Here is a 55,377-nt window from a genome sequence, read left to right as displayed (position 1 = left end):
GACATATACTGGCCGAGGGCGTCATAGGCGTAAGGGAGTGGGGGCAGCGTAAAGGTCATGGGTTCTTGTCCGCAACTGGTGGGGAACGAGTTCTAACGGTCACCCCTTATAGAAGGTTCCGCGTCCGTTAAATACCGCCAATTTGCGAAAACGCGTGATGCGACCGCTTGGCACGATTGCAAAAAATCGGCGCAGGCCGCGGACGATCGCCCGGGCCGGCTGGACGTCGCAAAATATCATTGCCTTTGAAGCGGTTATGACAGAACGAATGCACCGCGAACCGAAGATGCGAGAGACGGAGCAATGAGCATCGAAATCGACATCCTGAACGGCGACGCCTCGTGGCCGATTGCAAAACCGCTGCTCAACGCCGTCTGGAGCCAGGACGTCGCGGAGAAGCCGGCCTGGGCTCACGTCAAATGGGCCAATGCCGATCTGCGCGTGCTGATCGAGACGCCCGAGGACGGCCTCGTCTGCCATGTCGGCATCTACTTCCGCACCGTCACCTGGAATGGGCAAAAGGTCCATATCGGCGGCATCGGCGGGGTCTGCACGCGCGAGGACCGGCGCGGCCGCGGCTATGCAACCCTGGCACTCGACGCGGCGGTTCATACCATTCGCGCCAACGAGGCTGTCCGCTTCGCGCTGCTGTTCTGCGAACCACACAACTTTTCGTTCTACGAGACCCGGAGCTGGCTGCCGTTCAAGGGCGAGGTCTATTGCGAGCAACCGGAGGGGCGCATCCGCTTCACCCACATGGCGGCCTACGTCTTCAACATCGTCCGCGCGCCGACGCTGGGCACCATCGACCTATGCGGCCTGCCGTGGTGAGCCCTGCGTGAGCGAGGGCTGCGCCGGCCGCCTTCCGCCCTATAATATGTCGATCATCATCTAATATTCCGCGCGGTGAACATGACGATCGACGCCCCCCTAGACGCCGTCCCGCCGCGTGCCCCGGTTGCCTCCCCCATTGCGAGCCTGCTGACCGCGCCGATCCTGCCGACGCTGCTGCGGCTCGCGATTCCCAACATGATCGCGATGGTCGGCAGCACGCTGGTTTCGATCGCCGAGACCTCCTATATCGGCCGGCTCGGCACCATTCCGCTCGCCGCGATCGCGCTGGTGTTTCCGTTCGCGATGCTGACGCAGATGATGAGCGCGGGCGCGATGGGCGGCGGCGTCTCCTCCGCGATCAGCCGCGCGCTTGGCGCAGGCGATCGCGACCGCGCCGCGACGCTGGCGCTGCATGCCGCCATCATCGGCCTCTGCGGCGGGCTGTTCTTCACGGTGATGATGCTGGTCTTCGGCCGCTCCTTCTTCGCGCTGCTCGGCGGCCGCGAGCGCGTGCTCGACGAGGCCAGCGGCTATTCGCAGGTGCTGTTCTCCGGCGCGGTCGCGATCTGGCTCGTCAACACGCTGGCCTCGGTGATCCGCGGCACCGGCGACATGCGCCTGCCGTCAATGACGCTGATAGGCGCGAGCGTGCTCCAGATCGCACTCGGCGGCACGCTGGGGCTCGGCCTGTTCGGCGTGCCGCAATTCGGCATGCCTGGTGTGGCCAGCGGGCAGCTGATCGCGTTCAGCTGCGCCGCGATCTTCTTCCTCTGGTATCTCTTGTCCGGCCGCAGCCGGTTGCAGCTCGATGTCCGCGCCTTCCATTTCGAGCGCGCGATGTTCCTGGACATTCTCAAGGTCGGCGCCTTGGCGTGCCTTTCGCCGCTCCAGACCGTGCTCACCATTCTGATCTTCACGAAGATCCTCGCGACCTTCGGCACCGAGATGCTGGCCGGCTACGGCATCGGCTCGCGACTCGAATTTCTGCTGATCCCGATCACCTTCGCCTTCGGCATCGCCTCGGTGCCGATGGTCGGCGTGGCGATCGGCGCCGGCCATCTGAAGCGGGCGCGGCGCGTGGCCTGGACTGCGGCAACGGCCTCGGGATTGACCGTCGGCCTGATCGGCCTCGTCGTCGCGCTCGATCCGTCGCTATGGGTCGCACTCTTCACGCGCGATCCCGGCGTGACTGCAGCCGCCCACAGCTATTTCCACTGGGCCGGTCCGGCCTTCGTGTTCTTCGGCATGGGCGTGTCGCTCTATTTCTCCTCGCAAGGCGCGGCGCGCGTCGGCGGACCCGTGCTTGCTTCGACGGCGCGCCTGCTGATCGTCGCTGTCGGCGGGATCGGTCTGATGATGGCGCAGGCACCGGCCTGGACCTTGTTCGCGCTGGTCGGCGGCGCCATGGTCGTGTTCGGTCTTCTGACCGCCGGCTCGGTCGCGTTCGTGCGCTGGGGCAAATGAGCGCAGGCTTATCAAGCGCAGGAATGTGATTCCATCCGGCGTTGCACAATCTCGCCGGGCTGCTATGGAGGCGCCTCCATTTTTCGGGGCCTCTCGATGTTCAGCAGATTCGCACTTCCCTTCCTCGTCGTGGCTGCGCTGCTCGGCGCAACCAGCGCGCAGGCGCAAAGCGCCGACGGGACCTGGCTCACCCAGGCCGGCGATGCGCGCGTCAAGATCAACAAATGCGGCGACGGCATCTGTGGCCATATCGTCTGGCTGCGCGAGCCCTATGACACCGCGACCGGCCAGCCCGCCACCGACAGCAAGAATCCCAATCCTGCGCTCGCCAGGCGTCCGATGATCGGACTGCCATTATTCAACGGCATGCAGCCGTCAGGTCCGAACAAATGGTCGGGCCAGATCTACAATGCCGACGACGGCAGCAGCTATGCGAGCAGCGTCACGGTGACGTCGTCGGATTTGCTGCGCGTCGAAGGCTGCGTCGGCGCGCTCTGCGGCGGCGAAACCTGGACGCGCGCGGGACGGTGACAGTCTTCGTGTCCCGGACGCGCTGCGGCACGCCGTGACGCGGCGCAGAGCCGGGACCCACACTGCCATGGGCTCCGGCTCGACATCGCACCGTTTCACGCTGCGCTGCGTCGGGGGCACGAAAATTCCTACGCCATCATCGCTTTCAACGCGGTCGCGGCCGAGGCGTAGCCGCCTCGCGCGCCGTCGATGAAGTGCACGTGATCGCTGCGCAGCGCCGATGGCGTGAAGCAGGTCATCATCGCCGCGTCTTGCCGATGGAGGCCATAGCGCACGACGCCGTCGCGCGCGGCCGCCACGAGCCGATCGCTCAACGCACGTTCGAGTTCCGGCGTACAATCGAGGATCATGCGCAAGCCGTCGTCATACTTCCTGAAGTCCGAGTTCTCGACCACCTGACGCTTGTAAACTTCAGGCACGAAGCCGCCGACCTTGAGGTCGAAGCGCATGATCAGGTAGGCAAACAGCGTATAGGCGAGCACGCCGGCTCTGCGCGCGAGCAGCGGGCCGCCGCGCCTGGTGCGGGCTTCATAATCCAGCCCCTGCGGCGGCCATTTCAGCGGCGGTCCCTGCGCCGGTACCGGGCGGCCGCCATCCGGGCTACGCTCGACGAGATGGATGATGTCCTCGATCACCTTGCGGAAGGCCGGGGGATCTACGCCGCGTGCCGGCATCACCAGCACCGACAGGATCAAGCCACGTGAGGCCGGCATCACCTCGAAACGGCAGGACAGGCCGGAGAGGTCGGGCTGCGTGCCGCCGGGCGCTTCGGTCAGCGCGAACTCGCCGCGCTTCATGGCGGCATCAGCCCAGGCGAGGCCGCCGCCGGAGAACATGGCATAGGACAAATTGGCCGACGGACCGAAGCGCGCGACGCGCACATCGAGGCCCTGCGCGCGGATGGCGCTGACCGGCACCAGAGCGACCCGCATTTTCAGGTCGAGATCCTCCCGCACCCAGGTTGCGGTCGCCGCCAGCGCCTCCCGGGCCCGCTCGAGGTCGTGAGGCGAAACTGCAAAGCTCGCGCCATCGCCGCCGAACACGAAGGGAAATTCGCGCCCCTCCAGGGCGTTCGTCACCGCCGCGATCACGGCGGCGCCGGCCATGTTGACCGCCTTGTAGCGCTGCGCCGCGATGGCCTTGGTCGAATCCACGATGTCGGCTACGCCGATGCTCCAATCGTCCGGCAGCGGGGAATACAGCACCGGATCCATCAGGCTGGTAAAACCGCGGAAGACCGGAATGCCGCCGTAGAAGGATTCGCTCGATGTCATCGGGTGATGCCGGATGGTTGAGATGGCACGGTTGCAAGACAGATACGTGGCAGGATAGACCCGGGTTCGCCGGCTTTCGCGATGTCCCGATCATTGGCTGAGAACAAGCCGGACAACAAGCCCGCATGGCCGCGCAATGCCGCACAAGCCGTCACCGGAATTGTCACATGAACGAATTGACTGGGAGAAGCCTCGGGCCCGCGTGCCTAATGCAGCTTCTCGTCCTGGCGCTTGCGTAGCGCCGCGGCCGGGACATCATGACATCCGACCAGCCGCACGAATTGCTGCGGATACATCTCATGGCCGTGAGCACCGGAATTCTGATGCGACATCGGCTGACAATGGACATCGTCCGGCCTCGCGCGCGACCGCTCTGTAGACGTCCGGCCCAGGTTCGAAGCGGTCATGTTTGGCATAGCCATGGACTGCTCCCCTTCAATTAGGGCAGATCGATTGTCGTAACCCAATCGATTGCAGGGCATCTTACGACCAAATCCGGCTGAATGTCATTTCGCCGGATCAACCAATTGTCGCGGCCGGGGTTCCGCAAAAGCGTTTTCGAGCGAAGTGGACACCGGTTCGCGTGAAGAAAACGCGCCAAAACAAGAATCTAGAGCTTCGGTTCTGATTCAATCAGAACCGAAGCTCTAGGCCGTATTCCCCGCGTCGACCGTGAACACGGTGCCGGTGACGTTCCGGCCGCCCTCGCCGAGCAGATATTCCACCATGCGTGCGACGTCATCGGTTTCCGGCAGTCGGCGCAGCGCGCTGCGGCTGGCGATGCGCTTGCGTCCTTCGTCGGAGAGATTGTGCGTCAGCTCGGTGTCGATGAATCCAGGCGCGATCGCATTCACGGTGATGCCGAGCTTGCCGACCTCGCGCGCGAGCGAGCGGGTGAAGCCGGTGGCTGCGGCCTTGGTCGCGCCGTAGACGGAGAGGCCGTTATAGCCGGTGGTGGCGATGATGGAAGAGATGTTGATGATGCGGCCCGCGCCGTCCGCCATCATCTGCCGCGCGACATATTTGGTGAGGATGATCGGCGACAGCACGTTGAGCTGCACCAGCGCCTCGATCTCCGAATTGTGCATGGTCGCGAGCAGGCCCTCGGTGCCGAGGCCGGCATTGTTGACGAGACCGTAGATCGGGCCGAATTCGTCGCGGACCAGCTTTGCAAAAGCCGGGATCGCATCGATCACCGCAAGATCGCAGGCGCGGAAATGCAGGCGCCCTTCGGAGACCGCGACCGCCGTCTTGAGCTCCTCGCTCTCGCGCCGCGCGGCCGCAATCACATTGAAGCCGGCAGCGACGAGGCGCCTTGCGATCGCAAGGCCAATGCCGCGGCTGCCGCCGGTGACGAGAACATTATGCATCGGTGCGCGCCATTTTGCCGGCCGGGGTGACGTCGAGCGCCTCGACGAAGCGGATCACGGCCGGCACCTTGTGAGATGCGAGCTGCGCGCGGCACTGACCCAGGATCTGGTCGCGGATCTCCTTCGCGTGCGCCGGATCAGAGCCATCGGCGAGAATGACGTCGGCGACGACGATGCCGCCGGTGATCGGGCTACGGCGCGATTTGGCCCGCGACATCCGCACATCGGGATGGCGGTTGATCACCGCCTCGATCTCTTCGGGGTGGACCTTCAGCCCGCCGATGTTGATGATGCCGCCGCGGCGGCCGACGAAATAATAGCGGTCACCGCGCAGCTCGACGATGTCGCCGCTGTCGACAAAGCCGTCATCGTCGGTAAGCGCGGCTGCGTTGCGGCCGATGTAAGCATGTGCGGTGCGGCTCGAGCGGATGCGCAGCGAGCCGTCGACGACCTTCATCTCGACACCATTGCGGTTGCCGAGATAATTGGCCGGAAAACCTTCCAGCCCGTCATTGACGGCGAAGCCTACGCCGGCCTCGGTCGAGGCATAGGCATGACCGACGGAGGCATCGGGGAATGCGGCTTTCAGGCCGTCGAGCACCGCCTGGTCGGCGATCTCGCCGGAGAGACGGACGTAGCGAGGGGTGAACTGGGCGGCCGAGCCGCTCATCAGGAGCTTGCGCCAGTGCGAGGGCGTGCCGGAAATGTGCGAGACGCCTCGCGCATTCAGCCTTGCGACGTGATCGGCCAACACCTCGTGCGGATCCGACAGAACCATGGAGCCGCCGGAGAGGATGGCGCGGAGGAAAATCTGCAGGCCGCCATAGCGGCGGATGTCGTAGAACGTCGCCCATACCGGCGCAGGTCCGCGCGCAGGGCCTTCGGCGACAATCGCGCCGGTGAGCGCTTCCAGCGTATGGCCGGCGATTTTCGGCACGCCCGACGTGCCCGAGGTGAGCATCAGCCATTCCGTGGCACGTTCGGTCTTCGCTGGCGCGGCCGCTTCAAGCGGCAGGTTGGCGGTGACCACGAGCGGCACGCCTATCCCGGCCCAGCGATCGGGCTCGTCGGTGACGACGGCATCGATCGCGGCATCGGCGATCAGCGCGTCGAGATGCGCCGGATTGAGATCGGGCGGACACAGCAGCATGCGGCGAGCGATGCCGTCGAGTTCGATCATGGCAAGGCCTGACCGGAGCTGGTCGGACAGCTTGAGCAGCACGGCGCGGCCCGACAATTCGTGCAGGCGGCCGCCCAGAACCGTGTGCGACAGGACGTTCGTCAGGGACACCACATGGTGCGCATCGGAGAGTGTGCGGCCCCTCAGCTCCGCGCCGAGATGGTCGCGAAGCGCAAAGATCTCACGCGGGGACATTTTCGTAGGCCCGCACGAAATCGCCCACGGTGGCGGGGAACGCTGCGTCCTCGGAAATGGTGAAAGGGTCGACGCCGGTCTCGTCCTCGAGACGCGCGACCAGGATCGCGAAGGCGAGCGAATCGAAGCCCGTCTCATGCAGGGACAGATCGTCCGAGAGCGCCGGAAGCGTGACGTGCTGTTCCCTGGCGATCTTCTGGATCGCCTCGATGACCTTAGACCTTACCGACATGGCTGGCTCGCTTGTTGTTATCTCTTGTTGTTATCGCTCTTGCGGCGGCTCTTGCTGACCGCTCCCCCTTGGCCGTCTGTTTACCCGACAGAAGTAAATGGCTTCTTGGACAATTCAGATAAAATTGGACCTATCTGCTGATTTTCGCGAGGCTTACAGTCTGATCGTGCCGTCATTGATGCAGGCATAGGTCTTGCTATCGAGCACGACATACGCCCCGGATTTCGGGTCGAGCATGAACAGCGGCTCTACTATCGCGGCCGGATCGAAGCCCTCGCGCGCGAGCTCTCCCTTCTTCTGCTTGAAGGTCTCGGTCGCATCGATCTCGTGGGAGATGCGGATGAAAACGGGACGCGCATAGGCCGGCAGGCGCTGCGCGAGGTGGGCGGGCAGCGCGGCAATGTCGAAGCCTTCGTTGACGACGATGGCGCTCATGCCGGCGCGGCCGTCGGTGCCGGCAATGCTGACGCCATAGGTGGTGGCGTCGACCACGCCGGTGAAGTCGCGCACGGCGTCATTCACCTCCGAGGTCGCGACGTTCTCGCCTTTCCAGCGGAAGGTATCGCCGATGCGATCGACGAAATGGAAAAAGCCCTTGTCGTCGAGCCGCATCAGGTCGCCGGTGCGAAACCATGCGTCCCCCCGAGCGAAGACATCGCGCAAAATCTTCTTCTCCGTCTCGCCTGCGTCGGTATAGCCCTCGAAACGCCCGCCGCCCTCATCGGCGGTGCCGATGCGGCCGATCGCTTCTCCGGCCTCGCCGCGGGCGCAGGCGATGCAAAAGCCGTCTTCGTTGCGAAGCGGCACGCCGCTGTCGGGATCGAGCTTGACCAGGCTTGCCGGAAAGCGATGCGCCAGCAGCGGCGGAATGCGTCCGATCGCGCCGGGCTGGCCCTCGACGTTGAACAGCGAGAAATTGCCTTCGGTCGCCGCGTAGAATTCGAGGATGCGCGGAATGGCAAAGCGCGCCTGAAAATCCTCCCAGATGTCGCCGCGCAGACCGTTGCCGCAGACGAGCCGCAGGCGATGCCGGTTCTCATATTCCGACGGCGGCGCCTTGAGCAGATAGCGGCAGAGCTCGCCGATATACTGGAACAGGGTGCAGTCGTGCCGGACGACGTCGGACCAGAAATGCGAGGCGGAAAACTTCTCCGCAATCACCACCGAGCCGCCGGCCGTCAGCATGCTGCACGGCGCGACGATGCCGCCGACCGAGTGGAACAGCGGCAGGCAATCATAGAGGCGGTCCTGAGGCGTCGCGCCGGTGAGGCCGGCGAACCAGAAACCCCAATTGAGGATGCGGCGGTGACTGATGCTCGCGGCTTTCGGCAGGCCGGTAGTGCCCGATGTGTAGATCAGCAGGGCGCGGTCGTCGATCGTCACCCCGCCATGCTCATCGCGCGAAAGGGGCGCATCGTCGAGCGCCGCAAGCGCGACGTCGATGGCGCGTTCGCTGCGGGCATCGCCATGGCTCCAGACCTTCGCCTGCGACTTCAGATGCGGCGCTGCGCCGTCGAGCATCTCCGCGAGCTCACACGCGACGATGATGTGCGATGGTTTCGCGACGTCGATGCAATGCGCCAGCGATGGCCCCACCAGCCTGGTGTTGAGCAGCGCGACAACGCCGCCGACCCGGCTGATGCCGAGCCAGGCCGCCACATAGTCGATGTCGTTCGGCATGATCAGGGCAACGGTGTCGCCCTTGGCCACGCCGACCGAGCGCGCCCAGCGCGCATAGCGGTTGATCCGCTTCGACAGGCCGTCATAGTCAAGCGTGGCAGCGTCGGTGACGAGCGCCGCGCGGTCGGGCTGGCGTCGCGCCCAGTCATCGACGACGTCGGCGAGCAAACGGCCCGGCAGCGTCTCGATCCGTGCAGTGAGCTCGATGGCCTTCAGCCATATCTTCGACGCCGACGGCGCGCGCGCGGCTTTCGCTTGCTCGATGACACCGGTGGTCATGCCGTTATTCTCTTGGGACCGTGGCTGCTGGTCCCAAGCTTAGCCCGCGCCGCCCTGCCCAGGTGTTAAGGGGCAGGGTAAAAGCCGGTTAGTGCGCGATTAACGCTAGTCATTCCTTACCGAGCCGACGGCTGCGCGAGACGGCTGACACAAGGCGGGCGGAATGATCGGGATCGGGCTAGCAGCAGCACCGCACGCGAAGCGGAAGCGCCGATCCAGCCGGTCCTAGCCGGTTCGCCTGTGACGCAAACGCTGCGGCGGCGCGTCGACGGGGTAGTACGGATTGAGATCACAGATCGCGGCGCGACCCCATGCGGTGGCGCGGCACTGCGGGATGGATGTGAAGGAGCAATCGTACCACTCCCCGCCACCACCATTCGCGCCGGAGTAAACGTGCATGCAGACAGGGTAACGGGGATCGAAAGTCTGCGCATGAGAGGGCGCAATCACGAGTGAGGCGCCGATCGCGAGGAGCAGGCCGAGCGAAGCACGCGGCGAGAGGATCCGAGGAAAGCGCATCGTAGACCGTCAGTACTGTTGCTTCTGCCGCTTACGCGGCCGCGGCGGGGGCTGGTCGAAAGCGTAATAAGGGTTCAGGTCACAGCTCGCAGAGCGGCCCGACGCCGTGGCGCGGCACTGCGGGATCGACGTGAACGAGCAATCATAATAGTCACCGCCGCCACCGCCGAAGCCGCCGCCGGGCGTGTAGACATGCATGCACACGGGGTAACGCGGATCGTAGGTCTGGGCGCTGGCATCGGCCGCGACGAACAGCGTGGCCATCGCGGTGAGAGTCAGGATCGGCAAGCGCATGGAGAAATCCTCGAATCGGTCACGGCGCCGGCACGGAAGCCGACTGCCTCCTATGGCATAACACCATGCTGGAGGCGACTGTTCCTAGGTACAGATGACGGCAAGGTGAGTGCGGCGATCTCGCAACGCACTCACGGTCGTCATGGCTGGGCTTGACGACCAAACCAGCGGCTACGCGCCGAGCCCTTGCAACACGAGGCGGTTCAGCCTCGCGGCGAACGCCGCCGGGTCTTCCGGCAATTCCCCATCCAGGATCTGCGCCTGTTCGAGCAGGAGCAGGCTGAGATCGTCGACGGCCTTGGAGCCGGCCGGCGCCTTGGTGATCGCACCCACCATCGGATGGCGCAGATTGATCTCGAGGATCGGCTTGGTCTTCATGCCGCGGTTCTGCTGCGCCAGGATACGCTCCAGCTCGCGGCTCGGCCCCTGGCTGTCGGCGACCAGGCAGGAGGCGGAGCTGGTCAGGCGCATCGAGGCCTTGACGTCGCTGACGCGCTCGCCGAGCGCGGCCTTGATCACCGCGATGGTGGCGGCCTCATCGGCCTCGGGCTCGTCCTTCTTGGTCTCGTCCTTGTCGTCGAGGCGCGGGATCAAATCGAGGTTGAGATCGCCCTGGCTCAGCGATTTCAGCGGCTTGCCGTCGAACTCCGAGGGCATCGAGGTCCAGAAGGCATCGACCGGATCGGACAGCAGCAGCACCTCGATGCCGCGTGCGGTCGCGGCCTCCAGCCGCGGATTGGACTTCAGCCGCTCGATGCTGTCGCCGACGAGATAGTAGATCTCGGTCTGGTTCGGCTTGAAATCGGCGATCACCTGCTTCAACGACCGCTTCTCGCCCAACGTCGTGGTGAAGCGCGATAGCGCCAGCAGCTTTTCGCGACGCTCGAAGTCCTCATAGATGCCCTCCTTCAACACCGCGCCGAAGGCGTCCCAGATCTTGGCAAAATTATCAGGATCCTTCTCAGCGAGGCTTTCGAGCTCGGATACGACGCGGGTCGCCACGGCCTTGCGGATCTGCGCCAGCTGCGGATTGTTCTGCAGCATCTCGCGGGAGATGTTGAGCGGAAGATCCTCGCTGTCGACGACACCGCGGATGAAGCGCAGATAGCCCGGCAGCAGGTCGGCATCGTCAGTGATGAAGACGCGGCGGACGTATAGCTTGACCCGACCCTTGCGGTTCGGCTCGAACAGGTCGAACGGCTTGGCCGACGGCGCGAACAGCAGCACGGCGTAGGAATAACGGCCCTCGGCGCGGTAATGCAGCGTCATCGCGGGATCGTCGAAGGCCGTCGCGATCTGCTGATAGGCTTTCTTGTAGTCCTCCGCCGTCAGCTCGCTCTTCGAGCGCTGCCACAGTGCGCTCGCCGAATTGATCTGACGCGGCTCGCCCTCTTCCGGCACGAGCTCGATCGGAAACAGGATGTTGTCGGAATAGGCCCCGACGATGCGCTCGATCTCGTAGGTTTCGAGATATTTCTTGGCGTCGTCCTTGAGGTGCAGGACGATCTCGGTGCCGCGCGTCACGCGCGCAGCGTCCTCATCGCCGGCGCGGGCGATCTCGAAGCCGGAGCCGCCTTGGGAGCTCCAGGTCCAGACGTCGCTCTCGCCGGCGCGGCGGCTGACCACGACGATCTTCTCGGCGACCATGAAGGCGGAATAGAAGCCGACGCCGAACTGACCGATCAGGCCGAGACCGTCCTTGGCCTCTTTCAGCTTCGACACGAAGGCCTTGGTGCCGGAGCGGGCAATGGTGCCGAGATGGTCGATCAGCTCCTGCCGCTCCATGCCGATGCCGTTGTCGGCAATCGTGAGCGTCTTGGCCGTCTTGTTCGGAATGATGCGGATCTTGAGCGCCTCGCCCTCGCCGAGCAGGTCCGGACGGGCGATCGCCTCGTAGCGCAGCTTGTCGCAGGCGTCCGAAGCGTTGGAGACGAGCTCGCGCAGGAAAATATCGGTCTCCGAATAGACGGAGTGCACCATGAGGTGCAGAAGCTCGGAAACCTCGGCCTGGAATGGCTGCGTATGCACAGCCGTGTCTGACGTCGTCATGCGTTTACCCGGTCAAAACGAGAGGGAAAGCCCGGATATAACGCGATGAGAGAGCGGATCAAGAGGACGTGAGCGGCTCGGCCCCGGCCCAGAGGCGATCCCTGTCCTTGGACGATGGAGTTATCAGGTTACGCAGCGGCCGGGCTGGAGCAGCTTTGCGACCTCGGTCAGGGAGCTGACCATCGGCTCACAGGCGATCGTCGGCTTGCTGCGGTTCTTCTTCTGGTTTTGGCTCTGGTTCTGGAGCAGCACCGGAGGCTTGGCATTGCCGGTCTCGATCACCGCGGGGACCCGCAGCAGCACCGATGTGTCTGCGAGGTCGTTCAGCCGCATCGACACCGTCCGGGTGGCAACGGGCGCCGGCTTGATCTCGGCGAGGCGGTCGGCCTTGCCGGTACGATTGACGTTATGGCTTGGCGCAAAGTTCGTGCTGTGGCTGGGTATATCGGCGACCGCCTGCCAGCGGTCGGCCAGATCGTGGCCGGAGGCCAATTGCACCGCGCCAAGCGTTGCGGCAATCGCGACGGCGCCTAAAAATACCTTTTGAATCTGTGACATGGCTGTCGATCCCTCGCCCCATGGCGATCACGGGAACAACGCGGGCGGAGGATCGGGGGTTCTCAGCGGTCACGATCACTTAACCGTGTGCGAAAAAAGCCGCGGGTCTGCAAAATATTTCGGAAGCCGTGGAACGAGTCTGGCGCCTGCGAGTCGTCTCAGCAGCCGGCTATTCCCCCCTGCCCCATAAGCCGGCGACGTAGGGCGCGACTGTGGTGATGCCAGTCGCGCCCTATTCTATTTGTTAGGCCGATCAATCGGTTATAAGCTAACCTATTGTGTCCGCTGACATTAACCCTCTGTTGAACTCCGACAAACTCCGGCCAACTCCGTCTTTCTTGGGAACCCACCTTAGGGCAAAAGGGTGGGGCGCGACTGTTGAAAGGTGCGTTCGGAGCCTCTGATGCCTATCCACACGATGCCCCAATCCTTTGTAATGCAGCCGCTCGCTCCCGGTCGCTATTCCGATGGTGGCGGCCTGTATCTGCACGTTCGCCCCGGCAAAGCGCGCAGTTGGATTGTAATTCTGCACGACAAGGGCAAAAGGCGCGAACTCACGATCGGCCCCGCGGCTGGGCCAGACAAGCCCGGCCTATCTCTCGACGACGCTCGCACCGCCGCTGAAGATAAGCGGCGGGCGCGGAAACAAGGCGTCCTGATCCCGGCACCGGTCGCGTTCGCAGAAACAGCGTCTGAAACGAAGGTCTACACATTCGAGCACGTTGCCGCGGATTGGTTGGAAACAATACACAAGCCCGCCGTGTCGAAGAAAACTTTCGCTGACACCGAGAGCCTTATCAATCGGCATGCTGCGAAACTACTCAACATGGATATCACCGCCATCAAACCCAGCAACGTGGAAGCCGTCCTTGCCCCGATTTGGAGTCGGATCAATCGCAGCGCGAATGATCTCCAAGCTAAGCTGGAGATCATCTTTGACTTCGCCATCGCCTATGGCGCCAAGAACGATGTCAAGAACCCGAAGGAAGAGCGATCGCCCAAAACCCATTATCTGCCGAGCGACGCGATCAATCCGGCTGAGAGACGGCGCTTACCTCTGGCTGACTTAAAGATCGCGACAACGCATCATCGGGCCGTGCCATGGGAAAGGCTTCCTGCCATGATGACGAAGATTCGCAGCAGAAATGAAATGGCGGCACGCGCCCTGGAATTTGCAATCCTATGTGCGGCGCGCCCTTCTGAAGCGCGCGGCGCCCGCGTGAGCGAGATCGACTTCAAACAGAAACTTTGGGTGATTCCAGTCGCTCGAATGAAGGTGAAGAAGATCAAAGGCAAGAACGGCAAGTGGGTGACGCTGCCTGACCACGTCGTTCCCTTATCCTTGCAGGCCATCGAGCTATTGCGCAGGCTGATCCCGCACGATGCCGCACCGGACTCGGATGATTTGATCTTCGAGGGCGAAAAAGCCGGACAGATGCTCGGTCACAACGCACTGACACACACGCTAGTGCGCGTCGCTCCAAACACGACAGCACACGGCACCGCGCGTGCGTCGTTCTCATCGTGGAATGCGAAGAAGGGAAAGTTCTATTGGCGATACGTAGAAGCCGCGCTCGCCCACACCTTTAAGGCTGAGACTGAAGAGGCATATAATCGCACCTTGGAGAGCCCTTACGTAGAAGAGCGGGGGCCGCTAATGCAGGCATGGGCCGACTATTTAGATTCCGCAAAAGAGGGTTAACAGCGCTTTACCCTGTTGACTCCGGCAAACTCCGATCTATTTTCCGACCGTTGATCGTCGAAGACGCAGGGCGCGGCTACGGGCCGCCCTGAGGAGATGATCAGCCGATAGCGAGACCGTCGCGAATGGCCGCCCCTCTCATTGGGTGGACAGACCCCATCGCGAACTCAGTTGACGCCCTACGGGGCGCGTGGGTCTCGCTATGCGCAAGCCGCCTAAACTCAAGACAATTGTTACACCTATCCCATCAGGCCAGCATTGCCACACCGTTGAGCAATGTAAGCAGGCGCTCGGTGTTGCTGACTCGACGATGTGGGCCATCATCGCCTCAGGCAAACTCAAGTCCTTCAAAGCTGGCCGACGTCGCTTGGTCACCGCCGATTCATTCGCTGCATACCAGCGAGGCGAGTCATGACCCCGCCGCGCACATTGGAGGCCGCTCGCGCGGCCTTTGTTGATGAAGTTCTGCGGCGCGAGGCGGAGAAAGCCGCGCCGCGCCGGCAGATGGAGGCCGAACGCCGCCGCGCCACTTTCCATGTGGTGCGGCCATGACGCACGATTCTGTAATCCGAAGATTGATCGCTTTTGGCGACGCGGACGAGTGGGCTGCTGAGCACGGCCTACCACCCGAAATGTTGCGGCCAGAGCAATCGCGCGATCGCAGAATCGGCCAGGGCAATGCCACGGCGCGCTTCCTGCGCGATGATCTTGGAGTCACGGACGAAGACGCAATTCGGTTCTGCGTCACCGAGCTTCATTTCGGCCGATATGACGTCGAGTTCAGCGCGGCACTAAAAGCCTCGAAAAGTTCAGGCATGTCTGCCGCGTCGAGTGCCGAGTCGAAGCGGATTCAAAGTTGGATTCGACAACGGCCAACTGAACACGTCGCTCACCTACAAACACTTCAGGCCGCTATCGAACCGTTTCTGATCCGGAAAGTCGGACCTTAAGTCCGGAAAGTCGGACCAGACACTGCGGTCGTCGAGCGTGTAGCTCTAACCCATCGACGACCTTAAAGCCCGGAGCTAATCCAATGCCAACCGAGAACATCAAGTTTTTCCAGCCCACGCCCGGCGCAACGCCGCGGACTCCGTACGAAAATCTCCCGATTCTCGCGCGCAAGCTTTACAAGCACGAAGAAGACTTGGCAGAGCAGTCGTTCGCTCGCTACGAAGCGAAGCAGGCCCGTTTGATGGAAATCCGCGGTCGCAAGGCGGCAGCGCAACTTGAAGCGCTTCAGAACGAGCGGGAGCCAAAGCCGTCTGCAGAGCTTGCGGAAGACAGCGCTCGGATTATCGCCGAATGCAATACGGAGCTTGCGGCTCAAGAGCAAGCGTATGAGGACGAAAAGCGACTTCTGCCCGGGGGGTTTTGGCAAGTCGTGCAAGACTTCGCGAAGACGCACGCCCTTAGGCCGCTGAAGTCGTACAACTTCAAATGCGAGCTTGGCGACGATCTGCTCGCGGAGCATGAGGCATGTAGAGCCGCTCGCGAAGCGAAGCTCGAAGAAGTGGACGCCGTCAGACGTGCGGACGTCCCCGCCACCGTCATCACATCGGCGATCGACCGCATCTATTCGGAAGCATCGACGAGCATTCAGCACGCTCTGCGAAAGCTTCGCACTCCCAATAAAGTTGCGACGGGCCGTTTCTCCGCGCGGTCACTCGAATTGCCGATGCTGACGATTCCAAATGGTGCTGGCGGTCTCTCTCGCCTGAACGACACCGCCACATTGCTCTTTGCTGTATTCGGCACTGAGATTCGCGAGCGGCTGAAAGCGATGGCTCTCGCCGGCCACGACGCCGAAAACGCCATTCCAATCGCCGATCGGCCCGCCATGCTGAAGAAGATCGAGGCTGACATTCTGGAGATCGAACGCAAGGCGGAGTTCATCTATCGAACCGGCCGGGCTCGCGGCATCAACACCGGCCCGCGCTTGGCGGCGAGTCCGCTCGCCATCTTGGACATCGACTTCGCTTAACAAGATTCCCGGCGCAGGGGTTTTCGATCCTTGCCTCTGTGTCGGGGAAGTCCGCGGGTGGTTTTTTGGTTGAACTTACCATCCTCGGCAAGCCGCACGGCTCCTAGTCAGGTGCGGTCAATGTGGACGGTCCGCCGTCACTGCCAAAGCGCCGCAAGGCGGGTGTGGATGCAACAGTGAAGGTGGAGCGTCTTGAACACTGAACGTTCAAGCAAAACAGGAGATTCCAAAATGAGTGACGATCTGGATTCTAACCCCAAGCTGCCCATCCTGCACGCCCACGCTGCCGCTGTTTTGCGCGTGGGAAAGGACGCGGCCGACGCCGTGCTTGTCAAGTTCGGCGCGCCGCACGGTGGGCCGGGTGCCTACCGCCAAGTGCCTGCATCGAAGCAGGCGGCGTGCATCGAAGCCTTGGAGCGACTGGCCGCAGGCCCGGCGAATAGCAATGAAGCAGTCGAGCGCAACCTGAAGCGCCTTTCACCGGCGGCTATGGCGAACTTTGGCAATGAGAAGCCGAAGGCACCGCGCGCGCCGAAGAGCTTCGACGATCTCGCGAAGTCCGCATGGGATCGATTCAATAATCCCCCGCCTGTGGGCCGCGCCGAGTAGCGCGATGGGCAGCGCTCCCCACGCTTCCAAATGATGTAGGTGCTATCATGTCTGAAAAATCTAAATGGCCACCACTGATCTGTAAGCAGCGCATCCGAGTGCTTTGTTACCTTTTTGGGTCCACGGATGGCACGCTTCGCGGTATTGCAAACCCGTCCGACCGCCGCCGCTGCAAAGCTCGCATTGAGTACGAACGTAGTTACGCGCGCATTTGGGAGAATGACGCGACGCGCAGTTGTAACACCGCCGAAGACCTCGAAGAGCAGAAGCGCCTAGCCCACCTGAGTTTCGCAACCTTGCGGGCCAGCAACGCCGAGCTTTTGAAGCGACCGATTTTGTTGCGCGGCGATGGCCAGGAATTCTGCGAGCCTTTCAAGGATTCGATGCCTCTCGACGACTATACGGAATGGGGGTACGCGAGCGATCTCGCCACCACGACCAAATTTGTGCTGAACGACGCGCGGAAGGAATATCTGGCTGTGCGATGGCATAGCCCGGACGGCACCGCGCGCAATGTACCCGACGATTACCGATCGGCATTCGAAGCGCAGATGGACTATCACACACAGGCGCTTGAAGCGAACCGCGAGAACATCGCGAAGCATTACGGCTCGCCTTACGGCAGTTGGCGCGGCATTCCGCAGGCCCGTCTCGCGGCGGCGAACCGTTATGCGCGACTCTGGCTGGGAAGGTTTGAATCCCGCTGCGAATTCGAATTGGCCCTATTGCGCATCACGATCGATGAGATGGACGCCGAAGAACACGAACGGAAGGCCGAAGAGCTTATTGAGAGTATCGAGCGGCAGATCGAGGACGTGGCGCAGGACATTCTGCATGACATCTTGGCCGAAGGAGTGACGTCATGACTCCCGCATTCATCTCTGCGATGCTTCGCCGCATGAGCGCAGCATACGATGAGGGCTCGGAGACCCAGCACAAAGTGTGGCGGGCGGCGCCGCATCTAGCGGCGACTTACCTTATGGAGCAGACCGCGACGTGGCCCTTTGAGGTAGATGACGGTGATCGACAAGCGTTGGCTGAGCGGTTCGTTCGGGCGCTTGTGAACGATGAGATTTGAGCGACGTTGGTCGGGTAGGATGTAGGTGAGGTAAAAGTCGTGGGTAAAAGTGATGGCGCCGGAACACTCACGGCGGGATTGGAGCTAATCGAAACACTGCGCGGCGACGCCGGCGCAGTCATGGACTTCAGAGCCATCCCTGAGACGAAGGCCGCGAAGAAGGCGCTCGCCAGCAGCCCCACTCGCTTGCGTCACCGCGGCACGCTGCCGGACCTGTCCGACAAGTTTAAGCGCCTCAACAAAATGGGCTTCGCCATCTATTACACCTTGAATCTTTCAGATGGCAAAGGCACCAAGCGGGCAAACTTCAAGAAGGTCTTGGCACTGCCGCTTGATCTTGACACGGCGCCACTGCCTAAAAAGTGGCTGCGCGGCCTAGAGCCTCACGTGATTGTCGAGACCTCGCCGGGCAAGCACCAATGCATTTTTGTTATTGAACCTACTGACGACTTCACCGCAACGAAGCGCATGACGCAACGCCTTGCAAAGGCGTACGGCGGAGACCCTAGCGTTTGCGATGTGGCGCGGGTGCTGCGTATGCCCGGCTTCAAGCATCAGAAGGGTAAGCCATTCGTAAGCCGTATCGTGATGTCTCGTCAATTCGAACCGCCCCACAAGCTCGGAGTGTTTGACAAGGCTTTGCCGCGGCTACCCTCAAACGAATCGGCGCCTAGCGATGAGCCGCCCGAAGGATTTGACACTATCGGGCTTGAAGACGTTGAATTGATGCTCAAGGATGCAGACCCCGCGCAGGTCGTCCCCGGCAATGCCGAATGGGAAGAAGTCGCGATGGCACTGCACACGCTCAGCAACAACGATCACGACGTCAAGGAATTATTTCTTGATTGGTGTCAGGAAGACCCGAACTATGCCGGCCAGGAACACCGCGACACAAACAATTTAGATGGGACTCGTTCACCGCCGACAGGCCGGGCGGCCGTGGCGCGGGCACCTTGCGGCGCCGGCTTTTGGAGAACGGAATTAGCGCCGAGAACCTAGCCGTCATCTTTGGTCGCATGACGCCTGAGGACGACTTCGACGACGACCCCGCGCTGAAATGGGACTTTGAGTCAATCGAGGACACCCCAAGGAAGGCACCGGTCTATAAGACTGACAGCGGAGTCCGGTATCAACTTGCGAGCGACGTTGAACCCGAGCCCATCAACTGGCTGTGGTCGAACCGGATTGCGCGCGGAAAACTGAATTTCCTCGCCGGCCCACCCGATCAGGGCAAGTCGCAGATTACCTGCGATCTTATCGCACGCGTCACGACCGGCAGCGCATGGCCGGACAAGTCCGGCAGGCCGATTCCGGGCTCGGTCATCGTACTGGCCGCCGAGGACGACGCCGGGGACACCATCGTTCCGCGTCTGAAGGCAGCCGGCGCCGACGTCTCGAAGGTGATGATTGTGCAGATGATGGTCAAACCTGTGAAGGGGCGGCCCGAACGAATGTTCAACATCGCGGACGATCTGCCGGGTCTCGCTGAGATCATTCGGACGTGCAACGACGTTGCCCTAATCGTCATCGATCCCATCAACAGCTACATGGGCGCCGGCGGGCGCAATGGCACCGACACGTGGAAGACATCGGAAGTCCGCTCGGTGCTGAGTCCGCTCGGTAACCTCGCCGAACGCCATGACGTGGCGGTGCTGTTCTTGTCCCATCTTACTAAGAACAGCGGCGGCAGCGCTCCGCTAGCACGCATGCTCGACTCTCAGGCATTCACCGCGATTGCTCGCTGCGGATGGTTCGTCGCGCCGGAAATGCAAGACAGAAAGGAAACTGCTCGCAAGTTCTTCGTCAAGGGCAAGAGCAACATCGGCGCCCCGGTGCCCGGACTTACCTATGAGATTGAAGAGACGACCGTCACGACCGCCGCCGGACTTGTGCTGAAGGTGCCGCGGATCAAGTGGACCGGTGAAACAGACATGTCGGCCGGGCAGGTCTTCCGACAGATGGACAACGGCGGCGAACAAGAGAAGGGTTCAGCCCTCGAAGCGGCGATCACGTTCCTAGAGGACGAATTAGCAAGCGGCCCCAAGCCGTCTGATAAATTGAAGGACCGGGCGGAAGAGCGGGGCCATAGTTGGCGCACTGTCCGCCGCGCTGCCTTCGAGGGTGTCGGCGTTAGGAGCGAGCGCAGCGGCTTCGGCAAGGGTTCGGCCTACGTGTGGTCCCTTCCCGACCCCGATATCGACTTCGGCTGATAGCCAAAGCAGACATTGCTGCGCTGCTCCCGATAGCGGCTTGTGGACCCATTGCGGAAATTCCGCCGTTCGGCGCATGCGCTGTCCCTGAGGGAGTGCACCCGTCCGGCGCTTTGCTCGGACCATTGAGCTAGATCAATGGTTGGCGGCCGGCGAACTGGTTGCCTATCCGGCATGGCTGATCCCCAGCGAGACAAGCCGGAGCAGGCGCCGCGCACGAACGACGAGGCGCGGCTGAGCGAGCTTCGGCGCATCATAGAAGCACACGTTGCCGACCTTCGCGAGATCATCAAGAAGTTGCGCCAAAAGATGAACTGAGGCTCGCCGCTCTGAGGGGTGGACTCGGAACCTGCGATCCTTCAAAATTCGCCCACATTGTAGCGTGGGGTACGGGTCATGAAGGATATGCAGGCTAGCCTGGAGAAGCTGCGCGCTGACGCGGCCGAGGCGGCACTGGTTCGAGATCTTGCAACCGATCCCAAGAAGCGAGCGCTGTACACCAGGCTCGCAGACCACCTTTCAAAGCTAGCTGACGAGGTCGAACTGGCGATGGCGCAGCAGCGAGCAAGTTAATCGCGTATATCAAATGATACAGCGCGACCGGGAATTTAAGCGCAATCTGCAGCTTCGGCAACGCCCGCCACCACCGCACAGGGAAGCACATGCAGAAGCGTCGTCGTTTTAAGCAAACCACTTCACTTGAGGAGCGGCTCAACGCTGAAGCAAGCCGTCTCCGGAGCGAGGCTCAATTGATGGCACCGGGCAAAGAGCGGGAGCGGCTCCTGCAGCAGGCCCGCCAAGCCGAGACCAGCGTTCACATGAGTGAGTGGCTTCGTTCTCCAGGCGCTATGCCATCTGATTGAACGAAGAGCGTTCGGTTGCTGTCCTGAGATTAGCCGAAGTGCGATGAACGCCCTCGAAGGTCTGCTCTCGCACTTAGCGGACCTATATACACGGGGAATTTTGGTCAGCATGGGCGAAACCCTATAAAACCAGGGGTGGGAGTGCTGACCAAGCCTTGGTCAGCATGGCGCATGCTGACCATCTCCATGCTGACCAAGCTCTCCATGCTGACCAAAGAATGGTCAGCACTATTATTATTAGATATCAGCTACTTGATACATGCTGACCAAACGTCACCGTGTATATAGGAGTGGTGATGGTGGGCCGCGGCTATTTCCGGCTTTTATTCTTCTTATCAAATACATGACCCAACAACCGATGCCTCCAACTCGCGCGCTAAGAGCGTTCGGTGTGCATCTGTATTGCTCAACGACGCGCGTTAGCTCGGTGCGCGCACTGATCGATCAGAATTTTCTCGTGCGATGAAGAAGGGAAATATTCGCCGCTTGCGTGCTTAAGAAATTTTTCTGCGGGTCCTGGAGCTTGGCCAAAACCGAATACGGGAAGAGCATAGCCGCGCGACCAAGCTCTGATGGTGGGGTTCCACAATTCGGCAGCAGCGTTGATCGATGCAGAGGTAGAGAAATATTTTCCTTCCCTGCCGACTACTCTCGCGCCCGAGTGAGCTTCGCAAATTCATTGTTGTGCGTGTAGCGTCGCCGGCGCCGACGCGCGGCTGTTTTGTTACTTTGACTCTTCAGCGCCACGGCTCCTAAGGTTTGTCCGACATTAAGGATGAACCGATGACCCGCGCTGAACTCCAATCGATCTATCGCGACTTCGCGGAGCGCCACGGCTACGACATGGCCCGCAGAGTCGTGCGCTGGCGAGCGATGACGGGCAGCGCGAGTCTCAACAGCGTTCATCCGCAGAATTATGCGGCTCTCGCGCGTGCCTTCGCAGATGTTGCCGCGGGTCGCGACCGCCTACCCGCGTACACGCCCGCCGACGATCGCTTGCAACGCCGGACGGTCCCGATGAATTACGCGTTCGATCGCGGCGCAATCACCCCCAAGATGTGAGGAGTCTCCCCATGGCAAAACACAAATACCCGGAGTTCGAGTCCATGGAAGCGCTGCCTTATACGCCCGTTCCCCACCCCGATCGTACCGGCCCCGGCGCAACGATGACGAAGCAAGAGTTCTGCCGAACCTTCGGCATCGCTCGATATGATCTTGATCGCGCAATCGAGAATGGCGGGCCCGTCCTGAAGCGGGGGACACAATTCGAGCCGTGGCAGGTTCCCGCTGGCGACATGCTGCGTTGGATGATTGAGGACAAAGCCAAGACGGCCGCAGACCCGGACTTGTCGCCCCTGCGTCGGAATCAGATCAAGCTAATTCTGTCGCAAGTGGAGAAGCTGGAATTGAAGAACGCTGCGACTCGCCGCGAGCTTGTCACCATCGACGAAGCCGTAACGCTCTATCGCGAAGAAGCCGACGTCATCCGGAGGCATCTGCGTTCACTGCCGGACGCCGTCGCAACTGCGCTTGGTGCGCTCGCCGAGTCAGACCCCATTGGACGCAAGGACTCTGCCGTGGTCGCGATGGTGGTTCAGGACGTGATCAACGACACGCTTCGATCTATTTTTGAGGAGGACTCTTATGTCCAAGCCGCCTAGCCGCCCGAGCCGCCTTGGCAAAAATCCATCTAGGATCACCGTTCGCTTGCGCGCGGATCAGGCGAAAGCCATCGCGCGCTTATCTGGACCGCCCCCGCGCAACGCAGGCGAGTCGGAAGTCGTGCGGCGATTGATCGACGCCGGCCTAAAGGCGACTCAACGATGATGATGCGAACGTGCGCGCATTGTGGCGAGCTGTTTGCGCTGGAACACCGCCACCGGAAGTATTGCTCGCAGGGTTGCCTCGACGCCGTACGCCGGCAGCAGAGATGTGCGCAATATGCTGTGCGACATGGACGGCCGGGCTTCAAGCCGCCCGATCGATTTCCGACCTGCGTTGTGTGCGACACGCCGCTGCACGACTTGCAGCGCAAGTTCTGTAGCAACCGGTGTAGGCGCATTGACTTTAGGCGGCGGCACACCGACGAAACGCCGCTCGACGCAGAAGGCGAGATTCGAGTTCGGGACTTAGAAGATTGCCCGCGCCGGCTCAGGCTTGCTCGGTTCGTGGACAGGTTCGAAGGCGGCCGGATGTTCTATCAAGGGCCGCTGCGCCCGACGTGGCTTAGTGCGCCGCGCGCGGGGCGTTAGCGAAAAGTGAAGCTCGTTTTTGGGTTCATGGTTTGCAGACCAAATTTATCAGAAGCGGCTACATCGAAATCGAACACGGCGGCGTCGAGCGTATAGCTGACCTGCCGAAGCCACTCGTCTTCGATGATAAATTTTCCTGCTTTGCTGATCGGTAAATCGTCGAGTGGTCGCTTAAGACCTTTGAGCCTGCGATCGAATATATCGTTCACGCGGCAATCGTTATGCGCAATTAGGTTACGAACCTCGGAAGCCAGTAGAGCGGCATCGAATGCCGCGTCTGTCCTGAAGAGCGCCAGACCGGTGCGACTGTGGATGTATTTCTGAAGGTCATCTAACGACTTGTAGCTAAGCTCGTGAATCTTTCGCTCGGTTAGGAACGTCACCACACTGTCGAAGCTCTTCAAATCGATAACGGTTGCGATGTCGATTGACCCTTCTGACTTCAATATCTCAGGCTTGGCTTCGAAAATTTCTCGCAAGATCAGCAATACGTATAGATCGAACGACTCCACTGCACGTGATAGCATTGTTTCGTTCACGAACTGGCGGTGGTTGGAAAAGTCGTACGAAACGAGTTTGTACTTGCTCGCTTCTGCCTCAAATGCCTGCCGGCTGTCCGGTGTCAGCGCTTGCGAGAAGGCGCCCATCGACTTTATAATTCCGAAAAAGAAACGAACGAAATCTCTAAGCTCCATGACGCGCGCCATGTAGAGTAAGCACGAAAGCGTGGCTCGATCGGGGGAGTCACGGAATCCGAGTTCTTGTTCGTCAACTTCGCTCGCCAAGTGATTCGCCCTTCATCGGGGAGTGTCGAAAGATCAACGGAGACTGCTGTGTGATCGCACACCTACTCGTCCAGCAACACCTTGAAAAATGCGTGGTTACGCTTCTTCGCGTTCTCTATTAGGGTGTCGTACCCAAACGCTTGAATGAAGATGGCGTCGCGCTCTCGATAGCGAACGAAAACTTTCGGATTCCACCCGTTCTGGAAGTCGTGTTTATGCAACACTTTGATCATTGTCGGCGTAAGATCAGCGATAACAAACGCAAATCTTCGCACCACATTCGCAAATGAAAAATACGTTCCGTCGGTTTTGCTGATCCCACCTTCGGCGGTAGCTTTGTCTAAGGTATTGATCACCTGAAGAATCGGATCGTCTTTTTCTGAGCCGAAGGCATAGTCGTTGCGGCTCGGTCGCTTGAATTCCACGATCGTCAATGTCGTCCCGTCGTTGTCTCCGAGAATCATGCTGTCGTCGAAGAACAGCAAGTCGGTAACTTTGTCGCCCTTACCTCTACGTCCGCCGTGCAATGTCCTATCGCTAGACACGTAAGGGAGAAAAGCCAACGCGTCATCTACGAGCCAAAGATTGTGCTCGAAATAATCGACGCTCGCGGAATCGGAGAAACGACGAAATACCAAGTCGTGAATCGCGTCTTCCGGAGCGCGCTTGCCGTTGTCTTGAAAGCGGCGGGCGACTTCAACCAAGGCAATTATGTTTTTGCGATGTATAACGTACTCAGCTAAAGTCTCTTTCTTGCCGGCATCGATCTTCGCAACTATTTGCTTGATTGTCGCTTCATAATTATCGGCATTGGCCGACGCCGCCACGATTTGCTTGGTCAAGTCTGCCGTTGCCCGATAGCGTTCGATCGCCAGATCGGAAATGAACTGTTCAGGCTTCCAGTTATTCGGCTTCGCTTTGACGTAGTCGGAAACCGTTTTGCCCCTCAGCCCCAGCTTTAAGATCGGATTTTCGCGAAGCGCCTCAGCCAATTCAACGGACTGATCGCTTTTGATCTTGTCAATCTGTGCGTGCTCTTCACGCTGTATAACGTCACTAATATGGGACACAACGTCTTCCACGGTGCGTGGTCCGAGATTTATGCCCGTACGGGAGTCGTTCAGGCGGCTCTCGAATGCTTCGCCACGAACGACCGCAATCACCACATAGCGTTCGCCGTTCTCATCGAAAAAGAATGGTTGTCCAATTTTGTTAGAGAGATCGCGCGGCGTGCCGACTATTCGATCTGCGGCGGACAACAGCAAGCAATGGCTTTTGAACTGCTGTGTTCGCGGCAGCTTGGCTAAAGAATAGGACAATTCTTCGGGCGCGCCGTCGATGTCGCAGGTGATAGTTCCTTCCGCGAACTTTTTGAACATGCCTTGGAAGCGACTTCTTATATCGATTGGCTCGCCTTCATCGAACTGAATGATCTGCGGGAGCCAGCGATACAGGAAGTACGGGAGGAAGTGCGCTCCAATCTCATCCGTAATGTCATCCGCCTTCAAAGCGCGGATAAGATCATGCCAGCCCAATAGTGGCTGATCGTACGTGACCGCAAGCCCCGTTCCCTCAAAGACAGGTTGGTCTTGCAGTAGAATCAATTCCTGTTCCTGATTTACGTCGAAGCGAAAGGCACGAACGTCTGTGCTCCCGAAGAACGCAAAGCGGCTGTGGTATACGACCCGTGCGAAGACCTTGAACGCAATGAACCTGCCAAAGCCACGCCCCTTCTGGCTCAGCTTGGCCCCGCTAAAGGGCGTCTTGAATGAACGATAGTTGTCGTCATGAAGGCCGGCGCCATTGTCCGAGACGGACACTACGATCTTGTGTGGATCGGTCCAGTCCTTGAACGTGACCTTTACAAGACCGATCTTCTCTGCACTGGCGCTGTCGTCGAAGGCTTCTTCGATGCCGTGCATCGCATTCGAAATCGCCTCGAATATTGGCAATAAGAAGCCGTGAAGATTGACCTGCAAATGAGTTCGCGAAAGCACGGCGAGCATGTCCGGCTTCAGCAATGTGTCAGTCGTCAGCTTATCCATCACTCCTCCCCCAAGGCATGTGATGCGGAATTTCTACATCATCCAGCGGTTGTGGTACAGGGCGTTGGCGCCGTGCTCCACGTTAACGATGACGGCGAAGAATAAAAAAGGCGATCATGACCGCTCGCTTGCATAAGCTCGATGAACCCGCATTGTTCGACGACTATCCATAACGGAAAGGACGAAGAACATGTTACGCGTGGTTGAAGGTGACGCGCTGAGCGCACTGAAGACAAGAGCAGACGACGAGTTTGCTTCGGCTTTGGAGGCGCTGTCCGCGGCAATTCTTGAAGGCTACGATATCGAGGATGACGACAACGACCTGTTAGGCCGCTTTGAGTTCGCAGTCGAGCAACGCGCGTTGGCTCGGTATGGGCTGAAACGGGTCGGTGCTGAATCGTTCGATTGGTTCGCCCAATTGAAGGACGACGATGTCGTGCCGAGCGAGCAGAGAATTGCGATCGAGACAATCTTCCCGCCCGGCGCGATCGACTACGCTGATGAGGATCGAATCTGCAAGGCAGAGTACCTTGACGACCTTGAGAGGGCTAAACCCTACTTACGCTAGGCGGATCGTCTCATCCTTCATGTGTAAAGGCCCGCCCCACCCGGCGGGCTTTTACGTGCCGCCGGGCTCGCAGCGCGCCCCGCCTATGCGTCGGACGGACGCGCCCGTCTCTTTGCAACCCGCCACGGGCGGCGCGCTCTACGGGCTCCCCTGATGGTCAATATTACGTCTTGGGGCAATGGACTTAGGGCACAAGAGGTGACTTGAAAATTACCTATCCCTGTCAACATCTTACAAGTAATTCGCGAAGTTGGTGATGCCAGTCGCGCCTTACTTTTGTCTGGGCCTCACTTTGCGCCCGATGATTTGGCCTTCCCCGCCAACCACTCCCGCCCCTCGCCATAGAGCGTCTCGACCTCGGGCCCGATCAGGCCCGGCATGTCGCGCTTGACCTTATAGCCGATCAGCTCCTGCATGTAGGCGAGATGGCGATAGCCTTCGGGCAGCGCTGCGAGCGCTTTCTGGTCGAGCTGAAGCGTCGTGGCGGGGTCGACGGGGTCGATCCGGTCCTTCTCGTAGATCGGCTGGCGGCGGACGATACCCCATTTCCCCTGCCGCTTCTCCAGGAAATCATAGAAGCGCCCGGTGCAAACGACGTCGCAAAGCACGTCGTGCACGAGGGCGCGCTGCGAGATCGTCATTTTGGTCTGGGCAATGGCACGCTCGCCCGCGAGGTCGATGCTGGTGCCGCCGAGGAAGTGCAGGATGCGCACGCCCTTGGCAAAGCCCTCCTGGCTGACCCGCATGAAATCCCGCGCCGGGCCCTGAAACCAAGTGGCCGACATCCAGCCCTCTTCGTGCCAGACGGTTGCAAAGCGCTCCCAGTCCCCGGCATCGCGCCACACCGCCCAGTTCTCGACGAGGTCGCGGATGGCGAGGCGATCGAGGATCTGCTGGTCCATTGTGAGAAATCTCCTGGCGGCTTGAGGCAACGATGAGCGTCATCGGCCAGAGATATCAACGAGGCAATCTAACCGTCGTCAAGCGTGCTTCGCAGCCCCTTGAACTGCCCACAAGCGCAAACGCGGTGCGCGCATCTGGACTTGCAATCAACCTGACGGCGACTAGTATCCGCATCGATGCAGATGAAATCGCCCTTGCTCGCCGCGCTTCTCGGATTGCTGGTGCCCCTCCCCGCGTATACGCAGACTGCGGACCCAGATACCCAAGAGAGCTCTATCAACGCTTGGAAGAGGCAAGTTTCCAATCGGTTGGCCAGCAAGAGGATCTATCCGCGCAATTCGTCCCCCGAAGGGGGTACGGCGAAAGTCCTGCTTGTTCTCAATCGGACTGGGAATTTGATTTCGAGCGCACTGGCCGAAAGCACGGGCTCCACCGAACTGGACGCCGCGGCCCTGGCTATGGTGGAAGCGGCTGCGCCATTTCCCGAGCCGCCCGCCGAGATTCAGGAGGACAGTCTTCACCTCACGGCGCCCATCGTCTTCAGGGCGAAAACGACGCCACCGTGGTCGGGCAGGCTGCCACCGACAGAGTCGGCCGCAGAACAAGCCAAGATCGATGCCAAGATGCGCAGCATCTGCCGGGGCTGCTGAAAAGACTAGGCAACGAAGAACGGCGCACCTTGCAGCGCGCCGTCCCGTTTTTCGATACCGGTCTTCCTTACGCCGCCGGCGCCTTCGGCGTGCGGTTGCGCGAGTTGCGCTGGAAGAACAGGGCCTGGCTCGCCACCGCCGACACCATCGCGGGCTGGAACGGTTTCGAGATCAGGAATGCCGGCTCGGGGCGCTCGCCGGTGAGGAAACGCTCGGGGTAGGCGGTGATGAACACCACCGGCACCTCGAAGGTGCGGAGCAGCTCGTTGACGGCGTCGAGGCCCGACGAGCCGTCGGCGAGCTGGATGTCGGCAAGGATCAGGCCGGGCCGCTTGTTCTTGGCCAGCGCCACCGCATCGGCATGGGTGCGCGCGACGCCGACGACGTTGTGGCCGAGATTCTTCACCAGGCTCTCGAGGTCCATGGCGATGAAGGTCTCGTCCTCGATAATCAGCACGTCGGTGGCGATCTCCGCCGCCATCTCGCGTCCAGCGGTATCGGCAAGCCGCCGCGTCTCAGCGACGTCGGTGCCCAGGATGAAACCGACTTCTTCCTCCGAAAACCCTTCGAGCGAGAGCAGCAGGAAGGCCTGCCGCGGCAGAGGCGTGATGTTCGACAACCGCCGCTCCGGCGGCATTGGCAGGGTCGTCACCTCGGCATCGTCATTGACGGAGACGGAATTCCAGATCTGGGTGAACAGCCGGAACAGGCCGGCGCGGGGCCCATGGCTTTCGTCCAGCACCGACGGATCTCCCAGCATGGCCTCCAACATGGCCGCGACATAGGCGTCACCGGAGGCCTGGCTGCCCGTCAGGGCCCGCGCATATCGGCGCAACAATGGCAAGTGTTCAGCAACGAGCTGTGAACGGGACATCCCCACTCCATTCATCTTCGGGCCGGCCTCAATGTCCAGGGCGTTACGCGGGGGGCCCGGGTTCCCCTGCTGGGCTGTTTACGCCTCACGCCAAGAAAAGTTCCGCTGCGGGCGGAACTTTTTATCTCACGTCGCATTGTGCCTATCCAGGGAACGGCTCCCGGTTGAGAAAACTTCTCGATTTTACAGTCACTTAACTCGGGGAAACGTGGAACAGGTCATGAAAGATCTCAAGTCTCAAGCCAGCAAAAGCACGACCCCCGGCAAGGGAGGGCTCACTCCGGAGATTCAATCCCGGATCGGGCATCAGCTCCGCGCCATGTACGACGACGTCGTGCGGCAGGGGGTTCCGGATCGGTTCGCGGAGCTGATCAAAAAGCTTGATGCGCCAGGAGCGACGCCCCAAGTGGAAAATGGTGGGGGATCCAACGACAACAACAATGGGAGGGATTAATGCCTCTCACGGACTCCCTGCGTAACGACATCCTGGCAGCCGTGCCGAGCTTGCGCGCGTTCGCCATCTCGCTCAGCGGCAATGCGGACCGCGCCGACGACTTGGTGCAGGAGACGCTGCTTCGCGCGCTGGCCAACATCGACTCGTTCCAGCCCGGCTCCAACCTGCCGGCGTGGCTGTTCACGATCCTGCGCAACCTGTTCCGCTCCGACTATCGCAAGCGGCGGCGGGAGGTCGAGGATGCCGAAGGCAACTACGCCAAGACGCTGAAGACGCAACCGTCGCAAAACGCGCATCTCGAGTTCGAGGAGTTCCGCACGGCACTCGAGAAGCTTCCGCAGGACCAGCGCGAAGCCTTGATCCTGGTCGGCGCATCCGGCTTCTCCTACGAGGACGCGGCGTCGATCTGCGGCTGTGCGGTCGGCACGATCAAGAGCCGCGTCAACCGCGCCCGTTCGAAGCTCGCCGCGCTGCTCTATGTCGAGGGCGCCGAGGACTTCGGGCCCGACGAGACCGTGCGGGCCGTGATCGGCGGCAGCGGCGGCTGACGGCTGGCATCGTCCGGTTCGAGACGACATCGAGGCGGCCGCTTCCGCGGCCGCCTTTGCGCGCTTACGAGAATCACTCGTCCGCGAAGGTCACGGTGTCGGCGACGCTGGCCCGCGAAGTGCGGTAGCTGTTGACCTTGTGCGCGTGGTCGGCATAGCCGAACGAGATGCCGCAGACGACGCGGCGATCCTCGGGCAGGTTGAAATGGCGGCGGATCAGGCCGGAATGGCGCGCGAGCGCGGCCTGCGGAATCGTGCCGAGGCCAAGCGCCTGCGCGGCCAGCATGAAGTTGGAGACATAAGCGCCGCAATCGATCGCACCGTAGATGCCGAGCGGCTCGTTGGTGTGGATGATCGCGACATGCGGCGCGCCGAAGAAATTGTAGTTCTCCAGTGCCTGCTTGGCGTACGCCATCTTGTCGCCGCGGGCGATGCCGAGCGTGTTGTAGAGCTGGAAGCCGCTCTCGCGCCGGCGTTCGAGATAGACCCCGACATACTCGCGCGGCGGCGTGAAATCGTAGTCGTCACCGAGTCCCCCCGAGGCCTCCTTGTAGATCGCCTGGCGAAAGCGCTCCTTGGCCGCGCCGCTGGCGATGATCACCTGCCAGGGCTGGCTGTTGCACCATGAGGCCGTGCGCTGCGCGGTGGTCAGCACATGCTCGATGGTGGCGCGGTCGACTTCCTTGGGGAGGAAGGCGCGCACGGAATAGCGCTCGTTGAGGAGTTCTTCGAGCACGCCGATGCGGTTGGTTTGTTTCACGTGTGTGTCCATGGATCAGCTCGCCGCTTTCTTCGTAGGGTGGGTTAGCCGAAGGCGTAACCCACGTCTTTTGTTTCCGCAGCGACAGAAGTGGCGGGTTACGCTGCGCTAACCCACCCTACAATGCCACGTCACCGTCCCTTGGTCGGGATCTTGTTGTACGGCACGTCCTTGTCGACCCGGATGTCGCCCGGAAGGCCCAGCACCCGCTCGGCGATGATGTTGCGCAGGATCTCGTCGGTACCGCCGGCGATGCGCATCGAGGGCGAGGACAGCAGCATCTGTTGGAACTGGCCCTGCACCGTCTCCTCGTCGTTGCCGGTGAGAACACCGGCCGCGCCCTGCAGGTCCATGGCGTAGGTCGCGATGTCCTGCAGCATCATGCCCGAGACCAGCTTGCCGATCGAATTCTCCGGGCCCGGCCGCTCGCCCTTCGACAGCGCCGAGATGGTGCGGTAGCTGGTGAATCTCAGCCCGTTCGACTTCGCCGCCCAGCTCGCGAGCTTCGAACGCACCGCGGGATCGTCGATCGCGAGCCCGTCCTCCAGCACGAGATTGGAGCAGAACTCGAACATCTCGGGGACGCCGGTCGCGAGCCGCGCGCCGATCGACATGCGCTCGTTCATCAGCGTGGTCAGCGACACGCTCCAGCCGTCGCCGACGGCACCGAGACGCTGGCTGTCCGGAATCACCACGTCGGTGAAATAGACCTCGTTGAACTCCTGCATGCCGTTGGCCTGCTTGATCGGACGCACTTCGACCCCCTCGCTCTTCATGTCCAGGAAGAACATGGTGAGGCCCTTGTGCTTGGGCACGTTGGGATCGGTGCGCGCGATCAGGAGACCGTAGTCGGAATAATGCGCGCCCGAGGTCCAGATCTTCTGGCCGTTGACGACCCAATTGTCGCCCTTCTTCTCCGCGCGCGTGCGCAGGCCCGCAACGTCGGAGCCGGCCGACGGCTCGGAGAACAGTTGGCACCAGATCTCCTCGCCCGAGGCGAGCTTGGGCAGATAGCGGCGCTTGGCCTCCTCGCTGCCGAACGCCATCACGGTCGGACCGCACATGCCCTCGCCGATCTGGAACGGCTGCGTCAGCTTGCCGTAGACGCCCTCTTCCTGCTGCCAGATCACCTTCTCGATCGGCGTCGCGCCGCGGCCGCCATACTCCTTCGGCCAGTGCAGGCAGGCCCAGCCACCCTCGGCCTTCTTCTTCTGCCAGGCTTTGCCGACATCGACGATGTCGTGGTGAGCGAGACGAATGCGCCCGAGCGAGGATTTCGACAACTCGGCATGCAGCTCCCTGGGCGCATTGGCCTCGACCCATTTGCGCGCGGTCTCGCGGAATGCGGCTTCCTGCGGGGTGTCGTCGAAATTCATTTCGAACTCTCCTCTCTCGTGCCCTGTACGCGGCGCAGCGCCATTAGCGCGTTTACGCGCGTCTTAGACGCGCTATGGCGGTGCGCTGCAGAGCCGGGGCCCATTGCAGCTCTCTGGATCCCGGCTCTGCGAAGCAGCACTGCGTGCTGCATCGCAGAGCCGGGACACGGCTAAGCTCTTCCCTTCGTCGGGATCTTGTTGAACGGCACGTCCTTGTCGACCCTGATATCGCCGGGCAGGCCCAGCACCCGCTCGGCGATGATGTTGCGCATGATCTCGTCGGTGCCGCCCTCGACGCGGGTGCCCGGCGCGCGCAGCAGCATGGCCTGGAAACGGCCGGCGAGTTCGGCATCCTCGCCGCTGACCACGCCGTTCGCGCCCTGCAAGTCCAGTGCGTAGGTCGCGACGTCCTGGATCATCGAGCCCGCCACCAGCTTGCCGATGGAATTCTCCGGTCCCGGCCGCTCGCCCTTCGACAGCGCCGAGATCGCGCGCATGCTGGTGTATTTGAGTCCGCTCGCCTTGACCGCCCAATTCGCCAGCTTCGAACGCACCGCGCGATCCTCGATCGCGGGACCATCGTCGAGCATCAGGCTGGAGCAATATTCGAACAGCTCGGGGAAACCGGTCGAGACGGCCGCGCCGATCGCGCTGCGTTCGTTCATCAGCGTGGTCAGCGAGACGTTCCAGCCGTCACCGACCTCGCCGAGGCGCTGATGGTCGGGGATGCGGACATCAGTGAAATAGACCTCGTTGAAGTCGGAGGCGCCGCTCGCCTGCTTGATCGGCCGCACCTCGACGCCGGGGCTCTTCATGTCCAGGAAGAACATGGTGAGGCCCTTGTGCTTGGGCACGGTCGGATCGGTGCGCGTGAGCAGGATGCCGTAGTCTGAATAATGTGCGCCCGAGGTCCAGATCTTCTGGCCGTTGATCACCCAATCGTCGCCGTCCTTCTCCGCGCGCGTGCGCAGGCCCGCGACGTCAGAGCCGCCGGCCGGCTCGGAGAACAGCTGACACCACACCTTTTCGCCTGATGCGAGCGGCGGCAGATAGGTGCGCTTATGCTCCTCGCGCGCGAACGCCATCATGGTCGGCCCGCACATGCCGTGGCCGATGATGAACATGCGGGAGAGCTGGCCGAACGGGCCCTCTTCCTGCTGCCAGATCACGCGCTCGATCGGCGATGAGCCGCGGCCACCATACTCCTTCGGCCAGTGCAGGCAGGCCCAGCCAGCGTCGGCTTTCTTTTTCTGCCAGGCTTTTGCGACCTCGAGAATATCGGCGTTCTTCAGCACGGTACGGCCGAGCGAGGATTTGCGCAGCTCCTCCTCATATTGCTTGGGCGCGTTCGCGTTGATCCAGGCGCGGGCGGTAGCGCGGAATTCGGCTTCCTGCGGGGTGTCGTCGAAGTTCATGGTCTCATCTCTCTGTCATTCCGGGGCGCGCGCAGCGCGAACCCGGAATCTCAATGTTATTCACTCATTTCCAGATTCCGGGTTCGGCGCTATCGCGCCGCCCCGGAATGACGACAACATCATGCCGCGTTCTTCTTCCGCATCCGGTCGATCAGCTGGTCTTCCCAATAGGACAGGCTACCCAGCCCGAGCGCCATGGCGTTGGCGCGGCGGTAGTACATGTGGCAGTCGAACTCCCAGGTGAAACCCATGCCGCCGTGAACCTGGATGTTGTTCTTGGCGCAGTGCTGGAACGCCTGCGTCGCACTGATGCGCGCGGCGGCGGCGGCTTCCGGCAGCTCGGCCGCATTGGTCGAGAGCGCCCAGGCGCCGTAATAGCTGTTGGAGCGCGCCAGCGTCGCCGAGACGTACATGTCGGCGAGCATGTGCTTGACCGCCTGGAACGAGCCGATCTGCCGGCCGAAGGCGATGCGGTCGAGCGCGTAATCGCGGCCCATCTCCAGCGCGCGGTCGGAGCCACCGACCTGCTCGAAGGCGCAGAGCACTGCGGCACGATCGAGCACCTGGGTGAGGATGCTCCACCCTTCGCCCGCGGCGCCGAGCGGCTCGGCCTTGCAATCCTTGAAGGTGATTTCCGCTTGCCCGCGGGTCGGATCGAGATTGGTAAGGCTCTTCACCTCGACGCCGCCGGCTTTGAGATCGACCAGGAACAGCGAGATGTCGCTGTCGCGCCCGCTCGAGCCGGTTCGCGCGGCAACCACCGCGAAATCGGCGATGGCACCGTCCGCCACCGGCTTCTTGACGCCGTTGAGTACGCCATTCGCAGCCGTGAGCTTGACGTTCTTCGGTGACGGATTGCCCTTGCCCTCGAACAAGGCCAGCGTTCCGATAGCCTCGCCCGAGGCGATCGCCGGCAACCATTTCTTCTTCTGCGCGTCGCTGCCGGCGATCAGCAGCGCCTCGGCGGCGAGGTACACTGTGGAGGAGAACGGCACCGGCGCGTTGGCCCGGCCCATCTCCTCCGCAATCACGCAGAGCTCAAGATGGCCGGCGCCGGCGCCACCGAACTCTTCGGGAATCGCAACGCCGAGAAAGCCCATCTCGGCGAGCCCCTTCCACAGCTCCTTGTCGTAAGGCGCCTTGCCGTCGAGCACGACGCGCACCGCCTTGGGCGAGCACTTTTCGGCGAGGAATTTGCGCGCCTGATCGCGGAGCTGCTTCTGGTCGTCGGAGAAGTCGAAGTTCATGGCGGGCTACCTTTGCTCATTCGCTCTATTCATGGGCCGTCATTCCGGGGCGCGCCCCTTGGCGCGAGCCCGGAATCCATAACCACGAGTCGGGGGTATGGATTCCGGGCCTGCGCCTACGGCGCATCCCGGAATGACGATTGGAGAGAGAGTCGTCTTCATCGCAACACGATCACATCCTCATCCGGCTGATCCGCATAGAGCCGCTCCACCAGCGCGGCGCGGCGCTCGAGGCCGGCGCGCTGGTTGATGTAGCCCTTGTCGGTGAGCTCGTTGCCGTCGATCGAAGGCGGCTCGACCATCAGCATCGCGCGGGCGATGATGCGGCTGCTGGCGCCTTCGCATTCCCTGTTGTGCGTCTCCAACCCACGCCTGAAACAAGCGATGACCTCGGGATGCTTCACCGCGTCGGCAAAGCTCAGATCGGGATTGCCGACGAGCTGCCGGCAGGCATGCAGGTTCGGCCAAGCCAGGAGGCCGATGAAGGCGCGATCCTGTCCCGCGACCAATGCGTCGTGCACGACGGGCGTCGCCGCCGCGATTGCATCGGTGCGCAGCGAGCCGACATGCACGAAAGTGCCAGTAGTGAGCTTGAAGTCTTCCACCACGCGCCCGGCAAAGATGATGCCCTTCACCGGATCGGAATCGTCGACGAAGATGCCGGCATCACCGATGCAATAAAAGCCTTCCTCGTCGAACATCTTCTTCGTTAGCTCGGACTGGCCGAAATAGCCGGGCGTGACGTTGACGCCGCGCAGGCGCAGCTCGTATTTCGAGCCGCACGGCACCATCTTCAGCTCGACGCCGGGGAACGGCAGGCCGATCAGGCCGACGCGCTCGGTGTCCCAATAGGTGCCGGTCGAGGTCGGCGCGGTCTCGGTCGAGCCCCAGCCGGTGTAGAACACGATGCGCTCGCCGGTGGTCTTCACCGCCAGCGCCTGCATGCGATCGTAGAGATCGTCGGGCAGCCGCGCGCCGCCATAGGCCATGATCGATAAATTCTTGAAGAAGGAACGACAGAGCGCATCGTCCTTCTCCATCGCAGCCGCGAGCGCCGCATAGCCGGCCGGCACGTTGGCGTAATAGGTCGGCGAGATCTCGCGCAGATTGCGCAGTGTCTCCTCAAACTGGCCCGGCATCGGCCGGCCGTCATCGATGTAGAGCGTGCCGCCGTCAACCAGGATCGGATGGAACGCGGCATTGCCGCCCATGGTGTGATTCCAGGGCATCCAGTCCAGCATGGTCGCTACAGGGCCATTGGGATCGCGCGGCCGCACCTGCATCATCATCGCCGCATTGGCGCACATCATCTCTTGCGTGTTGATGACGGCCTTGGGCATACCGGTCGAGCCGGAGGTGAACAGCAGCTTGCCGACTGTCTGCGGCGTGATCTGCGCGATCGACGCATCGACATCGACGGTAACAGGCGTCGCCGCAAGCTCGGCAAAGCTGACGCTCTTGATGTCGTCGCAGGGTCGGGTGACGTGGACCACGGTGACACCAGTGAGATCGAGCGCCTTCAGGGCCCTCTCGAAAGTCGGGCCGTCCTGAACCATCACCACGGCCGGCTTGATCAGGTCGAACAGGTATTTCAGCTTGACGTGATCGTTGCTCATCAAGGAGTAAGCCGGCGACACCGGAGCCGCCGGCGCGCGCGCCTGCATTGCCGCCTGCGTCATCAACGCGTGCTCGATCGAATTGCCGGAGAGGATCGTGACCGGCCGTCCATCGAGCTTGAGGTTGAGCAGCGCCTGCGTCAGCGCATCGACGGTGCGCTTGGCTTCGCCGTAAGACACTTTGCGCCATTCGCGGATGGGCCCGCCACGCTGCGCCAGCCAGATGCGTTCGGGTGCTTCCCGCGCCCATTTCGCCAGCGAGGCCGGAATGTGCTTCTCGTAAGTCTGCAGCGGAATGCGCGACTTCAGCACCACCGTGCCATCATCGCGGCGCTCGATGGCGATGTCGCGCTCGAGCCATTCGACCTTGCGAAAGGCGGGCTTCGTCATCACGGCCGCCGCGCTTCCACTCATTTTGCGTCTCCCGGAATTTCTTGTCCTTTGCGGATCTTGATCGTTCAGCGCTTGATATAGACAGGCTTTCGCTTCTCAAGGAAGGCCCTGATGCCTTCCGAAAATTCCTCCGAGCGGCTGCACAGGACCTGGTTGCGATCCTCCATCGCAATCGCAGCTTCCAGCGAGCCGGCATCGACACTCATGTTGAGACATTCCTTCGACAGCCGCAGCCCCACCGGCGAGGCCGTCATCATCGCATCGACATAAGGCGCGGCCGCGTCGTCGAGCTTGTCCTCATCCACAACCTCGGACACGAGTCCTACCGCGAGCGCACGCTCCGCACCGATGAAGCGGCCGGTGAGGATCAGCTCGGACGCCACGGAGACGCCGACGAGGCGCGGCAGGAAATAGCTGGTGCCGATGTCGCAGCCGCCGAGGCCGAGCTTGATGAAGGCGCAATTCATCCGCGCCGATCTCGTCGCGATGCGGATGTCGGAGGCCAGCGCCAGCGCAAACCCGCCGCCGGCTGCAGCGCCCTGCACCAGCGAAAGAACCGGCTGCGGACAGCGCCGCATCAGCATCACGATGTCGGCAATGCGCCGCTGCGAGTCCAGCGACTCGGTAACGCCCGGCGGCTCCTGCTGCCCGGCGCGGCGCGCCATCGCCGCCTTGAGATCGAGGCCGGCACAAAAATTCTTTCCGGCGCCCTTGAGCACGACGACGCGAGTGTCGCGGTTGCGCTGCAGGCCCTGAAAATAGTCGTTGAGCGCGTCGATCAGCGCCGGATCGAGCGCGTTGAGATGCTCGGGCCGATTGAGCGTCACCCGGTCGACGCCGTCCTTGTGCTCGATCAGCAGCGGTTGGGACATGAGGGCCTCGTGCATCGGTCGTGAGCCGAACTGCCACCCTCCCCTGGAGGGGGAGGGTCGATCGCGCGCAGCGCGAGCGGGGTGGGGTGACGGTCTCACCTCGCCCACACTGCCCGAGTGGAGAGATCACCCCACCCCGGCGCTTCGCGCCGACCCTCCCCCTCCAGGGGAGGGTAAGAGCGTCGTCTACCGCGGCGCCATGCGGATGGCGCCGTCGAGGCGGATGGTCTCGCCGTTGAGCATCGGGTTCTCGACGATGTGCACCGCGAGCATGCCGTATTCGTTGGCATCACCGAGGCGCGAGGGATGTGGCACCTGCGCACCGAGGCTCTTGCGGGCTTCCTCATTGAGACCCATCAAGAGCGGCGTGAAGAACAGGCCGGGCGCGATGGTGTTGACGCGGATCTTCTGGCTGGCGAGGTCGCGCGCGGCCGGCAGCGTCAGGCCGACGACGCCGCCCTTCGAGGCCGAATAGGCGATCTGGCCGATCTGGCCTTCGTAAGCGGCGACCGACGCCGTGTTGATGATGACGCCGCGCTCTTCACCGACAGGCTCGATCGTGACCAGGCGCTCGGCGAACAGGCGCAGGCAGTTGAAGGTGCCGATCAAATTGACGTTGATGATGCGCGCGAACTTTTCGAGCGGGTAGACGCCGTCGCGGCCGACGATGCGCTGCGAGCCGCCGATGCCGGCGCAGTTCATCAGCACGCGGGCAACGCCATGCGCGGCTTCCGCCTTGGCGATCGCCGCCTTGATCTGCTCCTCGCTGGTGACGTCGGCATGCAGCGCGACGCCCTTCACCTCGGCGGCGACCTTCTCGGCGTTTTCCTTGCTCTGGTCGATCACGCCGATCTTGGCGCCCTTGGCAGCCATGGCGCGAGCGGTCGCGGCTCCGAGGCCCGAGCCACCGCCGGTGATGAGAACGGCTACGTCTTTCAACTGCATCGCAAATACCTTTCCTTGGGCGTTTCTTCTCTAGACTTGAGAGGTTCGGCCGGATCATCCGGCAGCAGCGGCTTCCTCGGCTTGCGTGAGGATGCCGCCGCAGATCAGCGTTTCCATGTGCTTGATATATTGCCGGCAGACTTCGTCGGTGACCGGGCCGACGCCGGTCGCGCGAGACATCGCGTGCCGGCCGAAGAACAGGTGATCGCAGGCGCCGATCAGGCTGGTGTAGAACAGCACCGGATCGGTGGCGCGGAATTCCCCGCTATTGACGCCGTCGGCGAGGAGGCGGCGGTGAAAGTCGAGCAGCGGCGCCACGAAGAACTTCGAGACTTCGTCGGCGGCCGCGGTGTTGGTCTCGTGCAGGAGATAATGGATCAGCCGGTTCATATAGGGGAACCGATAATAGGCGCGGATGATGCCGCCGATATGCAGCTTTAGCTTCGCCGTCGCCGTGATCGGCTGCGCCAGCAGAAATTCGAGATTGGAGAGCTCGGTCGCGGCATTGCGCTCGAGCAGGGCCAGCAAGAGACCATCCTTGTTGCCGAAATGATACTTCACCAGCGCGGCATTGGCGCCCGACTTCTGCGCGATGTCGGAGAGCGAGATCTCGATCGAGGAGCGTTCGATCATCAGCTCGCTCGCGGCCACGAGCAATTTCTCTGCCGTGGAATTTCTTCCGCTGGGGAGCTTGGTCGGTACGCTGGTAGCCACGGAGATCCCTGAATACGCTTCAAGAGGCGCGCAGATAAGCGCAAGCAGCGCCTCATCACAAGAGTTAATTGATCGATTGACTAAACGATCGCGCGCCCCTTAAATCCGCCCCGACAACCGACCCAATCAAGAATTCAGGGAGAGACCGAATGGCCGAGGCTTACATCGTCGCCGCTGCGCGCACCGCGGGCGGGCGCAAGGGGGGCCGCCTCGCCGGCTGGCATCCGGCCGATCTCGCCGCCAAGGTGCTGGACGAACTGGTCGACCGCACCAAGGTCGATCCCGCCCTGGTCGAGGACGTGATCATGGGCTGTGTGATGCAGGTCGGCGAGCAATCCAACAACGTCGCACGCAACGCAGTGATGGCCTCGAAACTGCCGGAGAGCGTGCCGGGCACCTCGATCGACCGCCAGTGCGGCTCCTCCCAGCAGGCGCTGCACTTCGCCGCGCAAGCGGTGATGTCCGGCGCGATGGACGTCGTAATCGCCGCCGGCGTGGAATCGATGACGCGCGTGCCGATGGGCCTGTCCTCGCAGCTGCCGGCCAAGAACGGCTTTGGCAATTACAAGAGCCCGGGCATCGAGACGAAGTATCCGAACATCGTGTTCAGCCAGTTCACCGGCGCCGAGATGATGGCCGAGAAGTACGGCCTCTCCAAGGACGAGCTCGACGCGTACTCCTTTGGCAGCCATCAGCGCGCGATCGCGGCGACGCAAGCCGGCAACTTCAAGAAGGAGATCGTGCCGCTCGAGATCACCCGCGCCGACGGCAGCAAGGACACCCACCACATCGACGAGGGCATCCGCTTCGATGCCACCATCGAGGGCATCAAGGGCGTGAAGCTGATCGCCGAGAACGGTAAGCTCACTGCGGCCAGCGCCAGCCAGATCTGCGACGGCGCCTCCGGCGTGATGGTGGTGAACGAGCGCGGCCTCAAGCAGCTCGGCGTCAAGCCGCTCGCGCGCATCCATCACATGACCATGACGGGCGGCGACCCCGTCATCATGCTCGACGCCCCGTTGCATGCCACCAAGCGTGCGCTGGAGAAGGCCGGCATGAAGATCGACGACATCGACCTATTCGAGGTCAACGAGGCCTTCGCCTCGGTGCCGACCGCGTGGCTCAAGACCACCGGCGCCGATCCGCAGCGTCTTAACGTCAACGGCGGCGCGATCGCGCTCGGCCATCCCCTCGGCGGCTCCGGCACCAAGCTGATGACGACGCTGGTCCACGCCCTGCACCAGCGCGGCAAGCGCTATGGCCTGCAGACCATGTGCGAAGGCGGCGGCATGGCCAACGTGACGATCGTGGAGCGGCTGTAAGCGGTCTCTCGTGTCCCGGACGCGCTGCAGCGTGAAACGCTGCGGCGCAGAGCCGGGACCCATGCCTCACAGTGGACCCCGGATCTGCAGCGCACCGCTGCGCGCTGCGCTGCGTCCGGGGAACGTCACATCCATTTGCCGGTATTGAAACAGCGCCATGACCCACCCCTCCATCCACGCCAAGACCACGCCGAACAAGATCGCCTACCAGATGGCCGGCACCGGCAAGGCGATCACCTATCGCGAGCTCGACGAGCTCTCGAACCAGGGCGCGCATCTGTTCCGCTCGCTTGGCCTCAAGGCCGGCGACCACATCGCGCTGTTGATGGAGAACCGTCTCGCCTTCATGGAGCTGTGCTGGGCCGCGCAACGCAGCGGGCTCTATTACACCGCGATCAGCCGCTATCTGAAGCAGGACGAGATCGACTACATCATCAAGGATTGCGGCGCCAAGGTCGTCATCACCACGCCGAAATGCGCCGAGCAGATCAAGGACCTCATCAAGGGCGCGCCGGGCGAGCCGATCTTCTACATGATGGACGAGCCGCTGCCGGGCTTCCGTTCTTACGACAAGGAAGCCGCCGCTCAGCCGACGACGCCGATCGGAGACGAGGTCGCGGGCTATGACATGCTGTATTCGTCCGGCACCACCGGCCGGCCCAAGGGCATCAAGAAAGCGTTCGAGGGCAACAGGATCGACGTGCCGAACGCGTTCCTGCGCGTGCTCTGCGCCGACATGTGCGGCATGAATGCCGAGAGCACATATTTGTCTCCCGCGCCGCTCTATCATGCCGCTCCCTTGCGCTTCAACATGATGGCCATCGTGCTCGGCGGCACCTCCATCGTCATGGAGCATTTTGACGCCGAAGAGTTCTTGAAGCTGGTCGAGAAATACAAGGTCACGCAATCGCAGCTGGTGCCAACCATGTTCGTGCGCATGCTGAAGCTGCCGGACGAGGTCCGCACCAAGTACGACGTATCCACGCTCAAGGGCGCGATCCACGCCGCGGCCCCCTGCCCGGTCGACGTCAAGGCCAAGATGATCGAGTGGTGGGGACCGATCCTGATCGAGTACTACGCGGGCTCGGAAGGCAACGGCGTCACCGTCTGCAATTCGCAGCAATGGCTGGAACATCGCGGCAGCGTCGGCCGCGCCGTGGTCGGCAAGATCAAGATTGTGGACGAGAACGACGAGGAGCAACCGGTCGGCGAGATCGGCACGGTCTACTTCGCCGATGCGCCGGCCTTCACCTATCACAACGACCCCGAGAAGACGAAGAAGGCCTATAACGCCAAGGGTTGGTCGACGCTCGGCGATGTCGGCTATCTCGACAAGGACGGCTTTCTCTTTCTCACCGACCGCAAGTCCTACATGATCATCTCAGGCGGGGTGAACATCTACCCGCAGGAGACCGAGGACGTGCTGATCACCCATCCTGATGTCGCCGACGTCGCCGTGTTCGGCGTGCCGAACGAGGAGATGGGCGAGGAGGTGAAGGCGGTGGTGCAGCCGCACGACATGAGCCGCGCCGGCAAGGCGCTCGAGGCCGACCTGATCGCCTACTGCAGGACCCGCCTCTCCGCGATCAAGTGCCCGCGCTCGATCGATTTCGAAGCCGAGCTGCCACGTACGCCCACCGGCAAGCTGGTGAAGCGGCATCTGCGCGACAAATATTGGCCGAAGACGGCGGCAAAGATTTAGACGGTCTCGTGTCCCGGACGCGGTGCAGCGCGCAGCGGTGCACCGCAGAGCCAGGACCCATGTCGCTGAGACGCTGGGCCCCGGCTCTGCAGTGCAGCACTTCGTACCGCACCGCGTCCGGGGCATGAGACCTTTGAGCGTCAATCAAACAAGCTCGGCGTATGGTTCACGAGCGCGCCTTCGATCTCCAGCATCTTCAGCTTGGTCACCACGCCGCCATTCGCGGAGAAGCCGCCGGGCTTGTTGCCGGCCGCCAGCACGCGATGGCAGGGCACCACGATCGGGCACGGGTTGCGGCCGAGTGCCTGGCCGACATCGCGCGACAGCTGGACACCGCCGAGCTGCTTGGCGATATCGCCATAGGTGATGGTCTTGCCCGGCGGAATGGTGCGGGCGATGTCGTAGACGCCGCGGTTGAATTCCGGCACGCCGTCGAGGTCGAGCGGGATGTCGGTGAGGTCGTCGGGCTCGCCCCCAAGCAGTTTCGTGATGCGATCGATCGCCACTCGCACCTCGAGGGTCGGCTCGGTTTCGGTCGCCTCGGGGTGGCGCTGGCTGATGCGGGTGCGGATCTTCTGCTCGCCGCCCATCGGCAGTTGCGTGCCGTTGATGCCGCGCGGACCCCAGGCGATGGCGCAGAGGCCGATCCTTGTGTCGAACAGGGCAAAATGCTGGTCGGTCATGACCTTGGTTCCCGGCTTGCTTCTTGTGCAGGCCCCCTCTTTGAACTCCTGCGAAATCTAGACTTGGAAATAGTTGCGATCCACCCGGTTTCCGGGAATCTTGCACAGGAGTTCCAACCTTCGCGAGCCCGGAATGCAAAGCCTTCACGTCAACGGTTACGACATGCCCTATCTCGACGTGGGCGAGGACAACGGCCGTCCGCCGCTGGTCTGCGTCCACGGCTCGCTCAACGACTTTCGCGTGTGGGGCTGCGTGCTCGGCCCGCTGAGCCAGCGGCATCGGGTGCTCGCGGTCAGCCTGCGGCACTTCTTCCCGGCACGATGGGACGGCGTCGGCGACACCTATTCGATCGCGCAGCATGTGCAGGACGTCATCGCCTTCATCGAGAAGCTCGACCTCGGCCCGGTCGACCTCATGGGGCATTCCCGCGGCGGGCACATCTGCTTTCGCGCGGCGCAAGCGCGGCCGGATCTGCTGCGCCGCCTGATCCTGGCCGAGCCCGGCGGCGAGCTCGATGCCAGCCTCGATCCCGAATACGTCGGCGGTCCCTCGCCGCTGCTGGCGCGCTTCACCGCCTCGGCCGAGAAGATCGCAGCCGGCGACGTCGACGGCGGCCTTGCCGTCTTCGTCGACACGCTGGAAGGCGCCGGCACCTGGCCGCGGCTGCCGGCGATGGTGAAGCAGAATCTGCGCGACAATGCCATGACGCTGATCGGCCAGGTCCGCGACAATCGCCCGCCCTTCTCGAAGGCGGACGCGGAAGCGATCAAGATGCCGACACTGTTCATCCTGGGCGCGCGAACCAAGGGGCTGCTGCCCAAGGTGCTGCACGCGCTCGCCGCCCATGTGCCCTACTCGAAGACCGCGATCATCCCGAATGCGACGCATCCGATGTTCGAGCAGGCGCCGCAAAAATACTCCGAAGTCGTCCTGGATTTTCTGGCGAGCTGATCATGCAATCATTCCGCGTCAACGGTTACGATATGGCCTACCTCGAAGTTGGGGAGGGCCCGCCGCTGGTCTGCGTGCACGGCACGCTCGGGGATTTCCGCACCTGGTACTCAGTGCTCGGTCCGCTCTCGAAGAGCCATCGCGTGATCTCGGTCAGCCTGCGGCACTTCTTTCCCGAGCATTGGGACGCCGCCGGCGACGACTACAAGATGGCGCAGCACGTCGCCGACACCATCGCCTTCATCGAGCAGGTCAAGCCCGGGCCGGTGGACCTGATGGGTCATTCGCGCGGCGGGCACATCGCTTTTCGCGTCGCGCAGACGCGGCCGGATCTGCTGCGCAAGCTGGTGCTGGCCGAGCCGGGCGGCGATCTCGACGCAAGCTTGCCGGTGCCTGACGGCACGCCCGCGTACCCATCACTGGCGACGCGCACAGTGCGGTCGGTCGAGATGATCCGCGCCGGTGACATCGAGGGCGCCCTGCAGAACTTCTACGAAGGCATCGAAGGCGACGGCTCCTGGCGTCGCGTGCCGGCCGCCGCGAAGCAGCAGCTGCGCGACAACGCGCTGACCTTCCTCGGCCAGATCAACGAGCAGCGGCGGCCTTATACGCTCGCTGATGCGCAGGCAATCAGGACGCCGACGCTGTTGATCGGCGGCGGCGCGACCACCGGCAGCCTGTCGGTGATGTGGCGCGTGCTGGCCGAGCACATCGCGGGCAGCAGGACCGCGGTGATACCGAACGCCGGCCACTGGATGTTCGAACAGGCCCCGCTGGAGTTCGGCGAGGTGGTGAACAGGTTTTTGGCGGAGTAACCGCTCCTTCCTCTCCCCGCTCGCGGGGAGAGGAAGCTTGCGGGCGGTGCCCGCCTCACGCCACCTTCCATACGCCGACGGGCATCTTGATCGCCGCGTTGAGGCGGTTCCAGACGTTGATGGTCGCGATCGCGACGATCAACGTTGCGAGCTCGCGCTCGTCGAAATGCTTGGCGGCTTCGTTCCAGATCGGATCCGGCACCGGGTCCTCACGATCGGCGAGGCGCGTGACGGCTTCGGTCAGCGCCAGCGCGGCGCGCTCGGCCTCGGTGAAATAGGGCGCCTCGCGCCAGGCCGACACGGCGAACAGACGCTCGTCGGTCTCGCCCAGCTTGCGCGCGACCTTGGGGTGCATGTCGACGCAGACGCTGCAGCCATTGATCTGGCTGGCGCGCAGGTGCACCAATTCCAGGAGCTTCTCCGGCAGGCCCTGCTTGGTCAGATTGCCGAGGGACTGAAGGACATTCATGGCCTCCGGCAGGACCATGACCGGGTGATTCATGCGGGCGTGCATCATTTTCGTCTCCATCTGTCGAATTTCGAAGGTTCCGGTCACATCGGCCGGATTGGCTTCGTCATGGGCATGACGGATCGCGATGAGGGAATGTGACCGATGACCGAAGAAAATTTTCTGACCCACCAGTTCGAGGCCAGCCGGGACCATTTGCGTGCGGTGGCCTACCGGATGCTGGGGTCCCGCGCCGAGGTCGACGACGCCGTGCAGGAGGCCTGGCTGCGGGTCAGCCGCTACGACATGTCCGACGTCGCGAACCTGCGCGGCTGGCTCACGACCGTGGTCGCGCGCATCTGCCTCGACATGCTGCGCGCGCGGAAGTCACGCAAGGAGGAGCCGATGGGTCCGCATGTGCCCGAGCCGGCCGACGAGACGCGGGAGCGCGAGGCGGAGATGGCCGATTCCGTCGGCGCGGCGCTGCTGGTGGTGCTGGAGACATTGCAGCCGGCGGAGCGGCTCGCCTTCGTGCTGCACGACATGTTCGCCGTTCCCTTCGAGGAGATCGCGCCGATCGTCGGACGCTCGGTCGATGCTTCGCGGCAGCTGGCGAGCCGGGCGCGACGCCGTGTGCAAGGCGCGGCGGTGCCGGAGACGGATCTGTCGCGTCAGCGCGGAATCGTCGATGCCTTTCTGAAGGCCTCGCGTGAGGGCGATTTCGAAGGCCTGCTCGCCATGCTCGATCCCGACGTGGTATTCCGCGCTGATGATGCCGCGGTCCGGCTCGGCACGCTGCCGGAGATCCGCGGCGCCGATGCAGTCGCACAGCTCTACAAGGGGCGCGCCCGCGCAGCGCGGACCGCACTGATCGACGGCGAGATCGGCGTTGCCGTCATCCTCGGCGGACAGTTGCGCATCGCGCTCCGCGTCATCTTCAACGGCGACCGCATCGCGGCGATCGATACCATTGCGGATGCCGAGCAGATCGCAGCGCTGAAGGTGGAGGTGCTCTAAACGTGTCAGTCGGCGTGGCATCGGGTCTCGCGCGATGCTAGGCTCAAGCCAATCGCGCGCAGTGCCGCCGCCGTTCAAGACGCGAAAGGATTCCCCATGACATTCCGCCTCACTCCGCTGTTCGCCCTGTCGATGCTCGGCCTCGCCACCGCTGCGACGCCCGCATTCGCTGCCGCCGACGAGAAGATCAAGGCGGCTGCCGAGCAGGAGAAGGCGCCGCTGATCGAGACGCTGCGCGACATGGTGATGATCGAGAGCGGCAGCGGCGATGCCGAGGGCCTGAAGAAGATGGCCGATTTCACCGAAGCCCGGCTGAAGGCGCTGGGCGCGACCGTCGAACGACGCAAGACCACCGCCGGCACGCGCGCCGACATGGTGATCGCCACCTTCCAGGGCAGCGGCACCCGCAAGCTGATGCTGATCGCCCATATGGACACGGTCTATCAGCGCGGCGTGCTGGCGAGCGAGCCGTACCGCGTCGACGGCACGAAGATCTATGGGCCGGGCATCGCCGACGACAAGGGCGGCATCGCGGTGATCCTGCACGCGCTCAAGATCCTCAAGGACGCCGGCTGGCAGGACTATGCCAGGCTCACCGTGTCGCTCAATCCGGACGAGGAGGTCGGATCGATCGGGTCGGGCGAGATCATCTCGGAGCTCGCCGATCAGCACGACGTGGTGCTCTCCTGCGAGCCGACTGCGGCCTCGCCTCCGGCGAGGAACGACGCGCTGCTGCTCGGCGCCAGCGGCACCGCGACCGCGAAGATGGAGGTCAAGGGCCGCGCCTCCCATGCCGGCGCTGCGCCCGATCTCGGCCGCAACGCGCTGATCGAGCTCGCGCACCAATTGCTGCAGACCAAGGACGTCGCCAAATCGATCCCAGGTACGCAGCTGAACTGGACCACGGCGCAGGCCGGCACCGTGCGTAACCAGATCCCGGAGAAGGCCGAGGCCGGCGCCGACGTCCGCCTCACCGTTCCGGACGGCATCGCCAAATTGCAGGCGGCGCTCGACGAGAAGGTGAAGAACAAGCTCGTGCCCGACACCGAAACCAAGGTGACGATCACGCCGGGCCGTCCGCCCTTCGTCGCCAGCGATCGCGGCCGCGCGCTGGCGCAGGAGGGCCAGGCGATCTATGCCGAGATCGACCGCAAGCTCGACATCACCGAGATCACCGGCGGCGCCACCGATGCCGGCTACGCCAACCGCAGCGGCAAGGCGATCGTGGTCGAGAGCTTCGGCCTCGCCGGCTTCGGCTATCACGCCCGCGACGAATTCATCGACACGGGCTCGATCGTGCCGCGGCTCTATCTGATGAGCCGGATGCTGATCGAGCAGGGCAAGAAGAAATAAGACGACGAAAACAACCCCATGCACAGTAGACGGTACAAGCAATATCAATAGCTTAGCCGTCCCCTTACAACGAGCGGCACCGTCCTCTGGTACCGCTTGACGCCGGCTGCCATACCGCGTATTTTCGAATACGGAATTCCGTATTCCCTGCCTTCGGAGTTGCCGGTGTGATCCCCCTCGACCCGCTCCCGAATCTGATCGACCAGGTCTATGCCCGGATCCTGGAGGCGATCTCCGACCGGACGCTGCAGCCCGGCCAGCGCATCCGCCAGAACGAACTCGCCGACAAGCTTGGCGTCTCGCGCCAGCCGGTGTCGCACGCGCTGCATCTGCTGCACCGGCAGGGCCTCGTCGCCGAGAGCGGCAAGCGCGGCTTCGAAGTCACCCAACTCGACCCCTCGCGCATCCGCCAGCTCTACGAGGTCCGCGGCGCCATTGACGCGCTGGCCGCCCGGCTTGCCGCGGAGCGTGCAGGCACCGACGCTGCGGGTCGTGCGCAGCTGGAAGCGGCGCTCGCCGCGGGACGCAGCATCGACCGCAACACTGAGCTCGCCGAGCTGATCGTGCTCGACGTCGATTTTCACCGCGCGATCTATCAGCTCGCCGGCAATCCCGTGATCGAGGAGACGATCGCGCCGCAATGGCCGCACATGCGCCGCTCGATGGCGACGGTGCTGTCCGAGCTCGACTATCGCGGCAGCGCCTGGGCGGAGCATGCCGACATCGCCAGGCACATTCTCACAGGTGATGCGAAAGCCGCCGAACGTGCGGCGTTGGCGCATGCGCAGACGGCGGGACGCATGACGGAGGAGAGATTGCGGGCGACGGACGACGTGGCGGCATAGCCATTTGCGCTGTCATTCCGGGCGCGCGACAGCGCGACCCGGAATCTCGAGGTTCTCAGGTGCGCAATTGCGGACCATAGTTCGATGCTTCGCATCGCCCCGGAACGACGAACAACAAAAAGTCAAACAGGAGGACGACCCATGAAACTGTCTCAGGAGCAATTGGAGTTCTTCCACCGCGAGGGCTGGCTGTTCCTGCCCGAGCTGTTCAGCCAGGAGGAGGTCGACCTGCTCGCGCGCGAAGCGGTCGGCATCTATGACGCCGACCGGCCGGAGGTCTGGCGCGAGAAGAGCGGCGCACCGCGCACTGCCTTTGCCGCGCATCTCTACAACGAGGCCTTCGGCATTCTGGGCGCGCATCCGCGCATGATCGAGCCGGTCGAGCAGCTGTTCGGCGAGCCGGTCTATATGCACCAGTTCAAGATCAACGCGAAATCCGCCTTCACCGGCGACGTCTGGCAGTGGCACCAGGATTACGGCACCTGGAAGCGCGACGACGGCATGCCGGAGCCGCGGGCGATGAACGTCGCGATCTTCCTGGATGAGGTGATGCCGATCAATGGCCCCCTGATGCTGGTGCCGCGCAGCCAGAATGCCGGCGATCTCGAAGCCTCGCACGATCTCGCCACCACCTCCTATCCGCTGTGGACGCTGGACGAGGACACGGTCACGCGTCTGGTCAAGCAGGGCGGCATCGTCGCGCCGACGGGCAAGCCCGGCGGCATGCTGATGTTCCACGGCAATCTCGTGCACGGCTCGGCCGGCAACATCACGCCCTATCCGCGCAAGATCGTGTACCTGACGCTAAACGCGGTCTCGAACTACATCCGCACCCCGACGCGGCCAGATTACATCGCACATCGCGATTTTGCGCCGATCAAGACAGTGGAGGACGACGCGCTGCTGCGGCTCGCCCGTGCGCCGCGGCAGGCGGCGGAGTAAGGTGGGTCTCGTGCCCCGGACGCAGCGCAGCACGCAGTGATGCGCTGCTGCGCCGGGTCCCATGCCGCGCGAAATTCCCTTCCACTGGGTCCCGGCTCTGCGGAGCAGCGCTGAAGAAGCGCTGCACCGCGTCCGGGACACGAGACCGATCGGATGACAACATGAACCTCTTCCGCCTCCTCCAGGCCCGCGCGTCCGCCGGCAAGCCCGTTCGTGTCGCGCTGATCGGCGCCGGAAAGTTCGGGTCGATGTTTCTGGCTCAGGTGCCGCACACGCCGGGGCTGGAGGTGTCCATCATCGTCGATATCGACCGCGAGCGCGCACGCGAAGCGTGCCGCACCGTCGGCTGGGACGCCGACCGCATCGCCGCGACGACCTTCATCGATGACGGTGTGCGTGCCATTGCCGGCGGCGCGATGGATGTGGTGGTGGAGGCCACGGGGAATCCCGCCGTCGGCATCAAGCACGCGCGCGCTGCGATTGCGGCCGGCAAGCACATCGTGATGGTCAATGTCGAAGCCGACGTGCTGGCCGGGCCTCTGCTCGCCGAGGAAGCGCGCAAGGCGGGTGTGGTCTATTCGCTTGCCTATGGCGACCAGCCGGCGCTGACCGCGGAGATGGTCGACTGGGCCCGCGCCACCGGCTTTCGCGTGGTTGCCGCCGGCAAAGGTACAAAATACCTGCCGGCCTATCACGACGTGACGCCTGACGGGGTCTGGCAGCATTACGGTCTCACGGCCGGCGAGGCGCAGTCGGCTGGCATGAATCCGCAGATGTTCAATTCCTTCCTCGACGGCACCAAATCGGCGATCGAGATGGCCGCGATCGCCAATGCCTGCGCCCTCGACGTGCCCGCGGACGGCCTGCTGTTTCCGCCCTGCGGCGTCGACGATCTGCCGCACATCATGCGGCCGCGCTCGCGCGGCGGCGTGCTGGCGCGGGCAGGCGTGGTGGAGGTGGTCTCTTCGCTCGAGCGCGACGGAAGACCGGTGTTTCGCGATCTGCGCTGGGGCGTCTATGTCGTGCTGGAGGCGCCGAACGACTATGCCGCCGACTGCTTCAGGCAATACGGCCTCAAAACGGACCACAGCGGACGCTATGCCGCGATGTACAAGCCTTATCATCTGATCGGGCTGGAGCTGAACATCTCGGTGCTGTCGGCCGCGCTGCGGGGCGAGCCGACCGGACAGGCCATGGGCTTCCGGGGCGATGTCGCGGCGGTCGCCAAACGCAACCTGCGCGCCGGCGAGATGCTGGATGGCGAAGGCGGCTACACGGTGTGGGGCAAGCTGCTGCCGGCGGCCGCGAGCCTGAAGGCCGGCGCGCTGCCGATCGGCCTCGCGCATCGTCTCAAGCTGAAGCACGACGTCGCCCATGGCCAGATCGTACGCTGGAGCGACGTGGAATTCGACGCCGACAACGAGACGATCAAGATGCGAAAGGCGATGGAAGCGGCTTTCGCGAAGGAAGGGTAGAACGTCGCTGCGTCATGGCCGGGCTTGACCCGGCCATCCACGTCCTTCCTTGCGGAACGCAGAACGTGGATGCCCGGGACAAGCCCGGGCATGACGACCTTTTGCGGAAAACAGCGCGCTGCCTTCTCCGGCGCTCCCTACGGCAACAGCCGCTCCTCCTTCGCCTGCCGAAACCACTTCCGGAACATGTCCTCGGTGTCCATCATCTCGGTGAAGCCGGCGCGGTTGATCTTCACCGTGGAGACGATCGAAGGCGGGCCGGATTCGGTCAGGCCGTAGCGCATGCTGTAGTCGGCATATTGGAACGACAGGCCGACGAACTCGGCGAGACCTGGTGACACCAACTCGTGCTTGCGCCGCAACGCGTCCCAAGGGGCGACCCAGTTCGGGAATTCCTTGGCGAGCGACATCGGGACGGGTTTGCCGGGCTTCATCTCCAGCGCGTCCGCCACAGCGGGCCAGATGTTTTCCCAGGTGAAGACGTCGCCATTGGTGACGTTGAAGGCCTCGTTCTGTGCTGTTCCTGCCTCGCCCGACCAGGCGATCGCGCGCGCGAGGAGATCGACATCGACGGCTTGGCTCACGCGCGGGGCGCCACCGGGAAAATCGAGCGGCCTGCCCTGCTCGCGCAGCATGGCCGCGTAGACGCCGAGCGGCGGAATCAAATCCATGGCGCCGCCCATGGCGAGCCCGACGATCAGAACGGGGCGCAAGATGCTCCAGTGCCAGGCCTTACCCTTTTGAAGATCGCGCAGAAAGTTTTCCTGGGCCCAGTAGAAGTTTGGCTGCTCATACATTTCGGAGCGGCCCTCGCGCGCCGGCACCATGAGCGGGCGAACGTGGACGCCGTAGGCCTTGGTGCCCTGCAGCAGGGCGACATGTCTTAGCTCGGGCGCGGCCGGCTCGAGCACGCCCATCAGATTGCGCAGCATTTGGTCGTTGGCCTTGATCTGCTGCTGGTCGCGCCAGCCGTCGACGAGCTGCGGCGCCTCATAGAGCGCGGCATAGATCAGGTGGGTGGCACCCCGAAGCTCGGGCGCGGCGCGACCGCAATCTGCAGCGCTGGCGAGGTCGACCGGGACGTGGCGGGCGCCATAGAGATTGCGCGGCTTGCGCCGCGACAACGCCACGACTTCGCAAGGCTCCGATGTGCCGAAGTGTCGTAACGCGGCGTTGCCAACGAGACCGGTCGCGCCGGCCACCACGACCTTCTTGCCCGTCATTGCGAGCCTCCCTTTGTTGTTGCCCAATCCTGTAGCAAAACGCCGCCCGTCACGACTTGCGTCTGGCGCGCATTCGCAGCCGCGAGATGGCGGGCGGCTTGATTATCCCTGGACGAACGGTCATCCTTACCGACGGAACCGCAACGATCGGAATTCCAGCAAAAAGAGCCCATCAGGGCCGTTCGGAAACGCCATCAAATCTCAAACAAAAGAACGTCGTTCCTCGATCAGGCCAAAACGACAACAAGATCGTCCCTGCTCGACGCATCGACGCAATGGAAGGGATACGCATGAAACGTCGTGATTTTCTCAAGGTGACAGGCGCGAGCCTAGCTGCAAGCACCGCTGTTGCCGCGCCCGCAATCGCGCAGGGCTCGCCCGAGATCAAGTGGCGCTACGCCACGAGCTGGCCGAAGGCACTCGATACGCTCTATGGCGGCTGCGAGTATTTCTGCAAGCAGGTCGCCGACCTCACCGACAACAAATTCCAGATCCAACCGTTTGCGGCCGGAGAGATCGTCCCGGGCCTGCAGGTGCTGGACGCCGTCTCCAACGGTACGGTCGAAATCGGCAACACCGCGCTCTACTATTACTGGGGCAAGAATCCTGCGTTCACCTTCGCGACCGCACTGCCGTTCGGCTTGAACACGCGGCAGCAGATTTCCTGGCTGTTGTGGGGCGGTGGGCAGGATCTCGTCAACGACCTGCTTAGGGAGCACAACGTCTACGGCATCCCGACCGGATCGACCGGCGCACAGATGGGCGGCTGGTTCAGGAAGGAGATCAAGTCCGTCGAGGACCTGAAGGGCCTGAAGATGCGCATCGGCGGCTTCGCCGGCACGATCCTCTCCAAGCTGGGCTGCGTGCCGCAGCAGCTCGCCGGCGGCGACATCTACCCGGCGCTGGAGAAGGGCACCATTGACGCAGAGCTGGCCCCGCAAATTCGGACAGTAGCTTGAGTGGATTTTCTGCCTGACAGCGGCGAGGATTCTTGCTGCGAATCAGGAGCGAAGATGACGAAGAAGAGCCGCCGGACGCATTCTCCGGCATTCAAGGCGAAGGTTGCTTTGGCTGCGGTCAAAGGAGACAAGACACTGGCGGAGCTGGCGCAACTGTTTGATGTTCATCCGAACCAGATCACGATCTGGAAAAACCAGCTCCTGGAAGGCGCCGCCGGCGTGTTTGGGCATGACAAGACATCGGCCGAGACGCCGGTCGATTTGAAGGCGTTGCATGCCAAGATCGGCGAGCTGGCGTTGGAAAACGATTTTTTGTCCGGCGCGCTCACCAAGGCGGGCCTGCTGAGCGCAAAGCGATGATCGACCGCGGTCATGATCTTTCTATCGTGCGCCAGGCGAAGGTCCTGAAGCTGGCTCGCAGCACGGTCTACTATGAACCTCGGCCAGTTTCGGCCGAGGACCTTGCCTTGATGCGTCGGCTCGATGAGCTGCATCTCGATTATCCCTTCGCGGGAGCGCGTATGCTGCGATCGTTGCTGCGGCGGGAGGGGGTATACGCCGGTCGCCGCCACATCGCGACGCTGATGAAGCGCATGGGGATCGAGGCGGTCTATCGTCGCCCGAACACGAGCAAGCCGGCTCCGGGTCACAAGATCTACCCGTACCTGTTGCGCGGATTGAAGATCGAGCGGCCCGACCATGCGTGGGCAATGGACATCACCTACATTCCGATGCGGCGTGGCTTCGTCTATCTCGCGGCGGTCGTCGATGTGTTCAGCCGACGGGTCCTGGCCCATCGCGTCTCGATCACAATGGAGGCGGCCTTCTGCGTCGAAGCGGTCCAGGAGGCGTTGGCGAAGCACGGCAGGCCCGCGATTTTCAACACGGACCAGGGCAGCCAGTTCACCAGCCTCGAGTTCACCGATGTGCTGCTGGACGCGAAGATCGCCATCAGCATGGATGGCAAGGGCGCCTGGCGCGACAACGTGTTTGTCGAGCGGCTCTGGCGCACGGTCAAATACGAAGAAGTTTATCTCCGCGCCTACGACAGCGTGTCCGAGGCGCGAGCGTCAATTGCCAAGTATCTGGCCTTCTACAATCAGGGACGCCCTCACTCGAGCCTTGACGGGCGCACGCCCGACGAGGCTTACTTCGGCACGCAAGCTATGGTGATGGCCGCATGACCGTCGCCGACGATTTTGTCGTCGCTCTGGTCGGGCTACGCCCTCCCGACGCAACGACAAAATCGTAAAGCCCCGCGTTCAGCATAACCCGGCAGGAATCCACTTAAATCCAGCGGGGCGCTGTCCAAACAACCGGGGCCAGCTCTACGCCGCCGAATGGGTCGGCCCCTATGACGACGAGAAGCTCGGTTTCGTGAAGGTCGCCAAATATTACTACTACCCCGGCTGGTGGGAAGGCACGAGCCAGGGCCACAACATCATGAACATCGAGAAGTGGAATGCGCTGCCCAAGCACTACAAGGCGGCGATCGACGCGGCATCGCGCGACACCTTCACCTGGATCACCGGCAAATACGATGCGGTGAATGCGCCGGCGCTGAAGCGGCTGATCGTGAACGGCGCGCTCGTCAGGGGTTTCCCGCAGGAAGTGCTCGAAGCCTGCTACAACGCGGCGAACGAGATCTACGCGGACCTCTCCAAGTCCAATCCGCATTTCGGCAAGATGTATGCGAGCATGATGGCGTTCAAGAACGACTCGCTGCCTTGGACGCAGGTTGCGGAGCTGAGCTACGACGGCTTCATGGCACGGATGCGCGCCAAGACATGATGCGCTGAGACATTCCACGACTAAAGGCGAAGAAGCCCCGGAGATACCGCTGTCTCCGGGGTTTTCGACGATTTGTCGGCCCTTTCAACCGAAATCGGCCGCCGAACCTCGGCTTCGCAATTGCGAGCACACCGACGACGCTTGATTATCGCAAGGCGACCGGTCATCCTGACGCCGTACCGCGATGCGCGGATTTCAAAAAGAGCCCCAAGGGCCTTCGGAAACACCAAAATCTTTTAAAACACCACGTCGATGATCGGCGAAGCCAAGACGACACCAAGATCGTTCCCTTGACGAGGAATCGGCGCAATGGAGGGATACATGAAACGTCGTGATTTCCTGAAAGTGACAGGTGCTGGGCTGGCCGCAAGCACAGCCGTTGCTGCGCCGGCCATCGCGCAGTCATCACCCGAAGTGAGATGGCGCCTTGCGGCGAGCTGGCCCAAGGCGCTCGATACGCTCTACGGCGGCTGCGAATATTTCTGCAAGCGCGTCGCCGAGGCCACCGACAACAAATTCCAGATCCAGCCG

The 55,377-nt window shown here is 62.7% G+C and carries 57 protein-coding genes and 2 pseudogenes (2 of these 59 running past the window's edge); 33 read left to right on the top strand and 26 right to left on the bottom strand.

All coding sequences use genetic code 11. From position 1 onward, the window contains the following. A protein-coding gene (locus LPJ38_RS09630; RefSeq protein ID WP_061846478.1) for a superoxide dismutase crosses the window boundary here: on the bottom strand, positions 1-59 show its 5' end (the start). The gene continues 538 nt to the left of window position 1, outside the view; 59 of the gene's 597 nt are visible here — the first part of the coding sequence; its start codon is at positions 57-59; its stop codon lies off the left edge, out of view. 244 nt (positions 60-303) lie between these two features. On the opposite strand from LPJ38_RS09630, the gene LPJ38_RS09625 reads away from it, so the two are divergent. From LPJ38_RS09625 to LPJ38_RS09615, 3 genes are all read left to right on the top strand, one after another. Beyond that, a complete protein-coding gene (locus LPJ38_RS09625; RefSeq protein WP_145637399.1) occupies positions 304-831 on the top strand; it encodes a GNAT family N-acetyltransferase in 528 nt (175 codons plus the stop codon). Positions 832-912: 81 nt separating this feature from the next. Beyond that, the gene (locus LPJ38_RS09620; RefSeq protein ID WP_167520554.1) at positions 913-2,298 is read left to right on the top strand and encodes an MATE family efflux transporter; all 1,386 of its coding nucleotides are present in this window, start codon (positions 913-915) and stop codon (positions 2,296-2,298) included. Positions 2,299-2,394: 96 nt separating this feature from the next. Next, a complete protein-coding gene (locus tag LPJ38_RS09615) occupies positions 2,395-2,829 on the top strand; it encodes a DUF2147 domain-containing protein (protein WP_145637393.1) in 435 nt (144 codons plus the stop codon). 128 nt (positions 2,830-2,957) lie between these two features. Here the strand turns inward: LPJ38_RS09615 and LPJ38_RS09610 are convergent, their stop codons facing one another. The 10 genes from LPJ38_RS09610 to LPJ38_RS09565 all read right to left on the bottom strand — a co-directional run bounded on the left by LPJ38_RS09610 (position 2,958) and on the right by LPJ38_RS09565 (position 12,459). Then, positions 2,958-4,103, bottom strand: a complete 1,146-nt coding sequence (locus LPJ38_RS09610) for a DUF3095 domain-containing protein (protein WP_145637390.1) — start codon at positions 4,101-4,103, stop codon at positions 2,958-2,960. A 206-nt stretch (positions 4,104-4,309) separates the two neighbouring features. Further along, complete coding sequence (locus LPJ38_RS09605) at positions 4,310-4,525, bottom strand: hypothetical protein (RefSeq protein ID WP_145637387.1); 216 nt, start codon at positions 4,523-4,525, stop codon at positions 4,310-4,312. Positions 4,526-4,750: 225 nt separating this feature from the next. Next, positions 4,751-5,473: an SDR family NAD(P)-dependent oxidoreductase gene (locus tag LPJ38_RS09600; protein WP_145637381.1), complete on the bottom strand. Its 723-nt coding sequence runs from the start codon at positions 5,471-5,473 to the stop codon at positions 4,751-4,753. Next, positions 5,466-6,848: a class I adenylate-forming enzyme family protein gene (locus LPJ38_RS09595; RefSeq protein ID WP_167520553.1), complete on the bottom strand. Its 1,383-nt coding sequence runs from the start codon at positions 6,846-6,848 to the stop codon at positions 5,466-5,468. The genes LPJ38_RS09600 and LPJ38_RS09595 overlap by 8 nt, the downstream gene beginning before the upstream one ends. Next, positions 6,835-7,080, bottom strand: a complete 246-nt coding sequence (locus LPJ38_RS09590) for an acyl carrier protein (RefSeq protein WP_145637378.1) — start codon at positions 7,078-7,080, stop codon at positions 6,835-6,837. The genes LPJ38_RS09595 and LPJ38_RS09590 overlap by 14 nt, the downstream gene beginning before the upstream one ends. A gap of 153 nt (positions 7,081-7,233) precedes the next feature. After that, entirely contained in the window at positions 7,234-9,039 is a 1,806-nt protein-coding gene (locus LPJ38_RS09585; RefSeq protein WP_145637375.1) for a long-chain-acyl-CoA synthetase, read from the bottom strand. 225 nt (positions 9,040-9,264) lie between these two features. Next, positions 9,265-9,558: a DUF3551 domain-containing protein gene (locus LPJ38_RS09580; RefSeq protein ID WP_145637372.1), complete on the bottom strand. Its 294-nt coding sequence runs from the start codon at positions 9,556-9,558 to the stop codon at positions 9,265-9,267. A 9-nt stretch (positions 9,559-9,567) separates the two neighbouring features. Then, entirely contained in the window at positions 9,568-9,852 is a 285-nt protein-coding gene (locus LPJ38_RS09575; protein ID WP_145637370.1) for a DUF3551 domain-containing protein, read from the bottom strand. Between the two features lie 171 nt (positions 9,853-10,023). Next, positions 10,024-11,901 carry a molecular chaperone HtpG gene (gene htpG / locus LPJ38_RS09570; protein ID WP_145637368.1) on the bottom strand — a complete coding sequence of 626 codons (1,878 nt, stop codon included), beginning with the start codon at positions 11,899-11,901 and terminating at the stop codon, positions 10,024-10,026. Between the two features lie 123 nt (positions 11,902-12,024). Then, positions 12,025-12,459 (bottom strand): hypothetical protein, encoded by a 435-nt coding sequence (locus LPJ38_RS09565; RefSeq protein ID WP_145637365.1) that lies wholly within the window; start codon positions 12,457-12,459, stop codon positions 12,025-12,027. Positions 12,460-12,862: 403 nt separating this feature from the next. Between LPJ38_RS09565 and LPJ38_RS09560 the strand changes: the two genes are divergently transcribed. The 13 genes from LPJ38_RS09560 (at position 12,863) to LPJ38_RS09500 (ending at position 22,563) form a co-directional block, all read left to right on the top strand. Further along, on the top strand, positions 12,863-14,161 hold the full coding sequence (locus tag LPJ38_RS09560; protein ID WP_145637362.1) for a tyrosine-type recombinase/integrase: 1,299 nt from the start codon (positions 12,863-12,865) through the stop codon (positions 14,159-14,161). 202 nt (positions 14,162-14,363) lie between these two features. Continuing rightward, entirely contained in the window at positions 14,364-14,576 is a 213-nt protein-coding gene (locus LPJ38_RS38275; RefSeq protein WP_145637359.1) for a helix-turn-helix domain-containing protein, read from the top strand. Further along, positions 14,573-14,713: a hypothetical protein gene (locus tag LPJ38_RS09555; RefSeq protein ID WP_158644766.1), complete on the top strand. Its 141-nt coding sequence runs from the start codon at positions 14,573-14,575 to the stop codon at positions 14,711-14,713. Before LPJ38_RS38275 ends, LPJ38_RS09555 begins: the two co-directional genes overlap by 4 nt. Beyond that, positions 14,710-15,111 carry a hypothetical protein gene (locus tag LPJ38_RS09550; RefSeq protein ID WP_145637356.1) on the top strand — a complete coding sequence of 134 codons (402 nt, stop codon included), beginning with the start codon at positions 14,710-14,712 and terminating at the stop codon, positions 15,109-15,111. The genes LPJ38_RS09555 and LPJ38_RS09550 overlap by 4 nt, the downstream gene beginning before the upstream one ends. Before the next feature lie 83 nt (positions 15,112-15,194). Next, on the top strand, positions 15,195-16,142 hold the full coding sequence (locus tag LPJ38_RS09545; protein WP_145637353.1) for a hypothetical protein: 948 nt from the start codon (positions 15,195-15,197) through the stop codon (positions 16,140-16,142). Positions 16,143-16,373: 231 nt separating this feature from the next. After that, complete coding sequence (locus LPJ38_RS09540) at positions 16,374-16,751, top strand: hypothetical protein (protein WP_145637351.1); 378 nt, start codon at positions 16,374-16,376, stop codon at positions 16,749-16,751. A gap of 47 nt (positions 16,752-16,798) precedes the next feature. Then, positions 16,799-17,617, top strand: coding sequence for a hypothetical protein (locus LPJ38_RS09535; protein ID WP_145637346.1), 819 nt, complete (start codon positions 16,799-16,801; stop codon positions 17,615-17,617). Positions 17,618-17,868: 251 nt separating this feature from the next. After that, complete coding sequence (locus tag LPJ38_RS09530) at positions 17,869-18,828, top strand: DNA-primase RepB domain-containing protein (protein ID WP_145637343.1); 960 nt, start codon at positions 17,869-17,871, stop codon at positions 18,826-18,828. Next, positions 18,783-20,039 carry an AAA family ATPase gene (locus tag LPJ38_RS09525; RefSeq protein ID WP_158644765.1) on the top strand — a complete coding sequence of 419 codons (1,257 nt, stop codon included), beginning with the start codon at positions 18,783-18,785 and terminating at the stop codon, positions 20,037-20,039. Before LPJ38_RS09530 ends, LPJ38_RS09525 begins: the two co-directional genes overlap by 46 nt. Before the next feature lie 174 nt (positions 20,040-20,213). Then, positions 20,214-20,357, top strand: coding sequence for a hypothetical protein (locus LPJ38_RS09520; protein ID WP_167520552.1), 144 nt, complete (start codon positions 20,214-20,216; stop codon positions 20,355-20,357). 78 nt (positions 20,358-20,435) lie between these two features. Further along, positions 20,436-20,612, top strand: a complete 177-nt coding sequence (locus tag LPJ38_RS09515; RefSeq protein ID WP_167520551.1) for a hypothetical protein — start codon at positions 20,436-20,438, stop codon at positions 20,610-20,612. Positions 20,613-21,685: 1,073 nt separating this feature from the next. Beyond that, on the top strand, positions 21,686-21,964 hold the full coding sequence (locus LPJ38_RS09505; RefSeq protein WP_145637333.1) for a hypothetical protein: 279 nt from the start codon (positions 21,686-21,688) through the stop codon (positions 21,962-21,964). Positions 21,965-21,975: 11 nt separating this feature from the next. Continuing rightward, complete coding sequence (locus LPJ38_RS09500) at positions 21,976-22,563, top strand: terminase small subunit (RefSeq protein ID WP_145637330.1); 588 nt, start codon at positions 21,976-21,978, stop codon at positions 22,561-22,563. 587 nt (positions 22,564-23,150) lie between these two features. On the opposite strand, the gene LPJ38_RS09495 is transcribed toward LPJ38_RS09500, so the two are convergent. Then, entirely contained in the window at positions 23,151-23,939 is a 789-nt protein-coding gene (locus tag LPJ38_RS09495) for a hypothetical protein (protein ID WP_145637327.1), read from the bottom strand. Between the two features lie 62 nt (positions 23,940-24,001). Continuing rightward, positions 24,002-25,984 (bottom strand): hypothetical protein, encoded by a 1,983-nt coding sequence (locus LPJ38_RS09490; protein ID WP_231088598.1) that lies wholly within the window; start codon positions 25,982-25,984, stop codon positions 24,002-24,004. A gap of 190 nt (positions 25,985-26,174) precedes the next feature. On the opposite strand from LPJ38_RS09490, the gene LPJ38_RS09485 reads away from it, so the two are divergent. After that, positions 26,175-26,552, top strand: coding sequence for a hypothetical protein (locus LPJ38_RS09485; RefSeq protein WP_145637321.1), 378 nt, complete (start codon positions 26,175-26,177; stop codon positions 26,550-26,552). A gap of 287 nt (positions 26,553-26,839) precedes the next feature. On the opposite strand, the gene LPJ38_RS09480 is transcribed toward LPJ38_RS09485, so the two are convergent. Further along, positions 26,840-27,454, bottom strand: a complete 615-nt coding sequence (locus tag LPJ38_RS09480; RefSeq protein WP_145637318.1) for a nuclear transport factor 2 family protein — start codon at positions 27,452-27,454, stop codon at positions 26,840-26,842. Positions 27,455-27,631: 177 nt separating this feature from the next. On the opposite strand from LPJ38_RS09480, the gene LPJ38_RS09475 reads away from it, so the two are divergent. Next, positions 27,632-28,105, top strand: a complete 474-nt coding sequence (locus tag LPJ38_RS09475; RefSeq protein ID WP_145637315.1) for a TonB family protein — start codon at positions 27,632-27,634, stop codon at positions 28,103-28,105. Positions 28,106-28,172: 67 nt separating this feature from the next. On the opposite strand, the gene LPJ38_RS09470 is transcribed toward LPJ38_RS09475, so the two are convergent. Next, on the bottom strand, positions 28,173-28,979 hold the full coding sequence (locus tag LPJ38_RS09470; RefSeq protein ID WP_008543577.1) for a response regulator: 807 nt from the start codon (positions 28,977-28,979) through the stop codon (positions 28,173-28,175). 220 nt (positions 28,980-29,199) lie between these two features. On the opposite strand from LPJ38_RS09470, the gene LPJ38_RS09465 reads away from it, so the two are divergent. Together LPJ38_RS09465 and LPJ38_RS09460 are read left to right on the top strand one after the other, a co-directional pair. Further along, entirely contained in the window at positions 29,200-29,433 is a 234-nt protein-coding gene (locus LPJ38_RS09465) for a NepR family anti-sigma factor (protein ID WP_007597239.1), read from the top strand. Then, positions 29,433-29,981 carry a sigma-70 family RNA polymerase sigma factor gene (locus LPJ38_RS09460; RefSeq protein WP_145637312.1) on the top strand — a complete coding sequence of 183 codons (549 nt, stop codon included), beginning with the start codon at positions 29,433-29,435 and terminating at the stop codon, positions 29,979-29,981. Before LPJ38_RS09465 ends, LPJ38_RS09460 begins: the two co-directional genes overlap by 1 nt. Positions 29,982-30,054: 73 nt before the next feature. Here the strand turns inward: LPJ38_RS09460 and LPJ38_RS09455 are convergent, their stop codons facing one another. The 8 genes from LPJ38_RS09455 to LPJ38_RS09420 form a co-directional block, all read right to left on the bottom strand. Further along, a complete protein-coding gene (locus LPJ38_RS09455; RefSeq protein ID WP_145637309.1) occupies positions 30,055-30,753 on the bottom strand; it encodes a nitroreductase in 699 nt (232 codons plus the stop codon). Between the two features lie 119 nt (positions 30,754-30,872). After that, the gene (locus LPJ38_RS09450) at positions 30,873-32,117 is read right to left on the bottom strand and encodes an acyl-CoA dehydrogenase (protein WP_145637306.1); all 1,245 of its coding nucleotides are present in this window, start codon (positions 32,115-32,117) and stop codon (positions 30,873-30,875) included. Positions 32,118-32,287: 170 nt separating this feature from the next. Further along, a complete protein-coding gene (locus LPJ38_RS09445; protein WP_145637303.1) occupies positions 32,288-33,532 on the bottom strand; it encodes an acyl-CoA dehydrogenase in 1,245 nt (414 codons plus the stop codon). A gap of 119 nt (positions 33,533-33,651) precedes the next feature. Then, positions 33,652-34,779 carry an acyl-CoA dehydrogenase family protein gene (locus LPJ38_RS09440; RefSeq protein ID WP_145637300.1) on the bottom strand — a complete coding sequence of 376 codons (1,128 nt, stop codon included), beginning with the start codon at positions 34,777-34,779 and terminating at the stop codon, positions 33,652-33,654. Between the two features lie 158 nt (positions 34,780-34,937). Continuing rightward, on the bottom strand, positions 34,938-36,809 hold the full coding sequence (locus tag LPJ38_RS09435) for an AMP-binding protein (RefSeq protein WP_145637296.1): 1,872 nt from the start codon (positions 36,807-36,809) through the stop codon (positions 34,938-34,940). 44 nt (positions 36,810-36,853) lie between these two features. Continuing rightward, on the bottom strand, positions 36,854-37,660 hold the full coding sequence (locus tag LPJ38_RS09430) for an enoyl-CoA hydratase/isomerase family protein (protein ID WP_145637293.1): 807 nt from the start codon (positions 37,658-37,660) through the stop codon (positions 36,854-36,856). A 186-nt stretch (positions 37,661-37,846) separates the two neighbouring features. After that, a complete protein-coding gene (locus LPJ38_RS09425) occupies positions 37,847-38,605 on the bottom strand; it encodes an SDR family NAD(P)-dependent oxidoreductase (RefSeq protein ID WP_145637290.1) in 759 nt (252 codons plus the stop codon). 54 nt (positions 38,606-38,659) lie between these two features. Then, positions 38,660-39,238 (bottom strand): TetR family transcriptional regulator, encoded by a 579-nt coding sequence (locus LPJ38_RS09420; RefSeq protein WP_231088597.1) that lies wholly within the window; start codon positions 39,236-39,238, stop codon positions 38,660-38,662. Positions 39,239-39,468: 230 nt separating this feature from the next. Between LPJ38_RS09420 and LPJ38_RS09415 the strand changes: the two genes are divergently transcribed. Both LPJ38_RS09415 and LPJ38_RS09410 read left to right on the top strand, forming a co-directional pair. After that, positions 39,469-40,641: an acetyl-CoA C-acetyltransferase gene (locus LPJ38_RS09415; RefSeq protein ID WP_145637283.1), complete on the top strand. Its 1,173-nt coding sequence runs from the start codon at positions 39,469-39,471 to the stop codon at positions 40,639-40,641. 157 nt (positions 40,642-40,798) lie between these two features. Beyond that, positions 40,799-42,343, top strand: coding sequence for an acyl-CoA synthetase (locus LPJ38_RS09410; protein ID WP_145637280.1), 1,545 nt, complete (start codon positions 40,799-40,801; stop codon positions 42,341-42,343). Positions 42,344-42,483: 140 nt separating this feature from the next. On the opposite strand, the gene LPJ38_RS09405 is transcribed toward LPJ38_RS09410, so the two are convergent. Beyond that, positions 42,484-43,026, bottom strand: coding sequence for a methylated-DNA--[protein]-cysteine S-methyltransferase (locus LPJ38_RS09405; RefSeq protein ID WP_145637277.1), 543 nt, complete (start codon positions 43,024-43,026; stop codon positions 42,484-42,486). A gap of 133 nt (positions 43,027-43,159) precedes the next feature. On the opposite strand from LPJ38_RS09405, the gene LPJ38_RS09400 reads away from it, so the two are divergent. Together LPJ38_RS09400 and LPJ38_RS09395 are read left to right on the top strand one after the other, a co-directional pair. Further along, the gene (locus LPJ38_RS09400) at positions 43,160-43,978 is read left to right on the top strand and encodes an alpha/beta fold hydrolase (protein ID WP_145637272.1); all 819 of its coding nucleotides are present in this window, start codon (positions 43,160-43,162) and stop codon (positions 43,976-43,978) included. A gap of 2 nt (positions 43,979-43,980) precedes the next feature. Next, positions 43,981-44,793: an alpha/beta fold hydrolase gene (locus LPJ38_RS09395; RefSeq protein ID WP_145637268.1), complete on the top strand. Its 813-nt coding sequence runs from the start codon at positions 43,981-43,983 to the stop codon at positions 44,791-44,793. Positions 44,794-44,848: 55 nt separating this feature from the next. Here the strand turns inward: LPJ38_RS09395 and LPJ38_RS09390 are convergent, their stop codons facing one another. Beyond that, positions 44,849-45,307, bottom strand: a complete 459-nt coding sequence (locus LPJ38_RS09390; protein ID WP_145637819.1) for a carboxymuconolactone decarboxylase family protein — start codon at positions 45,305-45,307, stop codon at positions 44,849-44,851. A gap of 99 nt (positions 45,308-45,406) precedes the next feature. Here LPJ38_RS09390 and LPJ38_RS09385 point away from each other — a divergent pair, with 99 nt between their 5' ends. From LPJ38_RS09385 to LPJ38_RS09365, 5 genes are all read left to right on the top strand, one after another. Further along, positions 45,407-46,258, top strand: coding sequence for a sigma-70 family RNA polymerase sigma factor (locus LPJ38_RS09385; protein ID WP_145637265.1), 852 nt, complete (start codon positions 45,407-45,409; stop codon positions 46,256-46,258). A 96-nt stretch (positions 46,259-46,354) separates the two neighbouring features. After that, complete coding sequence (locus LPJ38_RS09380) at positions 46,355-47,611, top strand: M20/M25/M40 family metallo-hydrolase (protein ID WP_145637262.1); 1,257 nt, start codon at positions 46,355-46,357, stop codon at positions 47,609-47,611. Positions 47,612-47,778: 167 nt separating this feature from the next. Further along, positions 47,779-48,456, top strand: coding sequence for a GntR family transcriptional regulator (locus LPJ38_RS09375; protein ID WP_145637259.1), 678 nt, complete (start codon positions 47,779-47,781; stop codon positions 48,454-48,456). A 141-nt stretch (positions 48,457-48,597) separates the two neighbouring features. Further along, positions 48,598-49,398, top strand: a complete 801-nt coding sequence (locus LPJ38_RS09370; RefSeq protein WP_145637256.1) for a phytanoyl-CoA dioxygenase family protein — start codon at positions 48,598-48,600, stop codon at positions 49,396-49,398. A gap of 161 nt (positions 49,399-49,559) precedes the next feature. Continuing rightward, complete coding sequence (locus LPJ38_RS09365; RefSeq protein WP_145637253.1) at positions 49,560-50,873, top strand: NAD(P)H-dependent oxidoreductase; 1,314 nt, start codon at positions 49,560-49,562, stop codon at positions 50,871-50,873. Positions 50,874-51,010: 137 nt separating this feature from the next. Here the strand turns inward: LPJ38_RS09365 and LPJ38_RS09360 are convergent, their stop codons facing one another. Next, positions 51,011-52,096: a Rossmann-fold NAD(P)-binding domain-containing protein gene (locus LPJ38_RS09360; RefSeq protein WP_145637250.1), complete on the bottom strand. Its 1,086-nt coding sequence runs from the start codon at positions 52,094-52,096 to the stop codon at positions 51,011-51,013. 290 nt (positions 52,097-52,386) lie between these two features. Between LPJ38_RS09360 and LPJ38_RS09355 the strand changes: the two are divergent. The 4 genes and pseudogenes from LPJ38_RS09355 to LPJ38_RS09340 form a co-directional block, all read left to right on the top strand. Continuing rightward, a pseudogene (locus LPJ38_RS09355) lies at positions 52,387-53,022 on the top strand (TRAP transporter substrate-binding protein); the annotation flags it as partial. Positions 53,023-53,109: 87 nt separating this feature from the next. Further along, positions 53,110-54,239, top strand: a protein-coding gene (locus tag LPJ38_RS09350; protein ID WP_109866565.1) for an IS3-like element ISRj2 family transposase whose coding sequence is annotated in 2 segments (ribosomal slippage) — positions 53,110-53,362 and positions 53,362-54,239 — 1,131 coding nt in all. Because the reading frame shifts where the segments join, the coding sequence is not laid out codon by codon here. Positions 54,240-54,372: 133 nt separating this feature from the next. After that, positions 54,373-54,846, top strand: a pseudogene (locus tag LPJ38_RS09345) (ABC transporter substrate-binding protein); the annotation flags it as partial. Positions 54,847-55,167: 321 nt separating this feature from the next. Continuing rightward, positions 55,168-55,377, top strand: partial view of a TRAP transporter substrate-binding protein gene (locus tag LPJ38_RS09340; protein ID WP_145643132.1) — the beginning only. 882 nt of this gene lie beyond the right edge of the window; the window shows 210 of its 1,092 coding nt (coding positions 1-210); its start codon is at positions 55,168-55,170; the stop codon falls past the right edge of the window.

The sequence above is a fragment of the Bradyrhizobium daqingense genome (assembly GCF_021044685.1).
Taxonomy (GTDB): Bacteria; Pseudomonadota; Alphaproteobacteria; order Rhizobiales; family Xanthobacteraceae; genus Bradyrhizobium; species Bradyrhizobium daqingense.
The sequence above is the reverse complement of the archived record's forward strand: the minus strand, read 5'-3'. Positions and strand labels throughout refer to the sequence as shown.

Coding starts and splice junctions, on each gene's coding strand:
- LPJ38_RS09480 (WP_145637318.1), bottom strand. CDS start 27,454: ATGGACCAGCAGATCCTCGATCGCCTCGCCATCCGCGACCTCGTCGAG.
- LPJ38_RS09395 (WP_145637268.1), top strand. CDS start 43,981: ATGCAATCATTCCGCGTCAACGGTTACGATATGGCCTACCTCGAAGTT.
- LPJ38_RS09360 (WP_145637250.1), bottom strand. CDS start 52,096: ATGACGGGCAAGAAGGTCGTGGTGGCCGGCGCGACCGGTCTCGTTGGC.
- LPJ38_RS09460 (WP_145637312.1), top strand. CDS start 29,433: ATGCCTCTCACGGACTCCCTGCGTAACGACATCCTGGCAGCCGTGCCG.
- LPJ38_RS09490 (WP_231088598.1), bottom strand. CDS start 25,984: ATGGATAAGCTGACGACTGACACATTGCTGAAGCCGGACATGCTCGCC.
- LPJ38_RS09430 (WP_145637293.1), bottom strand. CDS start 37,660: ATGTCCCAACCGCTGCTGATCGAGCACAAGGACGGCGTCGACCGGGTG.
- LPJ38_RS09555 (WP_158644766.1), top strand. CDS start 14,573: ATGACCCCGCCGCGCACATTGGAGGCCGCTCGCGCGGCCTTTGTTGAT.
- htpG (WP_145637368.1), bottom strand. CDS start 11,901: ATGACGACGTCAGACACGGCTGTGCATACGCAGCCATTCCAGGCCGAG.
- LPJ38_RS09485 (WP_145637321.1), top strand. CDS start 26,175: ATGTTACGCGTGGTTGAAGGTGACGCGCTGAGCGCACTGAAGACAAGA.
- LPJ38_RS09585 (WP_145637375.1), bottom strand. CDS start 9,039: ATGACCACCGGTGTCATCGAGCAAGCGAAAGCCGCGCGCGCGCCGTCG.
- LPJ38_RS09595 (WP_167520553.1), bottom strand. CDS start 6,848: ATGTCCCCGCGTGAGATCTTTGCGCTTCGCGACCATCTCGGCGCGGAG.
- LPJ38_RS09540 (WP_145637351.1), top strand. CDS start 16,374: ATGAGTGACGATCTGGATTCTAACCCCAAGCTGCCCATCCTGCACGCC.
- LPJ38_RS09445 (WP_145637303.1), bottom strand. CDS start 33,532: ATGAACTTCGACGACACCCCGCAGGAAGCCGAATTCCGCGCTACCGCC.
- LPJ38_RS09385 (WP_145637265.1), top strand. CDS start 45,407: ATGACCGAAGAAAATTTTCTGACCCACCAGTTCGAGGCCAGCCGGGAC.
- LPJ38_RS09450 (WP_145637306.1), bottom strand. CDS start 32,117: ATGAATTTCGACGACACCCCGCAGGAAGCCGCATTCCGCGAGACCGCG.
- LPJ38_RS09455 (WP_145637309.1), bottom strand. CDS start 30,753: ATGGACACACACGTGAAACAAACCAACCGCATCGGCGTGCTCGAAGAA.
- LPJ38_RS09465 (WP_007597239.1), top strand. CDS start 29,200: ATGAAAGATCTCAAGTCTCAAGCCAGCAAAAGCACGACCCCCGGCAAG.
- LPJ38_RS09410 (WP_145637280.1), top strand. CDS start 40,799: ATGACCCACCCCTCCATCCACGCCAAGACCACGCCGAACAAGATCGCC.
- LPJ38_RS09370 (WP_145637256.1), top strand. CDS start 48,598: ATGAAACTGTCTCAGGAGCAATTGGAGTTCTTCCACCGCGAGGGCTGG.
- LPJ38_RS09440 (WP_145637300.1), bottom strand. CDS start 34,779: ATGAACTTCGACTTCTCCGACGACCAGAAGCAGCTCCGCGATCAGGCG.
- LPJ38_RS09405 (WP_145637277.1), bottom strand. CDS start 43,026: ATGACCGACCAGCATTTTGCCCTGTTCGACACAAGGATCGGCCTCTGC.
- LPJ38_RS09610 (WP_145637390.1), bottom strand. CDS start 4,103: ATGACATCGAGCGAATCCTTCTACGGCGGCATTCCGGTCTTCCGCGGT.
- LPJ38_RS09565 (WP_145637365.1), bottom strand. CDS start 12,459: ATGTCACAGATTCAAAAGGTATTTTTAGGCGCCGTCGCGATTGCCGCA.
- LPJ38_RS09420 (WP_231088597.1), bottom strand. CDS start 39,238: ATGATCGAACGCTCCTCGATCGAGATCTCGCTCTCCGACATCGCGCAG.
- LPJ38_RS09545 (WP_145637353.1), top strand. CDS start 15,195: ATGCCAACCGAGAACATCAAGTTTTTCCAGCCCACGCCCGGCGCAACG.
- LPJ38_RS09580 (WP_145637372.1), bottom strand. CDS start 9,558: ATGCGCTTTCCTCGGATCCTCTCGCCGCGTGCTTCGCTCGGCCTGCTC.
- LPJ38_RS09515 (WP_167520551.1), top strand. CDS start 20,436: ATGAAGGATATGCAGGCTAGCCTGGAGAAGCTGCGCGCTGACGCGGCC.
- LPJ38_RS09475 (WP_145637315.1), top strand. CDS start 27,632: ATGCAGATGAAATCGCCCTTGCTCGCCGCGCTTCTCGGATTGCTGGTG.
- LPJ38_RS09550 (WP_145637356.1), top strand. CDS start 14,710: ATGACGCACGATTCTGTAATCCGAAGATTGATCGCTTTTGGCGACGCG.
- LPJ38_RS09390 (WP_145637819.1), bottom strand. CDS start 45,307: ATGCACGCCCGCATGAATCACCCGGTCATGGTCCTGCCGGAGGCCATG.
- LPJ38_RS09590 (WP_145637378.1), bottom strand. CDS start 7,080: ATGTCGGTAAGGTCTAAGGTCATCGAGGCGATCCAGAAGATCGCCAGG.
- LPJ38_RS09535 (WP_145637346.1), top strand. CDS start 16,799: ATGTCTGAAAAATCTAAATGGCCACCACTGATCTGTAAGCAGCGCATC.
- LPJ38_RS09560 (WP_145637362.1), top strand. CDS start 12,863: ATGCCTATCCACACGATGCCCCAATCCTTTGTAATGCAGCCGCTCGCT.
- LPJ38_RS09400 (WP_145637272.1), top strand. CDS start 43,160: ATGCAAAGCCTTCACGTCAACGGTTACGACATGCCCTATCTCGACGTG.
- LPJ38_RS09520 (WP_167520552.1), top strand. CDS start 20,214: ATGGCTGATCCCCAGCGAGACAAGCCGGAGCAGGCGCCGCGCACGAAC.
- LPJ38_RS09505 (WP_145637333.1), top strand. CDS start 21,686: ATGACCCGCGCTGAACTCCAATCGATCTATCGCGACTTCGCGGAGCGC.
- LPJ38_RS09415 (WP_145637283.1), top strand. CDS start 39,469: ATGGCCGAGGCTTACATCGTCGCCGCTGCGCGCACCGCGGGCGGGCGC.
- LPJ38_RS09435 (WP_145637296.1), bottom strand. CDS start 36,809: ATGAGTGGAAGCGCGGCGGCCGTGATGACGAAGCCCGCCTTTCGCAAG.
- LPJ38_RS09615 (WP_145637393.1), top strand. CDS start 2,395: ATGTTCAGCAGATTCGCACTTCCCTTCCTCGTCGTGGCTGCGCTGCTC.
- LPJ38_RS09600 (WP_145637381.1), bottom strand. CDS start 5,473: ATGCATAATGTTCTCGTCACCGGCGGCAGCCGCGGCATTGGCCTTGCG.
- LPJ38_RS09575 (WP_145637370.1), bottom strand. CDS start 9,852: ATGCGCTTGCCGATCCTGACTCTCACCGCGATGGCCACGCTGTTCGTC.
- LPJ38_RS09620 (WP_167520554.1), top strand. CDS start 913: ATGACGATCGACGCCCCCCTAGACGCCGTCCCGCCGCGTGCCCCGGTT.
- LPJ38_RS09365 (WP_145637253.1), top strand. CDS start 49,560: ATGAACCTCTTCCGCCTCCTCCAGGCCCGCGCGTCCGCCGGCAAGCCC.
- LPJ38_RS09380 (WP_145637262.1), top strand. CDS start 46,355: ATGACATTCCGCCTCACTCCGCTGTTCGCCCTGTCGATGCTCGGCCTC.
- LPJ38_RS09425 (WP_145637290.1), bottom strand. CDS start 38,605: ATGCAGTTGAAAGACGTAGCCGTTCTCATCACCGGCGGTGGCTCGGGC.
- LPJ38_RS09605 (WP_145637387.1), bottom strand. CDS start 4,525: ATGGCTATGCCAAACATGACCGCTTCGAACCTGGGCCGGACGTCTACA.
- LPJ38_RS38275 (WP_145637359.1), top strand. CDS start 14,364: ATGCGCAAGCCGCCTAAACTCAAGACAATTGTTACACCTATCCCATCA.
- LPJ38_RS09470 (WP_008543577.1), bottom strand. CDS start 28,979: ATGTCCCGTTCACAGCTCGTTGCTGAACACTTGCCATTGTTGCGCCGA.
- LPJ38_RS09625 (WP_145637399.1), top strand. CDS start 304: ATGAGCATCGAAATCGACATCCTGAACGGCGACGCCTCGTGGCCGATT.
- LPJ38_RS09500 (WP_145637330.1), top strand. CDS start 21,976: ATGGCAAAACACAAATACCCGGAGTTCGAGTCCATGGAAGCGCTGCCT.